Origin of the sequence: Afipia broomeae ATCC 49717 (genome assembly GCF_000314675.2) — a bacterium.
Classification (GTDB): Bacteria; Pseudomonadota; Alphaproteobacteria; order Rhizobiales; family Xanthobacteraceae; genus Afipia; species Afipia broomeae.
The window spans coordinates 1275957-1331906 of record NZ_KB375283.1 but is presented as its reverse complement, the minus strand read 5'-3'; the positions used below and the strand labels follow the sequence as shown (position 1 = coordinate 1331906).

53 protein-coding genes (2 of these 53 running past the window's edge) are annotated in these 55950 nt (G+C 61.9%); 29 read left to right on the top strand and 24 right to left on the bottom strand.

The features are described 5' to 3' along the window. The 6 genes from HMPREF9695_RS18900 to HMPREF9695_RS18875 form a co-directional block, all read left to right on the top strand. A protein-coding gene (locus tag HMPREF9695_RS18900) for a hypothetical protein (protein WP_245258786.1) crosses the window boundary here: on the top strand, positions 1-590 show its 3' portion. Its footprint begins 307 nt before the window's first position; only the last 590 of its 897 coding nucleotides appear in the window; the start codon falls outside the window, past its left edge; it ends in the stop codon at positions 588-590. 32 nt (positions 591-622) lie between these two features. After that, positions 623-889, top strand: coding sequence for a pentapeptide repeat-containing protein (locus tag HMPREF9695_RS18895; protein ID WP_006022501.1), 267 nt, complete (start codon positions 623-625; stop codon positions 887-889). A gap of 122 nt (positions 890-1011) precedes the next feature. Continuing rightward, positions 1012-2943: a hybrid sensor histidine kinase/response regulator gene (locus HMPREF9695_RS18890; RefSeq protein WP_041712897.1), complete on the top strand. Its 1932-nt coding sequence runs from the start codon at positions 1012-1014 to the stop codon at positions 2941-2943. A gap of 169 nt (positions 2944-3112) precedes the next feature. Beyond that, entirely contained in the window at positions 3113-3790 is a 678-nt protein-coding gene (nthA, locus tag HMPREF9695_RS18885; RefSeq protein ID WP_041712709.1) for a nitrile hydratase subunit alpha, read from the top strand. Beyond that, positions 3787-4449, top strand: coding sequence for a nitrile hydratase subunit beta (gene nthB / locus HMPREF9695_RS18880; protein ID WP_006022497.1), 663 nt, complete (start codon positions 3787-3789; stop codon positions 4447-4449). The genes nthA and nthB overlap by 4 nt, the downstream gene beginning before the upstream one ends. Beyond that, positions 4446-4829, top strand: a complete 384-nt coding sequence (locus tag HMPREF9695_RS18875) for a nitrile hydratase accessory protein (protein ID WP_006022496.1) — start codon at positions 4446-4448, stop codon at positions 4827-4829. The genes nthB and HMPREF9695_RS18875 overlap by 4 nt, the downstream gene beginning before the upstream one ends. Here HMPREF9695_RS18875 and HMPREF9695_RS18870 read toward each other — a convergent pair whose 3' ends face one another. From HMPREF9695_RS18870 to HMPREF9695_RS18860, 3 genes are all read right to left on the bottom strand, one after another. Then, positions 4830-5501 (bottom strand): MBL fold metallo-hydrolase, encoded by a 672-nt coding sequence (locus HMPREF9695_RS18870; RefSeq protein WP_006022495.1) that lies wholly within the window; start codon positions 5499-5501, stop codon positions 4830-4832. A gap of 97 nt (positions 5502-5598) precedes the next feature. Then, positions 5599-8034 carry an EAL domain-containing protein gene (locus HMPREF9695_RS18865; RefSeq protein ID WP_006022494.1) on the bottom strand — a complete coding sequence of 812 codons (2436 nt, stop codon included), beginning with the start codon at positions 8032-8034 and terminating at the stop codon, positions 5599-5601. 335 nt (positions 8035-8369) lie between these two features. After that, positions 8370-9512, bottom strand: a complete 1143-nt coding sequence (locus HMPREF9695_RS18860; protein ID WP_006022493.1) for a vWA domain-containing protein — start codon at positions 9510-9512, stop codon at positions 8370-8372. A 149-nt stretch (positions 9513-9661) separates the two neighbouring features. Between HMPREF9695_RS18860 and HMPREF9695_RS18855 the strand changes: the two genes are divergently transcribed. Then, the gene (locus tag HMPREF9695_RS18855) at positions 9662-10147 is read left to right on the top strand and encodes an MmcB family DNA repair protein (RefSeq protein WP_041712706.1); all 486 of its coding nucleotides are present in this window, start codon (positions 9662-9664) and stop codon (positions 10145-10147) included. Here HMPREF9695_RS18855 and HMPREF9695_RS18850 read toward each other — a convergent pair. The 4 genes from HMPREF9695_RS18850 to HMPREF9695_RS18835 all read right to left on the bottom strand — a co-directional run bounded on the left by HMPREF9695_RS18850 (position 10144) and on the right by HMPREF9695_RS18835 (position 13064). Further along, positions 10144-10731, bottom strand: coding sequence for a biliverdin-producing heme oxygenase (locus HMPREF9695_RS18850; RefSeq protein WP_006022491.1), 588 nt, complete (start codon positions 10729-10731; stop codon positions 10144-10146). The two genes, HMPREF9695_RS18855 and HMPREF9695_RS18850, sit on opposite strands and share 4 nt — an antisense overlap. Positions 10732-10756: 25 nt before the next feature. After that, on the bottom strand, positions 10757-10978 hold the full coding sequence (locus tag HMPREF9695_RS18845) for a hypothetical protein (RefSeq protein WP_024921381.1): 222 nt from the start codon (positions 10976-10978) through the stop codon (positions 10757-10759). A gap of 86 nt (positions 10979-11064) precedes the next feature. Then, positions 11065-11619, bottom strand: coding sequence for an ActR/PrrA/RegA family redox response regulator transcription factor (locus HMPREF9695_RS18840; protein WP_006022489.1), 555 nt, complete (start codon positions 11617-11619; stop codon positions 11065-11067). Positions 11620-11732: 113 nt separating this feature from the next. After that, the gene (locus HMPREF9695_RS18835) at positions 11733-13064 is read right to left on the bottom strand and encodes an ActS/PrrB/RegB family redox-sensitive histidine kinase (RefSeq protein ID WP_006022488.1); all 1332 of its coding nucleotides are present in this window, start codon (positions 13062-13064) and stop codon (positions 11733-11735) included. Positions 13065-13159: 95 nt separating this feature from the next. Between HMPREF9695_RS18835 and HMPREF9695_RS18830 the strand changes: the two genes are divergently transcribed. The 4 genes from HMPREF9695_RS18830 to HMPREF9695_RS18815 all read left to right on the top strand — a co-directional run bounded on the left by HMPREF9695_RS18830 (position 13160) and on the right by HMPREF9695_RS18815 (position 17479). Further along, positions 13160-13957, top strand: coding sequence for an ABC transporter ATP-binding protein (locus HMPREF9695_RS18830; protein WP_006022487.1), 798 nt, complete (start codon positions 13160-13162; stop codon positions 13955-13957). Beyond that, the gene (locus HMPREF9695_RS18825; protein ID WP_006022486.1) at positions 13954-14784 is read left to right on the top strand and encodes an ABC transporter permease; all 831 of its coding nucleotides are present in this window, start codon (positions 13954-13956) and stop codon (positions 14782-14784) included. Before HMPREF9695_RS18830 ends, HMPREF9695_RS18825 begins: the two co-directional genes overlap by 4 nt. Positions 14785-15061: 277 nt before the next feature. Further along, positions 15062-16387, top strand: coding sequence for a polyhydroxyalkanoate depolymerase (locus tag HMPREF9695_RS18820; protein WP_006022485.1), 1326 nt, complete (start codon positions 15062-15064; stop codon positions 16385-16387). Positions 16388-16639: 252 nt separating this feature from the next. Next, positions 16640-17479, top strand: coding sequence for a M48 family metallopeptidase (locus HMPREF9695_RS18815; protein WP_024921386.1), 840 nt, complete (start codon positions 16640-16642; stop codon positions 17477-17479). 67 nt (positions 17480-17546) lie between these two features. On the opposite strand, the gene HMPREF9695_RS18810 is transcribed toward HMPREF9695_RS18815, so the two are convergent. Further along, positions 17547-19826, bottom strand: coding sequence for a transglycosylase domain-containing protein (locus HMPREF9695_RS18810; RefSeq protein WP_006022483.1), 2280 nt, complete (start codon positions 19824-19826; stop codon positions 17547-17549). Positions 19827-20024: 198 nt separating this feature from the next. Between HMPREF9695_RS18810 and HMPREF9695_RS18805 the strand changes: the two genes are divergently transcribed. Then, the gene (locus HMPREF9695_RS18805) at positions 20025-20453 is read left to right on the top strand and encodes a DUF1330 domain-containing protein (protein WP_006022482.1); all 429 of its coding nucleotides are present in this window, start codon (positions 20025-20027) and stop codon (positions 20451-20453) included. 18 nt (positions 20454-20471) lie between these two features. On the opposite strand, the gene HMPREF9695_RS18800 is transcribed toward HMPREF9695_RS18805, so the two are convergent. After that, positions 20472-20846, bottom strand: coding sequence for a DUF1304 domain-containing protein (locus HMPREF9695_RS18800; RefSeq protein ID WP_006022481.1), 375 nt, complete (start codon positions 20844-20846; stop codon positions 20472-20474). A gap of 136 nt (positions 20847-20982) precedes the next feature. Here HMPREF9695_RS18800 and HMPREF9695_RS18795 point away from each other — a divergent pair, with 136 nt between their 5' ends. Further along, positions 20983-21522, top strand: coding sequence for a methylated-DNA--[protein]-cysteine S-methyltransferase (locus tag HMPREF9695_RS18795; protein WP_006022480.1), 540 nt, complete (start codon positions 20983-20985; stop codon positions 21520-21522). Here the strand turns inward: HMPREF9695_RS18795 and HMPREF9695_RS18790 are convergent. Next, on the bottom strand, positions 21519-24311 hold the full coding sequence (locus tag HMPREF9695_RS18790) for a [protein-PII] uridylyltransferase (RefSeq protein ID WP_041712892.1): 2793 nt from the start codon (positions 24309-24311) through the stop codon (positions 21519-21521). The genes HMPREF9695_RS18795 and HMPREF9695_RS18790 overlap by 4 nt on opposite strands. A 246-nt stretch (positions 24312-24557) precedes the next feature. On the opposite strand from HMPREF9695_RS18790, the gene HMPREF9695_RS18785 reads away from it, so the two are divergent. The 4 genes from HMPREF9695_RS18785 to HMPREF9695_RS18770 all read left to right on the top strand — a co-directional run bounded on the left by HMPREF9695_RS18785 (position 24558) and on the right by HMPREF9695_RS18770 (position 27831). Next, positions 24558-25532 (top strand): aliphatic sulfonate ABC transporter substrate-binding protein, encoded by a 975-nt coding sequence (locus HMPREF9695_RS18785; protein ID WP_006022478.1) that lies wholly within the window; start codon positions 24558-24560, stop codon positions 25530-25532. A gap of 99 nt (positions 25533-25631) precedes the next feature. After that, positions 25632-26483: an ABC transporter permease gene (locus tag HMPREF9695_RS18780; RefSeq protein WP_006022477.1), complete on the top strand. Its 852-nt coding sequence runs from the start codon at positions 25632-25634 to the stop codon at positions 26481-26483. Further along, positions 26483-27262 carry an ABC transporter ATP-binding protein gene (locus tag HMPREF9695_RS18775; RefSeq protein ID WP_006022476.1) on the top strand — a complete coding sequence of 260 codons (780 nt, stop codon included), beginning with the start codon at positions 26483-26485 and terminating at the stop codon, positions 27260-27262. The genes HMPREF9695_RS18780 and HMPREF9695_RS18775 overlap by 1 nt, the downstream gene beginning before the upstream one ends. Positions 27263-27318: 56 nt before the next feature. Next, positions 27319-27831: an OsmC family protein gene (locus HMPREF9695_RS18770; RefSeq protein WP_006022475.1), complete on the top strand. Its 513-nt coding sequence runs from the start codon at positions 27319-27321 to the stop codon at positions 27829-27831. A 6-nt stretch (positions 27832-27837) separates the two neighbouring features. On the opposite strand, the gene mutS is transcribed toward HMPREF9695_RS18770, so the two are convergent. Continuing rightward, entirely contained in the window at positions 27838-30570 is a 2733-nt protein-coding gene (gene mutS, locus HMPREF9695_RS18765; protein ID WP_041712702.1) for a DNA mismatch repair protein MutS, read from the bottom strand. A 198-nt stretch (positions 30571-30768) separates the two neighbouring features. On the opposite strand from mutS, the gene pcaF reads away from it, so the two are divergent. After that, positions 30769-31977 carry a 3-oxoadipyl-CoA thiolase gene (gene pcaF / locus HMPREF9695_RS18760; protein WP_006022473.1) on the top strand — a complete coding sequence of 403 codons (1209 nt, stop codon included), beginning with the start codon at positions 30769-30771 and terminating at the stop codon, positions 31975-31977. A 151-nt stretch (positions 31978-32128) separates the two neighbouring features. Here the strand turns inward: pcaF and HMPREF9695_RS18755 are convergent, their stop codons facing one another. After that, positions 32129-33235, bottom strand: a complete 1107-nt coding sequence (locus HMPREF9695_RS18755; RefSeq protein ID WP_006022472.1) for a patatin-like phospholipase family protein — start codon at positions 33233-33235, stop codon at positions 32129-32131. Between the two features lie 188 nt (positions 33236-33423). Between HMPREF9695_RS18755 and HMPREF9695_RS18750 the strand changes: the two genes are divergently transcribed. Genes HMPREF9695_RS18750 through ispG form a run of 3 tightly spaced genes read left to right on the top strand, consistent with a single transcriptional unit; the run spans position 33424 to position 36215 of the window. Next, positions 33424-33915, top strand: coding sequence for a Fur family transcriptional regulator (locus HMPREF9695_RS18750; protein WP_006022471.1), 492 nt, complete (start codon positions 33424-33426; stop codon positions 33913-33915). 38 nt (positions 33916-33953) lie between these two features. Next, on the top strand, positions 33954-34907 hold the full coding sequence (locus HMPREF9695_RS18745; RefSeq protein WP_006022470.1) for a DMT family transporter: 954 nt from the start codon (positions 33954-33956) through the stop codon (positions 34905-34907). 18 nt (positions 34908-34925) lie between these two features. Beyond that, a complete protein-coding gene (gene ispG / locus HMPREF9695_RS18740) occupies positions 34926-36215 on the top strand; it encodes a flavodoxin-dependent (E)-4-hydroxy-3-methylbut-2-enyl-diphosphate synthase (RefSeq protein ID WP_006022469.1) in 1290 nt (429 codons plus the stop codon). Between the two features lie 37 nt (positions 36216-36252). Here ispG and HMPREF9695_RS18735 read toward each other — a convergent pair whose 3' ends face one another. Genes HMPREF9695_RS18735 through HMPREF9695_RS18725 form a run of 3 tightly spaced genes read right to left on the bottom strand, consistent with a single transcriptional unit; the run spans position 36253 to position 39486 of the window. After that, positions 36253-37860, bottom strand: a complete 1608-nt coding sequence (locus HMPREF9695_RS18735; RefSeq protein WP_006022468.1) for a Na+/H+ antiporter — start codon at positions 37858-37860, stop codon at positions 36253-36255. Positions 37861-37867: 7 nt separating this feature from the next. Beyond that, on the bottom strand, positions 37868-38545 hold the full coding sequence (locus tag HMPREF9695_RS18730) for a DUF1345 domain-containing protein (RefSeq protein WP_006022467.1): 678 nt from the start codon (positions 38543-38545) through the stop codon (positions 37868-37870). A gap of 14 nt (positions 38546-38559) precedes the next feature. Beyond that, positions 38560-39486: a polyprenyl synthetase family protein gene (locus HMPREF9695_RS18725; protein WP_006022466.1), complete on the bottom strand. Its 927-nt coding sequence runs from the start codon at positions 39484-39486 to the stop codon at positions 38560-38562. 160 nt (positions 39487-39646) lie between these two features. Here HMPREF9695_RS18725 and mtgA point away from each other — a divergent pair, with 160 nt between their 5' ends. The 3 genes from mtgA (at position 39647) to HMPREF9695_RS18710 (ending at position 41499) form a co-directional block, all read left to right on the top strand. After that, positions 39647-40321: a monofunctional biosynthetic peptidoglycan transglycosylase gene (mtgA, locus tag HMPREF9695_RS18720; protein ID WP_006022465.1), complete on the top strand. Its 675-nt coding sequence runs from the start codon at positions 39647-39649 to the stop codon at positions 40319-40321. 140 nt (positions 40322-40461) lie between these two features. Next, positions 40462-40644 (top strand): 50S ribosomal protein L32, encoded by a 183-nt coding sequence (gene rpmF, locus HMPREF9695_RS18715; RefSeq protein ID WP_002713690.1) that lies wholly within the window; start codon positions 40462-40464, stop codon positions 40642-40644. 147 nt (positions 40645-40791) lie between these two features. Continuing rightward, positions 40792-41499: a hypothetical protein gene (locus HMPREF9695_RS18710; RefSeq protein ID WP_006022464.1), complete on the top strand. Its 708-nt coding sequence runs from the start codon at positions 40792-40794 to the stop codon at positions 41497-41499. Positions 41500-41505: 6 nt separating this feature from the next. Here HMPREF9695_RS18710 and HMPREF9695_RS18705 read toward each other — a convergent pair whose 3' ends face one another. Beyond that, entirely contained in the window at positions 41506-41715 is a 210-nt protein-coding gene (locus HMPREF9695_RS18705) for a hypothetical protein (protein ID WP_157223976.1), read from the bottom strand. Between the two features lie 369 nt (positions 41716-42084). On the opposite strand from HMPREF9695_RS18705, the gene HMPREF9695_RS18700 reads away from it, so the two are divergent. Further along, the gene (locus HMPREF9695_RS18700) at positions 42085-43809 is read left to right on the top strand and encodes an EAL domain-containing protein (protein ID WP_051055027.1); all 1725 of its coding nucleotides are present in this window, start codon (positions 42085-42087) and stop codon (positions 43807-43809) included. A gap of 58 nt (positions 43810-43867) precedes the next feature. Here HMPREF9695_RS18700 and phaR read toward each other — a convergent pair whose 3' ends face one another. Next, a complete protein-coding gene (phaR, locus tag HMPREF9695_RS18695; protein WP_006022461.1) occupies positions 43868-44467 on the bottom strand; it encodes a polyhydroxyalkanoate synthesis repressor PhaR in 600 nt (199 codons plus the stop codon). 297 nt (positions 44468-44764) lie between these two features. Here phaR and HMPREF9695_RS18690 point away from each other — a divergent pair, with 297 nt between their 5' ends. From HMPREF9695_RS18690 to yddG, 3 genes are all read left to right on the top strand, one after another. Beyond that, positions 44765-45940: an acetyl-CoA C-acetyltransferase gene (locus tag HMPREF9695_RS18690; protein ID WP_006022460.1), complete on the top strand. Its 1176-nt coding sequence runs from the start codon at positions 44765-44767 to the stop codon at positions 45938-45940. A 138-nt stretch (positions 45941-46078) separates the two neighbouring features. Continuing rightward, the gene (gene phbB, locus HMPREF9695_RS18685; protein WP_006022459.1) at positions 46079-46804 is read left to right on the top strand and encodes an acetoacetyl-CoA reductase; all 726 of its coding nucleotides are present in this window, start codon (positions 46079-46081) and stop codon (positions 46802-46804) included. Positions 46805-46877: 73 nt separating this feature from the next. After that, complete coding sequence (yddG, locus tag HMPREF9695_RS18680; RefSeq protein WP_006022458.1) at positions 46878-47753, top strand: aromatic amino acid exporter YddG; 876 nt, start codon at positions 46878-46880, stop codon at positions 47751-47753. On the opposite strand, the gene HMPREF9695_RS18675 is transcribed toward yddG, so the two are convergent. Further along, positions 47750-48187 (bottom strand): cupin domain-containing protein, encoded by a 438-nt coding sequence (locus HMPREF9695_RS18675; protein ID WP_006022457.1) that lies wholly within the window; start codon positions 48185-48187, stop codon positions 47750-47752. The genes yddG and HMPREF9695_RS18675 overlap by 4 nt on opposite strands. Next, positions 48187-48954, bottom strand: a complete 768-nt coding sequence (gloB, locus tag HMPREF9695_RS18670) for a hydroxyacylglutathione hydrolase (protein ID WP_006022456.1) — start codon at positions 48952-48954, stop codon at positions 48187-48189. Before gloB ends, HMPREF9695_RS18675 begins: the two co-directional genes overlap by 1 nt. Before the next feature lie 127 nt (positions 48955-49081). Here gloB and HMPREF9695_RS18665 point away from each other — a divergent pair, with 127 nt between their 5' ends. Then, positions 49082-49837, top strand: a complete 756-nt coding sequence (locus HMPREF9695_RS18665; RefSeq protein ID WP_006022455.1) for a methyltransferase domain-containing protein — start codon at positions 49082-49084, stop codon at positions 49835-49837. 64 nt (positions 49838-49901) lie between these two features. On the opposite strand, the gene HMPREF9695_RS18660 is transcribed toward HMPREF9695_RS18665, so the two are convergent. The 5 genes from HMPREF9695_RS18660 to HMPREF9695_RS18640 form a co-directional block, all read right to left on the bottom strand. After that, complete coding sequence (locus tag HMPREF9695_RS18660; protein WP_006022454.1) at positions 49902-50624, bottom strand: DUF4167 domain-containing protein; 723 nt, start codon at positions 50622-50624, stop codon at positions 49902-49904. A gap of 449 nt (positions 50625-51073) precedes the next feature. Next, on the bottom strand, positions 51074-51964 hold the full coding sequence (prmC, locus tag HMPREF9695_RS18655) for a peptide chain release factor N(5)-glutamine methyltransferase (protein WP_006022453.1): 891 nt from the start codon (positions 51962-51964) through the stop codon (positions 51074-51076). Continuing rightward, a complete protein-coding gene (prfA, locus tag HMPREF9695_RS18650) occupies positions 51961-53046 on the bottom strand; it encodes a peptide chain release factor 1 (protein WP_006022452.1) in 1086 nt (361 codons plus the stop codon). Before prfA ends, prmC begins: the two co-directional genes overlap by 4 nt. 71 nt (positions 53047-53117) lie before the next feature. After that, complete coding sequence (gene ptsP / locus HMPREF9695_RS18645; RefSeq protein WP_006022451.1) at positions 53118-55385, bottom strand: phosphoenolpyruvate--protein phosphotransferase; 2268 nt, start codon at positions 55383-55385, stop codon at positions 53118-53120. 283 nt (positions 55386-55668) lie between these two features. Continuing rightward, positions 55669-55950, bottom strand: partial view of an aspartate kinase gene (locus HMPREF9695_RS18640; protein WP_006022450.1) — the 3' end only. It continues 972 nt past the right edge of the window; the window shows 282 of its 1254 coding nt (coding positions 973-1254); its start codon lies off the right edge, out of view; it ends in the stop codon at positions 55669-55671.

The window sequence follows — 55950 nt, the reverse complement described above, 5'->3', positions numbered from 1 at the left end:
ACATCACCGAGCGGTTCTCGGTGTATGCCGGTATCAGCGCCAGCACGTCGCGCAGCGATGCCACGTCATGGTCGTCGATGACGCTCGATAGCTGGAATATCGGTTTCAATGCCGACGTCATTCAGCAGGACAGCAAGACGGTGACGGTGATCTCGACTCTCACGCGATCGATCACCAGCGCACCGGGGCTGGCCTCGACCTCGAACCAGACGGTGGTCGAACTAGATTACGGATTGGATGACGATCAAACCCAGGGCCTGCTGTTCGGGACGCGATTGACCGCTGTCTGGGTGGATTCCGGTCTTGCCAGGGTCGAGCCGGCATTCGCCGGATATATGGGCGGCTACTATCAGTGGCCGAACAACTGGAAGGTGTCCGCGCGGATGGGCGTCCAGACCTTCGGTGGCGCGCAGATCGGCGCGGGCCTCATCAGGGCCAGGGCGTTTACCCAGCCATTGCTCAGGTTCGATCTCGAGCGAATGGACGACAACGACAACCGGCTGTTTGGCGCCTCGATCGAGGTGGCCTGGACACCCGAGCCAATTGTCCAGTTCACCTTGCGGACGCCGCTCTACGCGGTGCGGAACTAGATGCCGGTCACAAGCAAAGGGTCACAGCGAACATGGACATCCATGAACAGAAGCAGCGCCTTGATGTGAAAGGATCCGACGTCTCAGGGTCGACCTTCGAAGACGTCAACATGTCGGGCTGCAACATGCATGACATCAATCTCAGCGGACTGCGGATCGACTACGCCAACCTGGCGGGCCTGCACGTTAACAACGCCAATATGTCGGGGGCCTGCCTTACCGACTGCCGGATCGAGGGCATGACCATCAACGGGATCAAGGTCGAGGACATGCTGGCGGCCTACGAAAAGCAGCAATAGAGAGCCCCGGTCCCTGTTCGACTTTGGGCGAAGTCCTCAAATTTAGGTGGAACTTTACCGGTCCGGCGGCGTTTGGCCCTGTTGGTACGGGGTTACATTGAATGGCCTTTGAAAATACCGCCTTGCAGCGATCGAACCGGTTTGAGGATGCCCTGACCCCGGAAGGGCGATACCGGCTTCTGGTGGAAGCGGTTACCGATTACGCCATTTATATGCTCGACCCGGAAGGGCGGGTCACGAGCTGGAATCCGGGCGCGCAGCGCTTCAAGGGCTACACCCACGACGAGATCATCGGACGTCATTTTTCGCAGTTCTACGGCGAGGAAGACCGCAAGGCCGGGCTTCCGGCGCGCGCCCTGGAAATTTCTGCCCGCGAAGGCAAATTCGAAAACGAAGGCTGGCGCATCCGAAAAGACGGCAGCCGGTTCTGGGCTCATGTGGTGATCGACCCGATCCGTTCGCCTGACGGCCGGCTCGTCGGCTTTGCCAAGATCACGCGCGACCTTACCGAGCGCAAGGCCGCCGAGGATCGTCTGCGGCAGAAGGAAGAACAGTTCCGGCTGCTGGTGCAGAGCGTGACCGACTACGCCCTCTATATGCTCGACCCGGAAGGTTACGTCAGCAGCTGGAATCAGGGCGCGGAACGCATCAAGCAATATCGGGCCGAGGAAATCATCGGCCAGCATTTCTCGAAATTCTATACCGAGGGCGACCGGCTGAAGGGCGAGCCGCAAAACGCGCTCGCCACCGCGCGGCGCGAAGGACGTTTCGAGAAGGAAGGCTGGCGTGTGCGCAAGGACGGCACGCAGTTCTGGGCCAACGTGATCATCGATCCGATCCGCGATGAGACCGGCGCCATCATCGGCTTCGCCAAGATCACCCGCGATATCACCGAGCGCAGGGAAACACAGAAGGCGCTCGAGCACGCGCGCGAGGCGCTGGCCCATTCGCAGAAGATGGATGCCATTGGCCAACTGACCGGCGGCATCGCGCACGATTTCAACAATCTGCTGATGGTCATTCTCGGCAGTCTTGAATTGGCCGGCAAGCGGCTCCCGGACGATGCGCGGGTTGCGACGCTGATTTCCAATGCGACGCAGGCGGCGCAGCGCGGCGCGGCGCTGACCCAGCGCATGCTGGCTTTCGCGCGGCGTCAGGATCTCGATCTCAAGCCGATCGATATCCCCGCGCTTGTGCGCGGCATGACCGATCTGTTGCAGAGTTCGCTCGGACCGTCGGTGCAGATCGAGACGCACTTTCCGCTCAAGCTCGACCTCGTCCATGCCGACGCCAATCAGCTTGAAATGGCGCTGCTGAATCTGGCCGTGAATGCGCGCGACGCGATGCCGGACGGCGGCAGTATCGTCATCGCGGCGCGTGAGGAAACCGTCAAGCCTCGCTCGCGGAGCAAGCTGAAAGCCGGACGCTATGTGCGTCTTTCGGTGAAGGACACGGGCGAGGGAATGGACAAGACGACTCTCAGGCGCGCCATGGAGCCGTTCTTCACCACGAAAGGTGTGGGCCGCGGCACCGGCCTCGGATTGTCGATGGTCCATGGCATGACCGAACAGTCCGGCGGACGGTTCTTCCTGAAGAGCCAAAAAGGTGAGGGCACGACGGCGGAAATCTGGTTGCCTGCAGCGAAAGCGACGCAGCCCGCGCAGGGCGGGCGTTTCATCAAGGACGGCGCGACCGGCACCCGTCCGCTGGTGGTGCTTGCCGTCGATGACGATGGTCTCGTGCTGATGAATACCGCGGTGATGTTGCAGGACATGGGACACACGGTGTTCGAGGCGACGTCAGGTGACCAGGCGCTGGAGATCTTGCGGCGCGAGCCCTCGGTCGATCTCGTCATCACCGATCATGCCATGCCGCGGATGACCGGTGCGCAACTCGCCGCAGCGATCAAGGCCGAGCGGCCGGACCTTCCGGTCATTCTTGCGACGGGTTATGCGGAATTGCCGCCGGGCGTGGATGCCAACCTGCCGAAGCTTGGCAAGCCGTTTCGCCAGCAGGAGCTGATGCAGGCTGTCACGGCGGCGATCGCGAACTGATTTCCGGTCACAAACGCAATTTGTGAGTTCGTGCGCTGCCACGCCGGACGGTAACCTTCCTTCTGAAGGACTGACGCGCGAAGACCCGGCCGCATCCTTGAATCACATCTTGCTGCCATGTTCATCCCGCTCTCGACACGCCGAGGCGGGCAGGACTATCCTTTATCTCATGAGCGGACACGATCACGACGACCACCACCACGGCCATGGTGACCATCATCACGGCCACCATCATCACCACGATCACGATCATTCCGAATTGTCGGAGACGGAATTGCGTGTGCGCGCGCTGGAAACGGTCCTCACCGAGAAGGGCTATGTCGATCCTGCCGCGCTCGATCTTTTAATCGAAACTTACGAAACCAAGGTCGGGCCGCGCAACGGCGCGCGCGTGATCGCAAAGGCGTGGTCCGATCCTGCCTACCGCGCGCGTCTGCTGAATGACGCGACGCCAGCGATCGCCGAGCTTGGTTACGCCGGCCGGCAGGGCGAGCACATCGTCGCGGTCGAGAACACGCCGCGGCGGCACAACATGGTCGTCTGCACCCTGTGCTCCTGCTATCCGTGGTCGGTGCTCGGGCTTCCGCCGGTCTGGTACAAGGCCGCGCCGTATCGGTCGCGTGCTGTGATCGATCCGCGCGGCGTGCTGCGCGATTTCGGATTTGAGCTTCCTGCCGAGACAGAAATCCGGGTCTGGGATTCCACCGCCGAGATCCGGTATCTGGTGGTGCCGCAGCGCCCCGCCGGAACCGAGGGCTGGAGCGAAGAGCAACTCGCCGAACTGGTCACCCGCGACAGCATGATCGGCACCGGCTTTCCCAAATCGCCGGAGCGGGCCGCACCATGAACGGCGCGCACGACATGGGCGGTGTCGATGGTTTCGGCCCGGTGATTCCGGAGCCGAACGAGCCGGTGTTCCATGGCGAGTGGGAGCGGCGGGTGCTTGCGCTGACGCTGGCGATGGCGCGGCCCGGCGGCTGGAATATCGACATGTCGCGCTTTGCCCGCGAGGACCGTTCGCCTGCGGATTATCTTGGCAAGAGCTACTATCAGATCTGGCTTGCGGGCCTTGAACGGCTGATGCACGAGCGCGGTCTGGTGATGCCGGATGAAGCCGAGGCCGGCCGCGTGCTGTATCCGCCGAAGGCGGGTGTGCCGGTTCTGGCGCCCGGCGATGTCGAGGGCATGTTGCGCCGAGGCGCGCCGACGGAGCGCGACGCGACCTCGACCCCGCTGTTCGCGATCGGCGACCGCGTGCGAGCGAAGAACATTCATCCGGAGGGCCACATCCGGCTGCCGCGCTATGTGCGCGGTCATGTCGGCGTGGTGGAGTTGCTTCATGGCGCGCATGTCTTTGCGGATAGCAACGCGCGCGGTGACGGCGAGAATCCGCAGCAGCTCTACACCGTGCGCTTCACCGGGCGCGAATTGTGGGGCGATCGTGCCGATCCCGCGAGCGCCGTTTCGGTGGATGCCTGGGAATCCTATCTGGAGCGCGCCGAATGACCATCGACCGGCAGGCAGCAATGCAGGCGGCGGCCAGCGTTCCGGGACTTCCGCGCGACGGCGACGGCCCGGTGTTTCGCGAGCCATGGGAAGCGCGCGCCTTTGCAATGGCACTGGCGCTGCATGCGCGGGGCCTTTTCACCTGGCCGGAATGGGCAGATGCACTGGCGAAGCAGATCAAGCGCGCGCAGGCCGAAGGTGACGCCGATACCGGCGAAACCTATTACAAGCACTGGCTTGCGACGCTTGAGCACCTGGTCGCAGAAAGGAATGTCGCGCCGGAGAACGAACTGCACCGCTACCGCGATGCATGGGATCACGCTGCAGACCGCACGCCGCACGGTCAGCCGATCGAACTGACTCCCGAAGATTTCAGCTAACTAACCCAAGCCACCATTGAGGAACGGGTTGGTGGCGCGCTCGTGGCCGAAATTCGAACCGGGGCCATGGCCGCAGATGAAGCCGATGTCGTCGCCGAGCGGCAGCAGTTTCTGATTGATCGAGCGGATCAGGGTGGCGTGATCGCCGCCGGGCAGATCGGTGCGGCCGACCGAGCCGTTGAACAGCACGTCGCCGACGATCGCAAAGCGCATGTCCTTGTTGAAGAACACCACGCTGCCCGGCGAGTGTCCCGGGGCGTGATAAACGTCAAACACAAGATCTCCGATCTTGAGCTGGTCGCCTTCGTTGAGCCAGCGGTCCGGCGCGAAGTTGCGCACGCCGGTCATGCCGAAATTCGCACCGCTCGCGACGACGTTGTCGAGCAGATACTTGTCGGCGATGTGCGGGCCGATGATCGGCACTTTCAATTCGTCGCGCAATTCCGCCGCGCCGCCGACATGATCGATGTGGCCGTGAGTAATCCAGATCCCGTCGATGGTGATGCCGGCCTGCTTGATCCCGGCCAGAATGTCCGGAACGTCCCCGCCGGGATCGATCACGACCCCATGCATGGTCGCGGTGTTCCACAGCAGCGTGCAATTCTGCTGGAATGGGGAAACCGGCACGATCAGGGCGCCGGCTTTGGCGGCTTGTTTCGATTCATCTGTCATGCGGCCACAATGCTGATTTTTTGCGCCGCGCCAAGCAGATTCCGCCGCTGTTCCCGGGGATGAGGGCTGCACGCGGCAGGCTGATTTCGCTCTGCGGTCAGGCAACCCGCAGGTTCGGCTGGCCGGCGATCACCGGGCCGGCAATCTCGAACGGTTCCGGCCGGCCGACGCCGTAGCCTTGCGCATAATCGACGCCGATCTCGCGCAGCGCTTCTATCGTGGCATCGTTCTCGACGAATTCGGCGATCGTCTGTTTGCCCATGACCTTGCCGATGCGGCAGATCATCTCGACCATGGCGCGGTCGATCGGATCGTCGAGCATGTCCTTGACGAAACCCCCGTCGATCTTGAGGTAGTTCACCGGCAGATTCTTCAGATAGCCGAACGACGACATGCCGCTGCCGAAATCGTCGAGCGAGAACCGGCAGCCCAGCCGTTGCAGCACCTTGATGAAGCGGGCGGCGTTGTCGAGATTGCCGATCGCGCTGGTCTCGGTGATCTCGAAGCAGATCATCGCCGGCGGAATGTTGTGAAGCTCGAGCTGCTCGCGAACGTAGTCGATGAAGCCCTCGTCGCTGAAGGTTGCGCCGGAGAGGTTGATCGCGCAGGTGGCGATGGCCGCCGATGCCGCGCGGCCAAGCCGTGTCGCGATGGTCTCGAACGCGTGACGCACCACCCAGCGGTCGATCAGCGGCATCAGGCCGTAACGCTCGGCCGCGGGAATGAAATCGCCGGGTGGCACGAGGTTGCCGTCCCTGTCGCGCAGGCGCAGCAGAAGCTCGATATGCGCGCCGGTCTGGCTCGGGCCATGCAGTGCGACGATTTTCTGCGCATACAGACAGAAGCGGTGCTCATCCAGGGCATCGTGAATCCGCTGCACCCACGCCATTTCGCCGAACCGGTGCAGCAATTCGCTGTCGCTCGGATTGTGGATCTGGATGCGGTTGCGCCCCTTTTCCTTGGCGAGATAGCAGGCGAGGTCGGCCGTGCGCAGGGTTTCGTCCTTGGTCGCGCCGCCGCGGATTTGCACCAGGCCGATGCTTGTGGTGATCGTGAACGGACGTCCGTTCCAGACGAAGTTGAGGTCGTGAATCGCCTGCCGCAAGCGTTCGGCGACGATCGCAGCGCGTTCGAGACCACCATTCTCCAGCAGGATCGCGAATTCATCGCCGCCGAGCCGCGCCAGCAGATCGTCCACGCGCAGATGCTTTTGCAGTGAATCCGAGACTTCGCAGAGCAGCTTGTCGCCGGCGGCATGACCGCAGGTGTCGTTGATGATCTTGAACTGGTCGAGGTCGAGGAACATCAGCGCGTGCGGACTGTCCTGATCGCGGTCCATCCGCTGCAGTGCCTTTTCCAGCCGGTGTTCGAACTCGCGGCGGTTGGCCAGCTTGGTGAGGCTGTCGTGCGATGCCTGCCACGACAGCCGTGCGATGTATTTCTTTTCGCTGGTCATGTCGTGCAGCACCAGCACGGCCCCCGCGACGGCTCCACCCTTGTAGACGGGTGTGCCGACCATGGAGATCGCCACCGACGTGGAGTCGGGACGTTGCAGCAGTTGAGGCCGGGTGTTGGCGGCAAGATCGCGTCCGGTCAGGATCTGCTCGACCTGCCCCTCGCGCGGCTGACCGCTTTCCTCATCCAGAATCCGGAAAAGCGAGGTCAGCGGCAGCCCTCTGGCTGCCGGAGCCCGGCAGGTGACCAGCTTTTCTGCGGCCGGGTTCATGTAGTCCACGCGGCCCTGCGCGTCGGTGCTGATGACGGCATCGCCGATCGACGCCAGCGTAATCTGCGCGCGCTCCTTCTCGGCCTGCAGCGCGTGCACGAATCTGCGGCGCTGCGCCAGGAAGTAGCGGGTCAGCATCATCAGCAACAGCACCAGCAACCCGGCGGTGAACAGGTTGGCGATCGTAAGCACGAACTTGACTTGCCGCGAGCCGTTACCGAGGCTCCCGGCGAATGCCATCGCTTCGGGCGCGAAGCGCGCGTTGAAATGGTCGATCCGGTCGCGCAGCGATTCGAGTTGCTGAGGCGAAATCGGAGTGCCGTTCTGCTCTAACTGGATTTCTCTTGCCAGCGCGGTCAGTTCGTCGAGCAGGGGATCGGTATTGACCCAGTGCACGATCGCTGTCCTGAAAGGCGGAAACCCGCGAAAATAGCGATACAGCCAGATCATGCCATCGATGTCGTCGGCATGCATGCCGCCTTGCAGGAAGCCGGTACGGGCGGCTGCGAGGTCCGGAGGACTCTGTTCCAGCGCGAGACGTGCGTCGCGGTCGCCCAGCGGCCGGGCGATGGCGCTTTGGTAAGACTCGTAGTGCCGGTCGTCGCCGGTTTCGCCGTAAAGATAAAGATGGTGGACGGCGTCTTTCTGCCCCTTCGACCAAAGGCTTTCGCCGCCGACATAGGCGCGAACGGAAGAAAGAATGCTCAGGCTCATTCCGGCAAGAAAGGCTTGCAGCAGGACAATGGCAATGAAGGGCGAGACCAGCCGCAGCAGCCGCATATTCACCGAAACAAGATTAAGCTTCATCGGACGCGTACGCCCCCTGCCTGCTGTTCGACGCGAATTCCCTGCTAAGTCCCATTACCAGTCGCAACCGACAGCCTCGGACAGCTGGGATGCGCATCCGGACATTCGCGGCATCTGATTAAAGGCATTCCAACGCCACGCTCTCCGGTTGCAGAACCGGAGAGTTGCGTGAATCGCGGGTAAACGATCAGATAAGATTTGCAGGTAATTTCATGCTGCCAGCGATAAACCCAATCAGAACAGGCCCTTTCGGGGGCCTCAACGGCCGATTCGGGGCCTGGACCGGCCATTGTGGCGGTCTTGCGCGTAGAGTGCCCCGAGCGCTGACGATCTGATTATCGACTGGTCTGGGCTTTCAGGGTGTCTTCCACTGCCCGGTCGAATGACGAGGCCTTGGCCGGCGCGGCGCTGCGCTTCTTCTCGGTGACAAAGGCGTCGCGCTTCTGAACCAGGACAGCGAGCTTTTCGTTCAGGCCTTTGCGCGCCGCAGTTTTCTTCTCGATCTCGGCCTTGCGCTGCTCGGGCGAGAGCTTGCGCAACTCGTCTGGCAAGTCATCGTCCTTGACGCCCTCGATCTTGGTGCGCCCCGATGCCACGGCGCTGACCAGATCGCCGTCGCCGGTGACGGCCTCCGACGAAAATTTCGAACGCTTGTTGAGGTAGCTCGCCATGTCCGATGCCTGCACCGGGGCCGCCGCCGCGACCTGCGACAGCTGCCGGGTCTTTTCCTCAACGCGTTTTTGCATTTTCTGCGGACCATACGGAATGACCGTGCCGTTGATCTGTTTCTGCAGGATGATGATCTCGTCGTCGTAAGGCGTTTCGATCACCACGAGTTCGCCGCCGTCCTGCGGGATCGGAATGAAGCGGCCGTCGCCGAGCTGCGCGATATCCTGCCAGACCCGCTCGGTGTCGCGGGCATTTCCGGCCAGCACGGCGTTGACCACGATGTCGCGCTGCTTTGCGACCGCCAGCGTCTTCGGATATTTGGTGTCCTGCGCGTAGTCCATGTGCGGCGGCGCATCGCCGACGAGAAACACGATGCGTTTTGCATCGCTGCCCTTGGTCCACTGCAGCTTGTTGATCGCCACATCGAGCGCTTCGTTGACGCTCTCGGGCCAGTCGCCGCCGCCGCGTGCTTTCAGTTCGAGCAGGTTGGCGTAGATGTCCTGAATGTCGGTGGTGAGATCGAAAGTCCTGGTGACGTATTCGTCACTGATGTCGCGATAGGCGACAAGGCCGATCCGGATGTCGGCATCGGGATTGGTGTCGACAACACTCGTCGCAATGGACCAGATTTTTTGCTTGGCGCCTTCGAGCAGGCCGCCCATCGAACCTGTTGTGTCGAGAACGAACGCGACTTCGACGGTCGGTTTGGCAACGGCTTGTGAGAATGTCGAGGTGATTGGCAACGAGAGAACGGCAAGCGCGAATGCAATGCCGCCGAATGTGAATCTGTCGGTGATGCGTGAGTCCATTTCCCCCTCCAAGGGCTGAAACCATGTTTCGCTCCCAGCGGAACCGATGGTTCCCCTGCTTCGCGACGGCTCGCGGTCGGAATTGTGTCGGGGCGGGTACGCTTTTGAGGCTGAGGGGTCTTAGCTTTTCTGCTACGCTTGCCGGAATCATGCATTCACCATTTCGCCATATCGAACCGGGTTTGCCGCCGGATCGCCGCCAGTCCGACACAGCGCTCGCGATTGCGCGCGGTACGTCCAGGTTTCTGAAATCGTTGGGATTTTCCTGTGTCAGCGAATTGACCCTGCCGTCGGGCCGTCGCGCCGATCTGGTGGCGATGAACGCGCGCGGCGACATCTGGATTGTCGAGATCAAATCATCGGTGGAGGATTTGCGCGCCGATCAAAAATGGCAGGACTACCGGATGCATTGCGACCGGCTGTTCTTTGCCTTCACCCGGGAGATGCCGTGCGAGCTGTTTCCGGCAGATACGGGTTTGATTGTCGCCGACGCTTACGGCGCGCATCTGCACTGCGATGCGCCCGAACACCGGCTACCTGCTGCGACACGTAAATCGATGATCGTGGGTTTTGGATTGCTGGCGGCGCAGCGCATCAGCCGACTCGTCGATCCGCAGGGGCATGCGAACGATTAGAGGTTGGCTTGTGTGAATGAGGTCGTAGCGACGCTCGTCACCGGGGTCAGCGCATCCTCAAACATTGCAAAGGCAATCTCCGCCCCGCGCACGACGCCAGCCGGATCGGCCAGCGCGGCGGGATGATTTTCCAGCAGTGTGAGAAAGCTCGGCCAGAACCGCTTGCCGAAGCCATGGCGCAGATACGCCGTCGCGTTCATGGTGTCGGAGTCGGGGTTTTCCGCCAGACGCGCCAGCATCACCCGTTCGCCCATCCGGGATGCTTCAAGCACGTAGACTGCCCCAAGCATTTCCGCAGCGGTTTTGAAAGCGGGCGCCGGCAGCGGCTTGATGACGATGCCCAATGTTGCGAGATCGCGTTCAAGCGCGGGCGTGCGCACGCGCAGCGTCCAGTCCGGAATAAGCTCTTCGATTCCGCCTGCTTCCAACGCGGCTTCGATCGGAAACAGCGCCTCGGCCTGACTCCGCAGAAAGGCCTCATAATATAGAGGAATTGCGATATCGAGCCGGGACAGAGCGATGTCGAGGCGGCTGTGTGACGTTCGTGTGGCTTCGCGGATCATGTCCCAGATGGCGGCGGCCATGACAGTTCGCCTCTTGATTGAGAACTTACATCACCACGATTTCGCGGGAAGGAACGAGAGGCTCAAGCAGAGTTGTGACATAGTTGCGCGTGAGCTGAACAGGATAGGCTTCACGCCGGCGGATCGTGACACGAGGCGCGCGCAATTTCGAAGCCTGAGGCCAGTCGATCCGGTAATCCTCAACCAGACCAAACTGTTTGGTGGCTTCGAGACGGGACGAGATTTCCATATGTCGCGCTTTTCGCATCTGCTCCACGGCGGGGCCGCTCCCTGTGACAGTCCTGCGTCGATAACGCAGTGCCGCACACAAAGGTTCCCCGCCGGAACAGCCGCTCAGCGCGGGGCGCGCTTGGCCAGGATGCGCTGCAGGGTCCGGCGATGCATGTTCAGGCGGCGCGCGGTTTCCGAAACGTTGCGATTGCACATCTCATAGATGCGCTGGATGTGTTCCCAGCGGACGCGGTCCGCCGACATCGGATTCTGCGGAAGCTGCGACTTGTCGTTGCCGCTTGCGAGCAGGGCGGCGACCACGTCGTCGGCATCGGCCGGCTTCGAGAGATAGTCGACCGCGCCCATCTTCACCGCGGTGACAGCGGTCGCGATATTTCCGTAGCCGGTCAGCACGATGGCGCGTGCATCAGGTCGCTGCCGCTTCAGCGCCGACACCACATCGAGACCATTGCCATCGCCGAGCCGCAGATCGACCACTGCGAAAGCGGGCGGTGTCTGGTCGATGTGATGGAGGCCGTCGGACACATTGTCGCAGGTGCTCACAGCGAAGCCGCGAGTCTCCATTGCCCGCGCCAGCCGCTCGAGAAACGCCTTGTCATCCTCGACAATCAGCAAGGAACGGTCGGCAATTTCGGTCAAATCGGCAGTTGCGGTCACGGTTTTGCGCCTCCTGAGGTGTCTTATGATGTGTCTTTTAGATATGGCGCGTCAATCGGGCGATGCCAAGGCCGATGCAGCTTTGCCAACTCAAAACGGCGTGGGCCGTTTGGTTAAGATAGCGTCGCCGATGGAACTTCCTCGGTTTCGAAGCTGCTGCGTGGCCAGACGATTGTGACAATCGCGCCATGAGCGGGGAAGGTCCGGTTGGTGAAAGACACCCGCGCGCCGGTCCGCTCCAGCAGGGTACGGGCGATGAAAACGCCAAGCCCAAGTCCGTTTCGCTCGCCTCCCGTGTCACCGGCGCGCCGCCGCGTCAGGTAGGGTTCGCCGATCCGCTTGAGAATGTCCGGTGGAATTCCCGGCCCGTCGTCGGATATGACGATCTCAACCGTCTGCGCATTCCACCATGCATTCACCTCGACACGCTCGCGCGCGAAATCGACGGCGTTCTCCAGAATGTTGCCGACGCCGTACAGGATCGCAGGATTGCGCATGCCGACAGGTTCGGCGTCCTGCGCCAGCGCGATACGCACCTTGATGGCGATGCCGAAGTCGCGATGCGGGGCGACCGTCTCCTCGATCAGCGTTGACAGCGGCATGCGGTCGAACGGCGCGCCCTGCGACGACAGTTGCGTGATCTTGGCGAGAATTTCGCGGCAGCGCTGCGCCTGTTCGCGCAGCGTCTTCAGGTCGCCGCGGGCGTGCTCGTCGAGACCTTTGGTCTGAATCGCTTGCTCCAGCTCACGTGAAATCAGGAAGATGGTGGAGAGCGGCGTTCCCAGTTCATGCGCGGCGGCGGCGGCGAGGCCATCGATCTGCGTCAGATGCTGCTCCCGCGTCAGCACGAGTTCGGTGGCGGCCAGCGCGTCGGAGAGCTTACGGGCTTCCTCCGTAACCTGAAATGCGTAGAGGCTGGTGACACCGATCGCCAGCACGATAGAGATCCAGACGGCGATCATGTAGGTGCGCGGCAGCACGAGAGGCTCTTCGCCGTTCCACGGCAGCGGCAGATGGAAGAACCCCAGCGCTGTGGCGCAGGCGGCTGCAAAGACGCCAAGCGCGATCGTGATTCGTGTCGGCAGTGCGGTTGCCGAGATCAGCACCGGCGCGAGGAAAAGAAATGAAAACGGATTTTGCAGACCTCCCGTCAGGAACAGCAGAGCGGCTAGCTCGGCGATGTTGATCGCGAGGAGGGCGGCGGCATAACGGGGCGCCAGGCGGTGGACCGGGTTAAACCGTATCTGCAGCGCCAGATTAAGAAGCGACGACAGCCCGATGATGACCACGCATGGGATTACCGGGACCTCGAAATCAAGCCCCTCCGAGACGATGAAAATCGTCGCCAACTGCCCGAGCGCAGCCAGCCAGCGCAGCCGAAGGATGGTGTCGAGACGCACATAACGGCGCGGGTGGCGGAAATCGGAGGTCGCGATGTCGCTCATATCGTATCTTTAGCGTCCGGCGACGCCGATCACAAACCGGCCCTGCGTATCCGGCTCTTGCGGATAGCGCCCTGTTGGCTCAATGAACGCATGATATGACCGTGCAGCTCTCGCCTTCCCGTGCCACGTCGCATTCCGGTCCGGCATCGCCCGACGCGGCGATCGAGCTTGAGCGGCTGGTAAAGGTCTATAAGACCACCCGCGCCGTCGATGACATCACCTTCACGATTCCGCGCGGTTCTGTGACGGGGCTGCTCGGCGGCAACGGCGCCGGCAAGACCACGACCATTTCGATGATCATGGGGCTGGTGTCGCCGACCTCGGGCCGCGTCAGCGTGCTCGGTTGCGCCATGCCCGAGCAAAGCGCCGAGGTTCTCGGCCGGATGAATTTCGAGAGTCCGTACGTCGATATGCCTGGCCGCCTCACCGTGCGGCAGAATCTCACCGTATTCGGCCGGCTTTACGGCGTGACGCATCTGAAGGACCGGATCCTTTCGCTCGCCGCCGATCTCGATCTCGGCGAATTTCTCGATCGCCCGAGCGGAAAGCTTTCCGCAGGCCAGAAGACACGCGTGGCGCTGGCGAAGGCCCTGATCAACGAGCCGGAACTTCTGCTGCTGGACGAGCCGACCGCGTCGCTCGATCCGGACACCGCAGACTGGATCCGGAGCCATCTTGAAACCTACCGCAAGGAGCGTGGAGCGACGATCCTGCTGGCGTCGCACAACATGCTTGAGGTCGAGCGGCTGTGCGACCGGGTTATCATCATGAAGCGCGGGCGTATCGAAGACGATGACAGTCCGTCCGCCATTTTGGCGCGCTACAACCGCACGACGCTGGAAGAAGTGTTTCTCGATGTGGCGCGCGGCCGCGTGCAGCAGGCTGCGTCATGAGCAGCATGGAGCTTCGCCGCGGCAATCCGAAGATGATCGCTCCGCATCGCATCGGCGCGATGATCCTGCGTCACTGGTATCTTCTCACGTCGTCATGGCCACGGCTGCTCGAACTTATTTACTGGCCGGTGTTGCAATTGATCACGTGGGGCTTTTCGCAAGCTTATATCTCGCAGAACGCAGGCTTCTTTGCCAAGGCCGGTGGCACTTTCATCGGCGCGGTGATCCTGTGGGATATTCTGTTTCGCGGACAGCTCGGCTTCTCGATGTCGTTCCTCGAAGAGATGTGGTCCAAGAATCTCGGTAATCTGCTGATGAGTCCACTCAAGGTCAGCGAGTATCTGATCTCGCTGATGGTGATGAGCGTGGTGCGGCTGGCTGTCGGAGTCATTCCGATGACGATACTTGCCATCGCTTTCTTCGGGTTCAACCTGTTCGGATTTGGCTTCGCCCTGGTGGCATTCTTCTGCAACCTGATCTTCACGAGCTGGTCGTTCGGTCTGATCTCGTCGGGGCTGGTGCTGCGCAATGGCATGGGCGCAGAGGGTCTGGCGTGGACGCTGATGTTCGCGCTGCTGCCGCTGTCATGCGTGTACTACCCGGTCTCGGTCCTGCCGGACTGGCTTCAGGTGGTGGCGTGGATGCTGCCGCCGACCTACGTTTTTGAGGGCATGCGGGCGCTGCTGATCGACCATGTCTTTCGGGCCGATCTGATGATCGAGGCGCTGGCGATCAATGTGGCTCTATTCGCCATATCGACTGTTGCCTTCTTGCTGTTGCTGAAAAGCGCCCGAAAGAACGGTTCCCTGGTCCAGAGCGGTGAATAACCACCGCTGGCGGCCTCCGCCTGTTAATTAATCATCTGATCTGTAAAATGGGCGGATTGACGCTTTGTCGCAGGCCCGACAGTATGTTGCGCCGCGAAACTAGTGATCCGGTTCTGACATTCGTATCATTTCCCGGCCGACACCTTTTACGAATGTCAGAACCAAAGGATCACTAGAATCACAACGCTAGTGTCCTTTCGTATCCGACGTTCGTTCGGAAGGTGCTGCAGAGTGAGGGCGAACGTCGGATACGGGACACTAGGATCGAGGAATCATTATGCCGATAGGCGAATTTGGCAGGCCGCCTAGCTTGCCGTCCGAGGTCAGCCCTGCGCTGACCACGCCCATGTACTGGATGTACGAGATGGGTCAGGCCTCGCTCAATCCGGCGCGGGCGATGACCGACATGATGAAGCTGTGGTTCGAGAACCCCTTCAATCCATTGTCCAGCACCGAGTTCGGAAGATCCATCGCCGCCGGCTGCGAGCTGTTCGAGCGCACCACCCGCCGTTACGGCAAGCCCGAATGGGGTCTGCACGATACCGAAGTTAACGGCATGCGGGTTCCGGTCGAGATCAAAACGGTGTGGGAAAAGCCGTTCTGCCGGCTGCTGCATTTCGAGCGCAAGCTCACCCAGCCGCTGCGTTCACCGCATCCGCGCGTGCTGATCGTGGCGCCGATGTCGGGACATTACGCGACGCTGTTGCGCGGGACGGTCGAAGCCTTCCTGCCGGGACATGACGTCTACATCACCGACTGGGCTGACGCGCGCATGGTGCCGGTGGCACAGGGCCGTTTCGATCTCGACGACTATGTCGACTATGTCATCGAGATGATCCACGCGCTGAAGGGCGACGTGCACGTTGTCGCCGTGTGCCAGCCATCCGTGCCTGTATTGGCTGCGGTGTCCATCATGGAAGCCGAGAAAGATCCCTACTTCCCGACCTCAATGACGCTGATGGGCGGGCCGATCGACACACGCCGCAATCCGACCGGCGTTAATGATCTCGCCGAGCAAAAGGGCATTGAATGGTTCCGCAACAACGTCATTACCAAGGTGCCGTTCCCGCAGCCGGGATTCATGCGCGACGTTTATCCGGGCTTTCTTCAGCTCACCGGCTTTGTGAGCATGAACCTCGACCGCCATGTCGATGCGCACAAGCGGCTGTTCAGCAATCTCGTCAAAGGCGACGGTGACCTCGTCGACAAGCATGTCGAATTCTATGACGAGTATCTGGCGGTGATGGATCTCACCGCCGAATTCTATTTGCAGACGGTCGATCTGGTGTTCGTGAAACACGCTTTGCCGAAGGGCGAGATGAAGCATCGCGGCAAGCCGGTCGATCCGTCGAAGATTCAGCGCGTCGCGCTCATGACGGTCGAGGGCGAGAACGACGACATCTCCGGTTTGGGGCAGACTGAAGCAACCCACGGGCTTTGCAGTTCGATTCCGGATGCGCGGCGGGTACATTATGTCCAGAAAGGCGTCGGCCATTACGGCGTCTTCAACGGCTCCCGCTTCAAGTCGGAAATCGTGCCTCGAATCTCCGATTTCATGCGTTCGGCGGCCCATACCAAGCTGGCGCTGGCGGCCGCCGAATAGACTTTTTCGGGCGTTTGGGGTCGAAAAAGCCCGTTTTATGGGGGATTCCGGGACTTTGCGTTCCCGGATCTGCGGCAATATCCGTAACTATTTGGATTCGCATCCGTTTTGGCCCTCTCCAATTGCGGCAGAGGAGTGAATTTCGCGTGCCGTTTCCGGCTCCGGTTTTCGCTTAGGAATGAATCATCATTTCATGTTTCATCCCCCCGGATGTAGGAGGCTAACTCCATAAAACTACGATATATTGGGCAAATGATTTGTTTTTGCGCCGATGAATTTCACTGGCGGCGGATATGGCAGAATCCCGGCGAATTCCTGCTGTCCGGACCTGCTGACATGGCCTTTCGCGCTCTTCTTTATCGCCGCCCGACCGAACCGCGCACGCTCGCGGTCAAAATTGGCTCATCGACTTATACGATTCAGCTCAGGCGACATCGCCGCGCGCGCCGATACACACTGCGCATTCATCCGAGCCGACGCGAAGCCATTCTCACCATGCCTCCGCGCGGAAATCTGTATGAAGCCAAGGACTTCGCGCAGCGTCACGGCGCCTGGATCGCGGCACGTCTCGGTGGTTTGCCGAAAGCTGCGCCATTCTCACCCGGCACCTCGGTGCCGTTGCGCGGTGTTCCGCATCGAATCGTGCATCGCGCCGGCGTGCGTGGAACCGTATGGCCCGAAATGCGCGACAGCGGCGACAAAATTCTGTGCGTCGCAGGTGATTCTGAATTCATTGATCGCCGCGTCCACGATTTTCTCAAGCGCGAAGCCCGACGCGCACTGACAGAAGCTTCGCATCGCTATGCCGAGGAGCTTGGTGTCAAGGTGAAGCGGATCACAATCCGCGATCAGTCGAGTCGTTGGGGATCATGCACCTCTGCAGGCGCGCTGTCGTTCTCGTGGCGGCTTATTCTCGCGCCGCCTTATGTGCTGGATTACCTTGCGGCACATGAAGTTGCGCATCTCGTCGAGATGAACCACTCGCCGCGGTTCTGGAAGGTCGTGGCAAAGATTTGTCCGGCGACCGAACGCGCCAAGCGATGGCTCGACACCCACGGCAACGATCTGCATCGCTACGGCATCGAAGAATAGCATCTGATTTCGCAGATGAGACGCGCGTGTGATTCAGTAAAGCTGAATCACACTTCAGTTTACGCGATCAGCGCCGTCCGCCGAAGACCCGATCGATCAGCCAGCCATCGAGACCCGCTGCCGCTTCCGGACGCGCAGATGTCTGCGTGACCGGTGGACGGGTTTGTTGCTGCGGCGGATATGCCGCAGGCGCATTCGGATAATCCTGATTGTTCGACGACTGCGGATAGGGTTGCGCGGGGTAGGGCTCGCGCGCAGGCGCCCGCGAATTTCCGGGAAACAGATTCGAGAGGAAGCCGCCCGGTGACTGCGTTGAGCCTGGCAGCGGAGCAGGCGCGACGTTCTGGTGCGCGGCCCTCATAAAGCGGGTCCAGACCTCGACAGGCAATCCGCCGCCGGTTGCTTTTCTGGTCGGCGAGTTGTCGTCGTTGCCGAGCCAGATGCCGGTGACGAGGTTGGCGGTATAGCCGATGAACCAGGCGTCCCGGAAATCCTGGCTGGTGCCGGTCTTGCCCGCAGCCGACCAGCCCGGAATGTCTGCCTTCTTTGCCGTGCCGGTGACCAGCGTCTCGTGCATCATGACATTCATCATGCCCACCGCGTTGGCATCGATCACCCGTGTCGGAGCATCGTTGCGGCGTGCATAGAGCACCTTGCCCTCGGGGGTGCGGATTCGGTTGACCACATGCGGCGAGGCGCTGAATCCGCCATTGGCGAACGGAGCGTAAGCGCCCACCAACTCGTTGAGCGAAACCTCCGACGTGCCGAGCGAGATCGTCGCGTTGGGCTCGAGCTTTGATGCGATACCGAGACGATGTGCGGTGCGCACCACATTGGCCGGGCCGACTTCGAGCCCGAGCCGGACAGCAACGGTGTTCAGGGACATCGACAGCGCCTGGGTCAGCGTCACCGGGCCGAAATACTCGCGGCTGTAGTTCTCCGGCCGCCAGCCCTTGACGTCGAGCGGCGCATCCTGGCGCACCGTGTCAGGTGTCATGCCGCCCTCGACGGCGGTGAGATAGACGAACGGCTTGAAGGCCGAGCCTGGCTGGCGTTTTGCGGTCACTGCGCGGTTGAACTGGCTTTCGGCGTAGTTGCGCCCGCCGACCATGGCCCGCACCGCGCCGCTCGGCGTCATCGCCACCAGCGCGCCCTGGCTGACATTGAACTTCACGCTCTTGGTGGCAAGTTCGTCGATGATCGCGGCTTCCGCGACGCTTTGCAGCTTCGGATCGATCGATGTTTCCACCACGATGTTCTGGTCGATCTGGCCGACAAGATCGTCGAGCACTTCGCCGATCCAGTCGGCGACATAGTTGATGGTTCCGGCACCTACCGGCTTAACCGCGTAAGATGGTTTCTCGATCGCCGCCTTGGCCTGTGCCTCGGTGATGAAATTGGTATCGGCCATCGCGCTGAGCACGATCTGCGCGCGCTTCTCTGCGCCGTCCGGGTTGCGGTTGGGCGCCAGCCGCGACGGCGACTTGACGAGACCGGCCAGCATCGCGGCTTCCGACAGCGAAACGTTCTTCGCGGATTTGCCGAAATACTTCTGTGCCGCCGCTTCGACACCATAAGCGCCGGAGCCGAAATAGACCCGATTGAGATAGAGCTCGAGAATTTCGTTCTTCGAGTACTTCCGCTCCAGCCACAGCGCGAGTTCGACCTCCTGCAGCTTGCGCTGCATGGTTCGCTCCTGGGTCAGGAACAGGTTCTTGGCGAGTTGCTGACTCAAGGTCGAGCCGCCCTGCGACACGCCGCGATGCAGAAGATTGGTGACGGCGGCGCGGATGATTCCAGTCGGATCGATACCGAGATGCGAATAGAAACGGCGGTCTTCGATGGCAATGAACGCCTTCGGCAGATAAGGCGGCAGATCCTTCAACGAGACATTGGCCCCCGGCATTTCGCCGCGGGTGGCGATCACGCTGCCATCCAGGCCGGTGATCTGGATGGTGGGCGGCCGCTTGGGAATCTCCAGCGACTGGATCGCAGGCAGATGCGCGCCGACCCAGATGATGACACCAGCGCCGGCGATGATTGCCCATAGACCTAGTACGGCACCCCAATAAACAAGACGGCCGAGGCCGGACCGCGAGCGGCCACGTGCCCTGGACTTGCTTTCTTTCCGCTCGGCAGCGCGGGTCTTGCGCAAACGCTCGCGCGGCATGTCGTCTTCGTCGTCGTCGAGGAGGAGGCTTTTGGCTGCACGGCGCTTTGGCGGAGCGTCGTCGTCATCCCGCCCGCCGATGCGGTCGCGCGGATTGAGGCGGACGCTATCGAGCGACGCGGCACCGTCGAACTTCGGCTCCTTGCGACCGCTCTGCTTTTTACGTCCCAACGCCATTCAAACCCGTGCCGGTATACCGGTTACATGAGGCGTGCAGGCTAGCGATGGCGGTTTAAAGGCGCGTTACGCAAAGGTTAACGAGGGATTAGATGTTCCGTCGCGGGCATGGCAGAAATGCCGGTCCGGAGTTGCCTTGACCTGGCTTGTCGGATCGACAGAGTCTGTCGGAAAATTTCATGCATAAAGGTACCGACGATGACCGGCCATATCGACCCCACCAAGGACGTGTTTGCGGCGTTTCGTGAGAATGATCGTCCCGGCCCGATCCACATGCTGAATCTGGTGCGGCTGCATGCGCAGGCGAAATATCCCGACGGGCGCAAGGCGACCGGTGCGGAAGCCTATGCCAGTTACGGCCGCGAGAGTGGGCCGGTGTTCATGCGGCTCGGCGGCCGGATCGTCTGGCAGGGCAAGTTCGAACTGATGTTGATCGGTCCTTCGTCGGAGCGATGGGATCACTGCTTCATCGCCGAGTATCCGAGCGTCGCCGCATTCGTGGAAATGATCCGCGACCCGGCTTACCGCGAAGCGGTGAAGCATCGTCAGGCTGCGGTCGAGGACTCGCGGCTGATCCGCACCGCCCCGATGCAGGTCGGCAAAACCTTCGGCGAAATCCCCGAGTGATGCGAGCTACGTCCCGGCTCAGGCCGCGGCGCGCGCCAACCAGAGCAGGACAAGCGCGACCGCAGCGGGAAGCGCCTGCACCATGATGATCCGCTTGCTGACCGAATAGCCGCCGTAAAGCCCGGCCACGATCACGCACAGCATGAAGAACACCTTGATCTGGAAGCCGAACGCCAGGTTTGGGTGGAGCAGACCCCATATCAGACCGGCAGCCAGGAAGCCGTTATAAAGTCCCTGATTGGCGGCGAGCACCGCGGAGGCTTGCGCCTTCTCGATCGTGTTGCCGAATGTCGCGAGGCCCTTCGGCTTGGTCCAGAGAAACATCTCCAGCACCAGGAAATAGATGTGCAACGCCGCGACCAGTGCGACGAGAACATTGGCAATCAAATTCATGGCAATTCCCCCTGTACGAGTGGAACCTAGCAGCAAGCGCGGCGATTGCCGAGACCTCGACGTTGTCGGAAAACGGAAAGACTTCCCGCGTCACTGCGGCCAGGATGGCCGAAACGCGTGATGACGGACGCCGGACATGACCGCAAAACAACCTCAGCGATTCCACCTCGATCGGCTTGAGACGCCGATCGGCACCGCTTTGCTCGTCACCGACGATCAGGGCTTCCTGCGCGCACTCGACTGGAGTGATTACGAGACACGGCTGCATCGCCTGCTGCGGCGGCATTACGGCGACTATGCCTTGGAGAAAGCACCGGCTCCCAAAAGCATCACGGCGGCACTGACAAGCTATTTTGCTGGAGACCTTGGCGAGCTGAAAAAGATCAAATGGAAAACCAACGGCACGCCATTCCAGCGCAAGGTTTGGAAGGAGCTGCAAAAAATCCGTGCGGGGAAAACATCGAGTTATGGTGCATTCGCCGTTCGCTTGAACGTCCCCAACGCCGCCCGCGCGGTCGGTCTCGCCAACGGCTCAAATCCGGTCAGCGTCGTCGTGCCGTGTCACCGGCTGATCGGCGCCGATGGCTCGCTGACCGGCTATGGCGGCGGGCTCGCGCGCAAGGAATGGCTGCTCGCCCATGAAGGCGCGGCGCTCGGCAAGCGAGCACGCAGTTAAGCGGCGGGTTTTTCCGCCGCGTCGCCATTGGCGAGCAGATGGATCAGGGCGCGCTTGATGGCGGCCTGTCGCGTCGGCGCAGTAATCTGCGCGCCGAGCAGGTCCGTGACATAGAACACGTCGCGTGCGCGCTCGCCGAAGGTGGCGACATGGGCCGATGCGATGTTGAGATTGAGTTTGGAGATCGCGGTGGTGAGCTGGAACAGCAGACCCGGACGATCGAGCCCGGACACCTCGATCACGGTGTAGCGATCCGACCACTGATTGTTGATGCTGACTTCCGGCTCGACGCTGAATGGCTTGAGCCGGGTCTTGGACGCTGTGCGGCGCGCCATCATGTCGGGCAGGCGCAGCTTGCCCTCCAGTACCTGTTCGATGGTGTCGCCGATGCGGGTTGCGCGCCGTCCTTCGTCATCGTCGCGATCGTATTCGCGGGTAATCGCGATGGTATCGAGCGCGATGCCGTCGGTGGTGGTGTAGATCTGCGCGTCGACGATGTTGGCGCCGGCGGAGGCACAGGCGCCCGCGATGATCGACAGCAGCCAGGGATGATCGGGCGCCATGATCGTCAGTTCGGTAACGCCGCGTCCCTCATCGAAGCCGACATTGACCGCGAGCTTGTGGCCGCCGGCCTCGCTGGCCTTGACGAAGCGCGCGTGGCGAATTTTGCGTGGCAGTTCCACCTTCAGCCAGTAGGCAGGATAGTGCCGTGAGATATAGGCCTCGAGTTCGGCGGTAGGCCATTCGGTGAAGGTTGCACGGAATTCCGCCTGCGCCGCGTCGATGCGCTGGGCCCGATTGACCTCGGAGAAGCCGCCGGTCAGCACCGGTTCGGTTTCATAATACAGCGTGCGGATGAGCTGCGCTTTCCAGCCGTTCCAGACGCCGGGGCCGACGCCGCGAATGTCGGCCGTGGTCAGGATGGTCAGCAGCTTCATCTGCTCGACTGATTGAACGACCGCTGCGAAGTTCTCGATGGTCTTGCGGTCCGACAGGTCGCGCGATTGCGCCACCGTGGACATGGTGAGGTGTTCCTCGATCAGCCAGGCGATCAGCTCGGTGTCGGCTGCATTGAATCCAAAGCGCGGGCAAAGCCGCCGCGCGACCTTGGCGCCCGCGATGGAGTGATCCTCGGGACGGCCTTTGGCGATGTCGTGCAGGAACACCGCCATGTAGATCACGGCGCGATGCTCGGGATGGATTTTCCGCATCAGGTCGCTGGCGACCACGAATTCATCGTTCCCGCCGCGCTCGATGTCCTGAAGGATGCCGATACAGCGCAGCAAATGCTCATCGACCGTGTAGTGATGATACATGTTGAACTGCATCATCGACACGATCCGGCCGAACGCTCGGATGAAGCGGCCGAGCACGCCGGCCTCGTTCATCCGCCGCAGCACCGTTTCCGCGTCGTTCGACGTCAGAATTTCCATGAACAGTTTGTTGGCTTCGGGATTCTCACGCAGCTTCGGCGTGATCAACCCGAGCGAGCGCGTTGCCGCGCGCATGGCGTCGGGGTGAAACGCCAGATTGTTTTTCTGTGCGAGCCGGAAAATGCGGATCAGGTTGACCGGATCGGTCTTGAACACGTCGGGCGCGGCAAGATTGATGCGGTTGTTGTCGATGACGAAATCTTCGCCGCCCGGAACGCGGCCGCGTTTGCGGCCGGGCCGAAGCCTGGCCATCATCCGGCTCAGCACCGGCGCGGGCTTGGCTTCCTGATCTTCCAGCTTGGCGCACAGGATCGCGGTGAGATCGCCGACTTCCTTGGCGATCAGGAAGTAATGCTTCATGAAGCGCTCGACGTCCTGCATGCCGGGATGCGAGGTGTAGCCGAGCCGCTGCGCGATCTCGCGCTGCATCTCGAACGACAGCCGCTCTTCAGGACGGCCGGTGAAGAAATGCATGTTGCAGCGGACCGACCAGAGAAAGTCCTCGCAGCGGCGGAACGTGCGGTATTCCTGCGGATCGAACACGCCACGTTGGACGAGATCTTCGGTATTGCTGACGCGGTAGACGTATTTAGCGATCCAGAACAGCGTGTGCAGATCGCGCAGACCGCCCTTGCCGTCCTTGACGTTGGGCTCAACCAGATAACGTGACTGGCCTGCGCGCCGGTGCCGCTCTTCACGTTCCGCAAGTTTCGCGGCGACGAATTCAGTCGCCGTCCCCTGTACGACTTCCTTGTCGAAACGGGTGACGAGTTCGTCGTAGAGCGCTGTGTCGCCGGTGAGGAATCTCGTTTCCAGCACCGAGGTGCGGATCGTCATGTCGCCCCGCGCCTGCCGGATCGATTCGTCGATGGAGCGGGTGGCGTGACCGACCTTCAGTCCCATGTCCCACAGGCAGTAAAGGATCGCTTCCGCGACCTGCTCGCCCCAGGCGGTCTGCTTGTAGGGAAGGATGAACAGGAGGTCGATGTCGGACTCAGGCGCCATCAGGCCGCGGCCATAACCGCCGGTGGCGATGACGGCCATGCGTTCGGAGTCTGACGGTGTCGGCGAATGATAAAGATGTCTGGTCGCGGCGTTGAAAAGAATGCGGATGATCTCGTCCTGAACGAAGCAAAGCCGCTCAGCACATCGCCGCCCGTGTCGATCCTTTAGCAGTTCTGTCTGCGCGACCTCGCGGGCCTGCGCGAACTCGCTTTTCAGCAGTTGCGTAATGGCTGCCCGAAGCAGGTCGTCTTTTCCGGCGTGTTGCTGCGCGAGCGCGTCGATTTCGCCTGCGATGCGTGCGCTGTCGAATATCACGTCGTCGTCCGGGAGGGGGGCCGTCACGCTGTCCATTCCATTCGGATAACGGACGGCGGCAACGGTGTCACCAGCGGATTGCGGCAAGACGAGCCGTCCGTTCTGATTTTCCTCCCTTTGGGGGAAGGCAGTTCTCCTGCGGGTTGCATTTACGGAGTTATTTTCTCGTTGACGTTGTCGTTTAACTTATTGAAAAATATCATGATTTTTTCGTATTGGGCAAGCGGTCGTATGCACCGGCAGTCCCAAATCACCCGCCAATCGATCCAGATGGAGACGACGATGTTCCGACCAACCCGACGCGCTGTTGCTGCCTTGATGGCAGGCGCTCTGTTCGCCCCGGTTGCAGCCCTTGCAGCCGATGCGCCAAAGCAGATCGCGATCGACTGGGCGACCTACAATCCGGTGTCGATCATCCTGAAAGAGAAGGGTCTGCTCGAAAAGGAATTCGAGAAGGACGGGATCAAGATCGTCTGGGTGCAGTCAGCGGGCTCCAACAAGGCGCTCGAATTCCTCAATGCCGGTTCGATCGATTTCGGTTCGACGGCCGGTTCGGCCGCCTTGGTCGCGAAGATCAACGGCAATCCGATCAAATCGGTCTATGTCTATTCGCGTCCGGAATGGACCGCGCTGGTAACGGCCAAGGACTCCAGGATTGCGAAGGTCGCCGATCTGAAAGGCAAGCGCGTTGCGGTGACGCGCGGCACCGATCCGCACATTTTCCTTGTGCGGGCGCTGCTCGACGCCGGCCTGACCGACAAGGACATTACACCTGTTCTGCTGCAGCACGCCGACGGCAAGGCCGCGCTGATCCGCGGCGACGTCGATGCGTGGGCGGGGCTCGATCCGATGATGGCGCAGGCTGAAATCGAGGACGGCGCAAAGCTGTTCTTCCGCAAGCCCGAGGCCAATACCTGGGGCATTCTCAATGTCCGCGAACAGTTCCTGAAGGACAATCCGAAGATCGTTCAGCGCGTGCTCGCAGTCTATGAGGAGGCGCGCAAGTATTCGCTGGCCAATTACGATGAACTGAAAAAGGGCTTCATCGCCGTCACCAAGCTGCCGGAAACTGTGGTCGACAAGCAGCTCAAGGAACGCACCGAGCTGACGCATAACCGGATCGGCGCGCCGCAGCGCGAGTCCATTCTGGCCGCGGGTCTTGCCCTTCAGCAGGCCGGCGTGATCCAGCCGGGCGTCGACGTGAAGGCGACGGTGGATGCGCTGATTGACGATCAGGTCCCGCTGCCGACGAACTGACGAGGCCGCGGATGGCACGTTAACAGGCCCGCATGCCGCAAGCCTGCGGGCCTTCGCGCTGAGTACTCTTGCAATCGGTTGTGATAAGCGGTTTCTGCTATGACCATGACACTCGATACGCCTGCGCCGGACGTCATCGCGAAGGAGGCGGGATCGCGCCCGGCCGGCCGCCTGCGCCGCGTTGCGCGTCCTGCAATTGGCTTGCTGCTGCCGCTCGGCCTTGCGCTGGCGTGGGAGCTTGCCGTGCGGTTCGGTTATTCCAACGGTCGGCTGGTGCCTCCGCCAAGCCGCATCTGGCAGACGCTGGTTGAACTCTCTGCCAGCGGCGAATTGAGCCGGCACATTATCGCGACACTGAGCCGCGTCGGTGCAGGTTTCGGTCTCGGCATCGCGGCAGGAACAATTCTTGGCGCGATCTGCGGCTACTGGACGCTGGCGCGGCGTCTGCTCGATCCGACCTTTCAGGCCTTGCGCGCGATCCCGTCGATTGCCTGGGTACCGCTGTTTATCCTGTGGCTCGGGATTTTCGAAACCTCCAAGGTGGCGCTGATCGCGGTCGGCGTTTTCTTTCCGATCTATCTCGGCGTGATGGGCGCAATCCTTGCCGTGGACCGCAAGATCGTCGAGGTCGGCCGCATTTTCCGCCTCAGCGGCTTTGCGATGATCCGGCGCATCATGCTGCCCGCAGTGCTGCCGGCTTACATCGTATCGCTGCGCTCCGGTCTCGGTCTTGGCTGGATGTTCGTGGTGGCCGCTGAATTCATGGGCGCGTCGGAGGGCCTCGGCTATCTGCTCACGGACGGCCAGCAACTCGGCAAACCCGCGCAGATCGTCGCTGCCATCATCGTGTTCGCAGTCCTTGGCAAGACCACGGACTGGCTGATCCAGCTGGCGGCGGCGCCATTCCTGCGCTGGCAGGATTCCTTCAGCGCGCATGCAGGAGGCGCGTGATGCTTGCTCTTGATCATGTCGGCAAGACTTATCCGAACGGCGTCCATGCGCTGGAGAATTTTTCCGCACGCATCAAGCCAGGCGAGATCGTCGCGATTATCGGCGGATCGGGCTGCGGGAAATCCACCCTGCTGCGAGCCATATCTGGGCTCGACCGCGCGACGACCGGGTCGGTCACGCTCGATGCCATCTCGATCACCGCGCCCCACGAAAAGATCGGCATCATCTTTCAGGAGCCGCGGCTGCTGCCGTGGCTCAGCGTCGCCGAGAATATCGGCTTCGGCCTAGGTCATCTGACATCCGGGGAGCGGCAACAGCGGATTGCGCGTGCTCTGGCGCGTGTCGGCCTTGCCGATAAGGCCAATGCCTGGCCGCGTGAATTGTCGGGCGGGCAGGCGCAGCGTGTCGCCATCGCGCGGGCGCTGGTGCCGTCGCCGGAGGTGCTGTTGCTGGACGAGCCGTTCTCCGCGCTCGACGCCTTCACGCGTGCCGATTTGCAGGATCATCTGCTCGATCTGTGGGCCGACACCAGGCCGACCCTCGTTCTTGTCACCCACGATGTCGATGAGGCGGTGGTGCTGGCCGACCGCGTGATGGTCATGCGGCCATTGCCGGGACGTCTGTTCGAGGAGATCCGGGTGGATCTCACCCGTCCGCGCGACAGGAATTCATCTGCCTTCGAGACGGTCAAGCATCAGGTGCTGGCGTCGCTGGATCGCTCGCTCAACCGAGCCATGCGTCCCGCGGACGTTTCGCTGACGGTCGGTGAGGGGATATAAAGCGGAATAAGCTGCATACGGCGTTGTTGATGCCGATGGAAACGGAGAACGAGACAATGGATTCAACTGCACTCCGCGCCATGCAGGCGCCGATCAAGGATCGCTACAAATCCGATCCCAAGGCTGCGTTCATCACATTGAAGGCGAAGGGATCGCTCGACAGCGAAGGCCTGTCCTGCAAGGTGGAGACCGGCAAGGCGGCCGCCGCGATTGCGGGGTTGCATCCGGCGACCGGCGGCTCCGGGCTTGAACTCTGTTCGGGCGACATGCTGCTCGAAGCGCTGGTGGCGTGTGCCGGTGTGACGCTGAAGTCGGTCGCGACCGCCATTGACGCGCCATTGAAGTCCGGCAAAGTCACCGCTGAAGGCGATCTCGATTTTCGCGGCACCCTCGGCGTCGACAAGGAAGCGCCGGTCGGGTTTGCGGAAATTCGTCTACGGTTCGATGTCGACACCGACGCGCCGCAGGACAAGCTCGATCAGCTTCTGAAACTCACCGAGCGTTACTGCGTGGTCTACCAGACCATCAAGAACGGCCCGAAGACCGTGGTGTCGCTCAATCGTATTTAACGTGCGTTACTTCGGCAACTTCGCCTTCAACGCATAGAGTGCGTCCAGCGCCTCGCGCGGCGACATCTCGTCGGGATGTAGCGCGCTGAGAGCCTCGGCTACCTGATCGGCGGCGCTCGGCGGCTGGGGTTCGGCGGCCGCGCGTGACGGGACTGCGAACAGCGGCAGGTCGTCGGCCAGCGCACGCGCCGTGGTGCCACGGTCCTGTGCTTCCAGTTTCGCGAGCACGGACTTCGCGCGCGCCACCACCGCAGCCGGCAGGCCGGCGAGCTTTGCGACCTGAATGCCGTAAGAACGATCCGCCGATCCCGGCAGCACCTCGTGCAGGAACACCACGTCGCCCTGCCATTCCTTGACGCGCACTGTGGCGTTGAACAATCGCGGCAGGTTGGCCGAGAGGGCGGTCAATTCATGATAGTGCGTGGCGAACAGCGCGCGGCATCGATTGCTCTCATGCAAATGTTCGATCGAGGCCCACGCAATCGAGAGCCCGTCGAAGGTCGAGGTGCCGCGGCCGATCTCGTCCAGGATCACCAGCGCCCGCTCGCCCGCCTGATTGAGGATCGCTGCGGTTTCCACCATCTCGACCATGAAGGTTGAGCGGCCGCGGGCCAGATCGTCAGCGGCGCCGACGCGTGAGAACAGCCGGTCGACGATGCCGATATGAGCAAGCTTGGCGGGCACGAAGCTGCCGATCTGCGCCATCAGCGCGATCAGCGCATTCTGCCGCAGGAAAGTCGATTTACCCGCCATGTTCGGGCCGGTCAGAAGCCAGATCTGTCCGGAGGATTGTGACGGTCCTGGCGACAGATCGCAGGCATTGGCGATGAAAGGCTGGCCATCGCGCTTGAGCGCCTGTTCGACGACAGGATGGCGACCGCCTTCGATGGAGAATTTCAGCGAGTTGTCGACCACAGGCCGTGCATAATTCTCGTCGACCGCGAGTTTTGCAAGCGCGGACGTCACATCGAGAAGCGCAAACGCGTGTGCCGCGGCGCGCAGGTCGTCACCGGCCGCAACCGCCATCGCGCACAGCTTGTCGAATATCTCGAGTTCAAGCCCGAGGGCGCGGTCGCCGGCATTGGCGATCTTGGCCTCGACTTCGCCCAGTTCGGCTGTGGTGAAACGCACCTGTCCGGCGAGGGTCTGACGGTGGATGAAGGTCGCGTTGAGCGGCGCAGCCATCAGCTTGTCGCCGTGCTGCGCGGTGACCTCGACGAAGTAGCCAAGCACATTGTTATGCCGGATCTTCAGGCCCTTGATGCCGGTGTCGTCGGCGTAGCGCGCCTGCATCGCGGCCACCACCAGCCGCGAGGCATCGCGCAGGTTACGCGTTTCATCGAGCGCGGGTTCATAGCCGGCACGCACGAAGCCGCCATCGCGTTTGAACAGCGGTAGCTCGTCGGCGAGGCCTCGCGCGAATTCCTTTGCGAGGTCGCGGGACGGGCGGCGCAGTGCGTCGATGGCAAGCGTGATGTCGCGTGGAAGTTTTTCGATCCGCGCCGACCGCTCGACGGCCTTGTCGGCCGCCAGAATTCCGTCGCGTAGCGCGGCGAGATCACGCGGCCCGCCGCGTCCGACGGACAGCCGCGCCAGTGCGCGCGAAATGTCCGGCGCCGCGCGCAGAATGCCGCGCAGATCGTCGCGTGCGGCGCTGTCGTTCACGAATAATGCAGCGGCGTCGAGCCGATGCGAGATGGTGGTGCTGTCAGTCAGCGGCGCGGAGAGGCGCTGCGCGAGCAGCCGCGAGCCGGCTGCGGTGACTGTGCAGTCGATGGCATCTAACAGCGACCCGCGCCGCTCGCCCGCAAGCGTCCGCGTCAGTTCGAGATTGGCGCGGGTGGCGGGATCGATCGCCATCGTCGTGCCGGCTGCCTCGCGCGCCGGTGGCGACAGGGGCAGGTGCTGGCCGACCTGCGTACGGTCCACATACGTCACCGCCGCTGCGGCCGCAGTCGCCTCAAGGCGCGACATCGCGCCGAAGCCGTCCATGGTCGCGACGGCGAAATAGTCGCACAGCCGCCGCTCGGCGGTGGCGGCGTCGAACACATCGCGCGTCACCGGCGTCACGGCGGCCAGCGTGCGAAACAGCGCGGACAATTCCGGATCGGAGTACAGCGCGTCGGTGACGATCACTTCATTGGGATTGATACGCGCCAGCGTCGCGCCAAGCTCGGCGGCGCTGCATTCGGTGACGCTGAACTCCGCCGTCGAAACATCGATCCACGCCAGTCCGATGCGGTCGCCGGCGGACGAGGATCCGCGCGTCCGTGCAATCGCCAGCAGATAATTGTTGGTCTTGGCGTCGAGCAGTGTGTCTTCGGTCAGGGTGCCCGGCGTCACCAGCCGCACCACGTCGCGCCGCACCACGCTCTTGTTGCCGCGCTTGCGCGCTTCGGCAGGATTTTCGGTCTGCTCGCACACCGCGACGCGATGACCCAGTGCGATCAGTCTGTGCAGATAGTCATCGGAGCGCTCCACCGGTACGCCGCACATCGGGATGTCTTCGCCCATGTGCTTGCCGCGTTTGGTCAGCGTGATGCCTAGCGCGCGGGAGGCGGTCTCGGCGTCCTCGAAGAAGAGTTCATAGAAATCGCCCATCCGGTAGAACAGCAGCAGGCCCGGGTTGGCGGCCTTTATTTCAAGGTACTGTTCCATCATCGGCGTCACGCGTCCGGCGGCCTCCGGGGAGGCAGTTTCGGCGTTCAGCGGTGTGGGGGGCGTGGAATGGATGGTCATGGAGCGAACACTAGCAAAGTTCTTTCGCATGGTGGAATTGCACGGGACGTTTTCCACGCCTTGAGACGGCCGGTGCATGGCCGCTCTGCCGGGCAATCAGGCTGTTCCCGGCATCGATCATTTGACGCCCCGCGCCGTGCTTCCTAAAACTCGCGGCAGCCGAGGACTTTGTCCGGACCAACTTCAGGGAGAACGACCATGCGTGATGTTTACATCTGTGATGCGGTGCGGACGCCAATCGGCCGGTTCGGCGGATCGCTGGCCAAGGTGCGTGCGGACGATCTGGCCGCTGCGCCCATCAAGGCGCTGATGGAGCGCAATCCCAAGGCCGACTGGGGTGCGCTGGATGAAGTCGCCTATGGCTGTGCCAATCAGGCCGGCGAAGACAACCGTAACGTCGCTCGCATGGCGCTGTTGCTGGCCGGATTGCCGGAGACAGTGCCTGGCATGACCGTCAACCGGCTCTGCGCGTCGGGTCTCGATGCGGTCGGCGGTATGGCGCGCGCGATCCGCGCAGGGGAGATCGATTTCGCCATCGCGGGCGGTGTCGAATCCATGACACGTGCGCCGTTTGTCACCGGCAAGGCCAACGAGGCTTATCAGCGCGCGGTGGAGACCTACGACACCACCATTGGCTGGCGGTTCGTCAATCCGTTGATGAAGAAGATGTACGGCGTCGATTCCATGCCGGAAACCGGTGAGAACGTGGCGACCGATTACCAGATCTCACGCGCCGATCAGGATGCTTTCGCAATCCGCTCGCAGCAGCGCGCGGGCAAGGCAATCGCCGCAGGTTACTTCACCGAGGAAATTACCCCGGTAACGGTTGCCGGCGGCAAGGCCGGTCCTGTGATTGTGGACAAGGACGAACATCCGCGTCCCGAAACTACACTCGAGCAGCTTGCCAAGCTGAAGCCTGTCACGCGTCCCGACGGCACGGTGACGGCCGGAAACGCCTCGGGCGTCAATGACGGTGCGGCTGCGCTGATCTTGGCCTCGGAAGAAGCCGTGAAGAAACACGGCCTGACGCCGCGCGCAAAGCTCCTCGGTCATGCGTCGGCTGGTGTCGCGCCGCGTGTGATGGGCATGGGCCCCGTGCCGGCGGTGCGCAAGCTGCTCGAGAAGCTTGGCCTCAAGATCGGTGACATCGATCTGATCGAACTCAACGAAGCGTTCGCGTCGCAGGGCATCGCGGTGCTGCGCCAGCTCGGCGTCAAGGAAGATGCTGATTTCGTGAACCCGCATGGCGGCGCGATTGCGCTCGGTCATCCGCTCGGCATGAGCGGTGCGCGTTTGGTGCTGACGGCTGTGCATGGTCTCGAAAAGCGCGGCGGCAAGTACGCGCTGGCCACCATGTGTGTCGGCGTCGGGCAGGGCGCCGCGGCGGCCATCGAAAAACTGAACTGATCGTTCCGGATCTGATGCAAACGGGGAGCCTTCGGCTCCCCGTTTTGCTTTTGTGCGGAGCCTGCCGCATGATCGCTCGCCTGCGATTATTGATGCAGCGGCGCCTCCCTCAATCCGATCAGCGTGCGGGCCTCGACATACGTTTTCGCGGCTATGCCCATTCCACGCCGGATTCGGCGGCAAGGTCGATCGTGCTCCGGCGGCCAATATCGTCGAAATGGTTGTCTAGGAATTTCTTGGCGGCGCGCATGCCGGCCCGGTGGAGCAATTCGAAGAAGTCGTAGTCGGTCTTCATCTTGCTGGAGGCGGCAAGGCGCGTGCCGAGACCGCCAAGATCAATCCGGTGAATGTTGAGCCGGCGGTATTGATCTTTGCCGGTCCCGCGCGGCAACCGGCCGTCGTCGATCAATTGATTGACGAAATCCATGGTGCGCAATTCAGAGATCAGCGCCGAGTTGAAGGTGATCTCATTCAGCCGGTTGATGATCTCGCCGGAGGTTCGCGGCGTCGTGGTGCGCGACACCGGGTTGATCTGCACCACCAGCACGTCTTCTGCGTCGGTCGCTTGCAAAAAGGGAAAGATCGCGGGATTGCCCATGTAGCCGCCGTCCCAATACGGCACGCCGTCGATCTCGACCGCGCGGAACATGAAAGGCAGTGCGGCGGACGCCATCACCACGTCAGCGGTGATCTTCTCGTTCGCGAAAATGCGCAGGCGGCCCGTATGAACGTTGGTCGCCGAGATGTAGAGCGCGAGATCCGTGTTGGCGCGCAGCGCGTCGAAATCGACGAAACGTTCGATGAGCTGACTGAGCGGATTGATATTGAGCGGATTTAGTTCGTACGGCGAGAAGTAATGAGCCATCGCCTCGAACCAGTTCTGCAGCGGTGTGGCCGCAAACGGCATCAATGAAAACATCCGGTCGGTCATCGCGCGCTGGACCGGAGGAAGATCGCCGCCGGTACTGGTCGCGCGCCAGAATTCGGCGAGGCGCTTGCGTGCCTCTTCGGGGCCGCCACGGGTGAGACCGTCCGCAACCATCACCGCATTCAGGGCGCCCGCAGACGCACCGGAAATCCCGGTAATTTCCAGTCGCCCGTCGGCAAGAAACTGATCCAGCACGCCCCAGGTAAACGCGCCATGCGATCCCCCGCCCTGAAGCGCCAGATTGATCTTCTTGGCGGCGCTCGCCTTGCGCACGCCGGAAAAGTTCCAAGGAGTCAGGTTGTCGAGATAGGTCTTGAGAGTGGTCGCCATGAGCTCTTTCTCTCTGAAATGGTTCAATTATGGGGTTCCTTGGAGACCCGCGAAGTTCCTTTGTATGCCGATGATTTGGGGCTTTTATGATGCAATGCAATAAAAATGATGCATTGCAAAATGTTGTGTCAACTTATGCCGCTGAAATTATGAGCGGAATCACCCTAACCACACTACATATTGGGCGAATGAAACAAGCGAAGCCCGTTTTTCCTGACCCAAACCATGACCACGGCCGTTGTGCCGAGGATGCGTTCTCGCATGCCGAGAAGGTTTGCACCGGGCGCGGGCAGAAGTTCACGCCGATCCGGCGGCAGGTTTTGGGCGCGTTGCTATCGAGCCATCGGCCGCTCGGTGCCTATGAAGTGATCGACGAGCTTGCCAAGACCATGCCGCGACCGGCGCCGATCACGGTCTATCGTGCGCTGGATTTCCTGATGGACAACGGTCTGGTCCATCGCATCGAAAGCCGCAACGCGTTTCTTGCCTGCGCGCATAATCACGACGAGACGGCGGTGGTGGCGTTCCTGATCTGCGAGACCTGCGGATCGGTCGGCGAGATTCCGGCCGCGCCGCTCGCACAAAGTTTCAACGAAGCCGCGCGCGGCACGGGCTTCGCACCGAAATTATCGGTGGTGGAAATCACCGGCACCTGCGCACATTGTCAACGAGCTGCCTAAATCAGAACAACACGGCGGAAAGCCGGACACGGGGTGCCATGCCATCAGACAGTTTGAAGGTCGTGCCAGCGGGGCGTCCGTTGAACACGACGGCTATCGCCTTGATGGTGATGTTGTGCCTGAGCTGGGGCTTCAATCAGATCACGGTCAAATTAGCGCTGCCTGATATTCCCCCGCTGACCCAGGCCGCAATTCGTTCCGCGGGCGGCCTGATGATCATTCTCATCGTGGCATGGTTTCGCGGCGTCTCGCTGCTCAAACGCGATGGCACGCTGCGCGCAGGGTTGATCGCCGGAATTTTCTTTGGCGTCGAGTTCATCCTGATCTACCGCGGGCTGGTCTACACCACGGCATCGCGTGCGGTCGTGTTTCTCTACATTGCGCCGTTCGTTGTCGCGCTCGGCTCGAAGCGCTTCCTCGGCGAGCAGTTGAGCCGCTTGCAGTGGGGCGGGCTCGCGCTGTCGTTCGTCGGCGTGGCGCTGGCGATCGGCGTGCCGCAACCGTCGGTGGACGCCGGGGTCATCATGGGAGATGTCCTTGTAATGGCGGGCGGCATCCTCTGGGCCGTGACCACGCTGATCGTGAAGGCGACCCCGCTGTTGCATGCCCCTGCCGAAAAGACGCTGGCCTATCAGGTTGCTGTGTCGGTTCCGATTCTGGCGCTCGGGGCGGCTGTTTCCGGCGAGAGTATCACCCATATGCCGGGACCGCTGGCCTGGGGACTGATGATCTACCAGACGGTCTGGATTGTTGGGATCACATTCCTGATCTGGGTTGCCCTGGTCAAAACCTACTCGGCCAGCAAACTGTCGTCATTTACCTTCATGACGCCCCTGTTTGGGGTCGTTGGGGGCTATTTCGTGATGCACGACACCCTGACATTGGCCTTTGCGGGGGCTGCCCTTCTGGTCATGGCAGGCCTATATCTGGTAAACCGCCCCGGCGAGCCGGCGGGGAACCCCCTGCTTCCGGTCACCGAAAATGACACCTGAGCCCAAAGAGATTTTGACGTGAGCGATCTGAAAGAGCGGACCAAGGAAATCCAGGCCGGCCCCAAGGGGCGCCATCGGACGGTTCAGGTGACAGTCGGTAACGTCAAGGTCGGAGGCGGCGCACCGATCGTGGTGCAGTCGATGACCAACACCGACACCGCAGACATCGAGGGTACCGTCAAGCAGGTTGCAGCGCTTGCGCGCGCCGGCTCGGAGATGGTTCGCATCACGGTGGACCGCGACGAAGCGGCTGCCGCCGTTCCGCACATCCGCGAGAAACTCGACAAGCTCGGGATCGACGTGCCGCTGATCGGCGACTTTCACTACATCGGCCACAAGCTGCTGGCCGATCACCCGGCCTGCGCCGCGGCGCTGTCGAAGTATCGCATCAATCCCGGCAACGTCGGCTTCAAGAACAAGCGTGACACGCAGTTCACCGACATTGTCGAAATGGCGCTCAAACACGGCAAGACCATCCGCATCGGCGCGAACTGGGGTTCGCTCGATCAGGAATTGCTGACCAAGCTGATGGAAGAGAACGCGAAGTCGCCTGACCCGATCGACGCCCGCGCGGTGACGCGCGAAGCGATGGTGCAGTCGGCGCTGCTGTCGGCGGCGCGTGCCGAGGAAATCGGCCTGCCCAAGAACCGGATGATTTTGTCGGCCAAGGTGTCGAACGTGCAGGATCTGATCGCGGTTTACCGCGAGCTCGCGGCGCGTTCCGATTACGCCATCCATCTTGGCCTCACCGAAGCCGGCATGGGCTCGAAGGGCATCGTCGCCTCGAGCGCGGCACTCGGCATTCTGCTTCAGGACGGCATCGGCGATACCATCCGCGTCTCGCTGACGCCGGAGCCGGGCGGCGACCGCACGATCGAGGTAAAGGTCGCTCAGGAAATTCTCCAGACCATGGGTTTCCGCACCTTCGTGCCGCTGGTCGCGGCGTGCCCGGGCTGCGGCCGCACCACCTCGACCGTGTTCCAGGAACTAGCACGCGATATTCAGGCGTTCATTCGGGATGAAATGCCGAACTGGAAAACCCGCTATCCCGGCGTCGAAGAACTCAACGTCGCGGTGATGGGCTGCATCGTCAACGGCCCCGGCGAATCCAAGCATGCCAATATCGGCATCTCGTTGCCCGGGACCGGCGAAACTCCGGCCGCGCCGGTGTTTGTCGACGGCCAGAAATTCCGCACGCTGCGCGGGCCAACCATTGCCGCCGACTTCAAGGCGCTGGTGATCGACTATATCGATCAGCGTTACGGCGGCGCAGGGATGAAGGCTTCGGCCGTAACCGCAGCGGAATAAGTTCAGCGCGCATTTGCGCGTATATGGCGGCCCGCTGTTACAGCGGGCCGTTTTTTTCACGGTTGTCGACGACGGCTTCTTCAAGATCGAGATCGCGCTCGATGCGCCGGCGTGTTTCGTCGGTGATCTTGCCCTCGCGCAACAGTCTGTGAAGGCATGTTCGCTCGATCGTGATGATTTCGCGCACCAACGTCGCGCCTTGTGTGGCAGGTGTGAACTGACCTTCTTCCCGCGGAGGTTCGGGCAGCGCGCGCATGCGGGTTTCATGACGGGCCTCGAGAAATCTGGCAAGCCCCTCAGGCAGGTTGCGTTCCTTGATGATCCGGTCGAGCGATTCGCGAGCCGATTCGAGAATTTCACGCCGTGCTGCGATTTCGGCTTCCCGCTCGCGGACTGCTTCAAGATGTCCGTGTTCCGACAGACCGAGCAGCTTGACCAGCAACGGCAGCGTCAGTCCGATGCCGATCAGCGTGAAGATGATGACGCCGAAGGTGACGAGCAGGATGAGATCACGATGCGGGAAGTCCTGTCCGTTCGGCAGCGTCAGCGGCAACGCTAGCGCGACGGCAAGCGATACAACGCCACGAATGCCGGTGAAGCCGATAACGACGATGTATCGCCATGGCGGTTTGGCATCCAGCGCGGCAACTCTCTTGCTCAGGAGACGCGGCAGGTACGTGCCGGGAAAAACCCACAGGAAGCGTGCGATGACGACGATTGCCGAGACAATCGCAATGGCCGTCAGGATCTCGGACACCGGAAGCGCTTTCGATTTCTCCATCAAAAGCCGCAACTGGAAGCCGATCATCAGGAACAGCACGCCCTCGATCAGCCAGATCGTGAAGTCCCAGAAAAAGATGCCCTGCAATCGGGTTTTCGATGAAATCAGCAGCGGTCCATTCCAGCTTACATAGAGGCCGGTCACTACGGTGGCGATCACGCCCGATCCGTGAAAGTGCTCAGGAACCCAGAAGGCGAGATACGGCGTCAGCAGCGACAACGAAATCTCGACGCGCGGATCGTGCGCCCATTGCCGCAAGCGCAGGCTGAGCCAGCCCACTGCAATGCCGAATAGAATTTCCCCGATGATGATCGCAACGAACGTTCCGGCAGCGGGCGGGAGCGAAAATGTGCCCGTACTGACGGCGAGCACCGCGAACCGGTAGAGGATCAGCGCGGTGGCGTCATTCGCTAGCCCTTCGCCTTCGAGAATGACGAGAATACGATGCGGCAGTTTCAGCCGCCTGGCGATGGCGAGCGGCGCGACGACATCCGGCGGCGACACGATTGCGCCGAGAACGAAACCCACGCTCCAGGGCAATCCAAGCGCATAATGGGCAGCAGCGGCGACCAGCACGGTGGTGAAGATCACGCAGCCGATGGCGAGCAGGCCGATCGGGCGCAGGTTGGCCTTGAATTCGCGCCAGCTCATCGACACGCCGGACGAATAGATCAGCGGCGGTAGCACCAGGAGCAGGATGCCTTCCGGCTTCATCTCGATGCGCGGGAATCCCGGCAAAAATGCCAGGATGATTCCAACGATCAGGAAAACGATGGCCGGCGCGACCGACAGCCGTTTCGCGAGTGTTGCGGAAGCCGCAAGTGCCGTAAGCACAAGAAGGAAGGTGAGGAACGTCGTTACCATGAACCGATCATATTGCGCTGGCCGCGATATTGACCATCAAGGCCACCAGCGCGGTGTTGAAGATAAACGAAACGACGCCGTGGACCGTTGCAGTCCGGCGGATGATCTTGTCGGTGACGCCGACATCCGACACCTGCGCGGTCATGCCGATTACGAAAGAGAAATAAACGAAATCCCAGTAGTCAGGATCGCCTCCGCCTGGAAACGAAAGTCCGCCAGCCTTGGCGCCGCGATAGAAGTCGTGGGCGTAATGCAGCGCAAATGTGGTGTGGATCATCGCCCATGACAGGGCGATGGTCACAACCGCAAGCACGAGCTGCGGAGTTGCCTGCGGTTTGATAGCAAGCTCCATAACGATGGCGGCAATACTCGCAAAGGCGCCAAGGCCCGTCATGGCGAGGATGAAGAATCGCCCGTCGTCCTGGATCGCCGCCTGCCGGCGAATTTGAGCGGTGTCGCACGTGAACACCGTCACGTAGGCGAGGATCATGTAGATCGCGACGAAGATATCCCATGCCACGAGAAGGCGGCTCGCAGGCCGCCACGACATCGGCAGTACAAAAAGCGATACAAGGCCGATCGCCAGCGCGATGAACGTGCGCGGGCGTCCGTAGATAATGCGGAGCGGCCTGGGCATGCCTTTGAGGCGGAGAAGATACGGATCGCCGTCCTTCTTGCCCGGCATGCTGCTGCGCCTTTCTAGTTCTGCCGCTCGGCGACGAAACGCGAGGTCGCGCGCAGGACATCGCCCTTCGCACCGAACGGCGCGAGCGCGGCATCGGCGTGCTTCAGAAGGTCGCGCACGCGCGCCTTGGCGCCGTCAATTCCCAGCAGTGTGACGAACGTGGTTTTGCCCGCCGCCGCATCCTGCCCGGCAGGCTTGCCGAGGGCGGCAGCGTCGCCTTCGACGTCCAGAAGATCATCGGCGATCTGGAACGCTTCGCCAAGCGCGTGACCATAGGCATCGAGCGCGTCGTACTGGTCCTTCGGCGCCTGACCGAGCAGCGCGCCGGCGATGCAGCCGTACTTGAGCAACGCGCCGGTCTTCATCTGCTGCAGCTTGGCGACGTCCGGTGGCTCGGGATCACCGAAACGGCCCTCGCCGGCGAGATCCATGATCTGTCCACCCACCATGCCGCCGACGCCCGCAGCGCGCGCGAGTGCGCGGGTCAGCAACAGGCGCACCGTCGGGTCCTTGTGAACTTCATCGCGTGTGATGATGTCGAAAGCGATGGTGAGAAGCCCGTCGCCCGCGAGGATGGCGGTGGCGTCATCGAACTTCTTGTGCGAGGTCGGCCGGCCGCGCCGCAGATCGCTGTTGTCCATCGACGGAAGGTCGTCATGGATCAGCGAATAGCAATGGATGCATTCCAGCGCGGCGCCGGCCATCAGCGCAGCATCGCGCGGCACGCCGAACACGGCGGCGCTTTCCACCACCAGAAACGGACGCAGCCGCTTGCCGCCATTGAGGCTCGAATAACGCATCGCCTCCATCAGCCGGTGCGGGCGCACGATCTCGCCGGACAACGGCTGGTCAGACAAAAGGCGCGTCAACAGCGCCTCCGTGTCGGCGGCCGTGGCGTCGAGCCGTTTCATGAAATCCTGTGGTGAAGTGCCGGTGGTCATCAAAAACTCCAAACGAACGCAAATTTCGGCGGACAATCGGTTATGGCAGCGCCCGCGTCAATTCCGCAAAGCCTGGCTTGGCCGGGGATTGGAAAAAACAAAAAGGCATGGTTTCTGTTGGTCGGGGTTGCTGGAAGAGCTCCCCCGGACACGAGGTGTGATGCGAAGATTGATCCGCATGGTTTTGCTGGGGGTACTGGGGCTGGTGCTTTTGCCCTATGTGCTAACCCCGCTCTACGGCAGCGGTCACCCTGTCTCCACATTGATGATCGGGCGATATCTCACGGGCCAAACCGTCACCCGCAAATGGGTCGATCTCGACGAGATGTCCGAGGCGCTGCCGCGCTCCGTCGTCGCTGCCGAGGACGCCAAATTCTGTTTTCATCACGGCATCGACTGGGATTCGGTCCGGAACATCATTGAGGACGCGCAGGACGGCGAGGTCGCGCGCGGGGGGTCGACCATTACGCAGCAGGTGGCGAAAAACCTGTTCCTCTGGCCGGGGCGAAGCGTGGTCCGCAAGGCGCTCGAGTTCCCGCTGGCGATGTGGATTGATCTCGTGCTGTCCAAGAAGCGCATTCTGGAGCTTTACCTGAATGTGGCCGAGCTCGGCCCGGACGGTCAATTCGGTGCGGAGGCGGGTGCAAACTATGCATTTGGACGCCCCGCGGCGGCCCTGTCGGCCCGCGAAGCAGCCCTTTTGGCCTCGATCCTGCCCAATCCGGTCACCAGAAGTGCCCGGAATCCGGGGCCGGGGGTGCGGCGGATGGCAGGGACTTATGTGGTCCGGGCCCAATCGGCTGAAATCTCCGATTGCTGGGAGCGAAATCGCTGATTTTGAGCCTTTTTGACCCATTTTCTCCGCCCCTTCGGTCTAGCTTTCGCGGCAACCTTCATCTATAAGCGCGGCCTCAATCCGAATTCTGGAGAGCCCCCGCCCGGCGGGTGAGCCTTGATTTAGAGGACGACGATCCCATGGCCGTTCCACGCAGGAAAACCTCGCCGTCACGCCGCGGCATGCGCCGCTCGGCGGACGCGCTCAAGAAGCCGACTTATGTCGAGGACAAGGATTCGGGCGAACTTCGCCGTCCGCATCATCTCGATCTCAAGACCGGCATGTACAAGGGCCGCCAGGTCCTGAAGGTCAAGAAGGACTAACGTCCGGATCGCGGCGCGCTGCTGTCACGCAGCGCGCTTGCCCGCGATGCTGGCGGAAGCACGCGAACGCGGCTTCATAAGAACGCCACAGACGCATGTGATGACCTGTGCATCACAGGATAGTTCTTCAGAGAGAGCCTGCCGACGATGATCGGTTTTCCGCTGCTTCTGATTCCGTTCGCGATCTACAACATCTTCGTGTTCCTGATGCCGGGCGTGGCGTTCACCGCGCCGGTCGCGAGCGTGACGCTGATGTCGGGTGTGCAGTGGGCGCCGACGTTCGGCGATGCGCTGCTGGCGCTGACAGCGCTTCTCCTGATGTTCGAAGTCATCAAGGCCGCGCGTCCCGGCGCGCGCTATCTGACCGATCATCTGCTGTCTCTGATCGTGTCAGGCGCTGCAGTGGCAGAGTTTCTGCTGCTTGTGCCGTTCGGCACGTCGACTTTTTTTCTGCTGACCGTGCTGATGGTCGTGGAGTTTATCGCAGGGGTTTCGATCGGCTTCCGCAACCGGCAACGCCGGACTCGGGCCGTTGAGCCTGCCGCGGTCGAACGCGAGCCTGCGCCCGTGCCAGCCAGTCCCGCGCCGGTTAGTCCTGCACCGGCTAATCTCGCGCCGGCCGAACCGGCTTTCGTCCGTCCGCATCAGGATGTGAAGCCTGCTGAACCAGCATTTCCGCCTTCCCAGCACGCGGACGCCGAGCCTTCGCCGAAGCCGGTACCGACCCTCGCCGTGATCCGCAATTCCGACGGCGTAACGCCTGCTGCGGATCGCAAGGTTTCGGACTGGAATGTCAGCGACCTTGTGTCGGATAGCGCACCGGATGGCGCGGTTAAAACGCCACCGAAGCCCTGATCGGTTTCAGGCGGTCTGCGACAACGCTTTCCCGTAATAATTTGGACGCAGTGCCGCGGCACGGCCGTAGACCGTGCGCGCGTCCGCCGGAGTCGCGCGCCGCAAGGTGCGTGTCTGAGGCGTCTGCTCGGCCATGGCAATCAGATGGGTCACGAACGATGCATCCGGGTGTGCCGGGCGCACCGCAGGCATCCGGGCCGGAGGTTCGACGGGCACCAGAGCCCCGCTCGAAACGGGCTCCGCAGAGGCAGGGTTGGCTGCCGCCCCAGCTTGCCGCGCCTGCGAGCTTGGTCCGGTCGTCGATGCGATCCTGGATACGATCATAACCTGGCTACCTGTCTCATTTTGGGACGCAAAGCGCCTCCTCGATAAGACATCGCAAGGGCCATGCCGGATGTGGTTGGCAGGGCGTTACCTTCTTTCGAACACTGATAATCAAGCGGTTTGTCGGATTGTTCAGGAAGTGGGCCTAGGCTGATGGGCGTCGGACGATTTACTCTTGGTCGTCGAATCACCCCGCCGTCCCGGAACGAGGCATCTTTGAAAGCTACGACGTTTCAGGCCTCGCCGGATCCCGGACCTGCAATTGCACCCGGCGACACCCCCCTTTTGCACAGCGTTCTTCGAACTTCGGATGCGGATCTCCTCGCTGCCCTTGGGCAGGCGAGCTTTTCCTGGAACATTGCCGGCGACACGCTGCACTGGAGCGATAACGTCGCGGCCGTGCTTCGCGACATCCCGCAATCGTCATTGTCAAAGGCCAGCGAGTTCTCGAAGCTGATCGAGCCGATGCGCGCCATCCGCAACGACGCGGTGCTGAACTCCACTGCCACGGACAGCGGCGAGGGTGTGCCGTACCAGATCGAATACGGCGTGCGCGCCAGCACGTCGTCGCCAGTGCTCTGGGTCGATGAATGCGGCCGGTGGTTTGCCGGCGCGGATGGAAGGCCATCCCGAGCGCAGGGAATCATTCGCATCAACAACGAGCGCCACGCCCGGGACGAGCAGCTTCTGAAGCTTTCGCAGGACGATCCGCTGACCGGCGAGTTCAATCGCACGCGTCTGACAGCGGCGCTTGCCGAGGCGATCGAAGAAGCCGGCCGCTTCCGCTCATCCTTCGCATTCATGCTGGTCGGTATCGATCACCTTGCTCAGATCAACGATGCCTTCGGCTATGAGGTTGCCGACGAAGTCATCGTCGAAGTCGCAAAGCGCATTCGTGCTCGGCTGCGCGGCGGCGATGTGCTCGGCCGGTTTTCCGGCAACAAGTTCGGCCTGATCCTGAAGAATTGCTCTGTCGATGACATGCATGTCGCGGCCGAGCGGTTTCTTGCGGGAATCCGGGATGAAATCGTGCCGACGCGCTCCGGTCCGGTGGCATTGACCGCGTCGATTGGTGCTATCAACGCACTCCGGCACGCCAGCACCGTCGAGGAGGCGATGAGCCGTACCCAGGAGGCGCTCGATCTCGCCAAGGCGCGCCGCCGGGGTTCGCTGATGGTCTGGCGTCCGAACGTCGAACGCGATGCCCAGCGCCGCGTCAACATCCGGGTCACCGATGAAATCGTCACGGCGCTGAATGAGCGCCGTATTGTGATGGCTTACGAGCCCGTTGTGGCCACGGTCTCGCGGCAGCCCGCATTCCACGAGTGCCTGGTGCGGATGCGCCAGGAGGACGGCGAGTATTCGCTGTCGCCGGACATTGTCCCGGTCGCCGAGAAACTCGGCCTGATCCGGCTTGTCGATCACAGGGTGCTCGAACTGGTCGTCGCTGAGCTGGCTGACGCGCCTCACGCCCAACTCAGTTTCAATATCTCGCCCGACACGACCATGGATCCGGACTGGTGGGCCAGCATCGAATCGCTGATGCGGGCGCATCCCGGCGTCGCCGAGCGGCTGATCGTGGAGATCACCGAAACCGTCGCGATCCAGGATCTGGACGACGTTCGCGGTTTCGTCACGCGGCTGAAGAATTTCGGCAGCCGGATTGCGATCGATGATTTCGGCGCGGGTTACACGTCGTTCCGCAACCTGCGAAAGCTGGGCGTGGACATTGTGAAGATCGACGGCGCGTTCGTGCAGAACATCGCGCGATCATCGGATGACCGGGCTTTCGTGCAGACCCTGATCGATCTCGCCCACCGGCTCGGCATTAAGACGGTGGCCGAATGGGTGCAGGATGAAGAGTCGGCCAAGCTGTTGCAGGGCTGGGGCTGCGACTACATTCAGGGACGGCTGACCGGACTGGCGTCACTGACGAAGCCGTGGGCCATGGCGGCGAAGCCGGCCGCGGCGATAGGCGCTAACTGACTTCACCGCATCGGCGGCAGAACCTGCCGCCGCGTACGAGTTGCAAGGGCTGCTTCGATCAGCCCTTGTTCTCTGACTCTTTCGACATCCGTTCGAGACGATCCTGCATCTCTTTCATCTGGCGCTTGAGATCGTCGATGTCGGCCTCCGGGGCCTCGTTCGCGGTCGGCGGGGATTCGGCGGAGGGAGTTTGATTCCGCACCGGCGCTCCGAACGGCTTGAACATCGCGAACGTGCGCTCGAACATTTCCATGTTGCGGCGGACGTGTTCTTCGAGCGGCGCGAACGGGGTGTTGCTGAACGTGTTCGTCATCTGCTTGCGGAACTTTTCCTGCTCGCGGGTCAAGGTGTCGATGGATTGTTCGAGATACTTCGGCACCACCATCTGCATGCTGTCGCCGTAGAAGCGGATCAACTGGCGCAGGAACGTGGTCGGCAGGAGGTTCTGACCGGCTTTGTTTTCCTGTTCGAAGATGATCTGCGCGAGCACCGAGCGGGTGATGTCGTCACCGGTCTTCGCGTCATAGACGAGGAAGTCTTCGCCTTCCTTCACCATCGCGGCGAGATCTTCGAGCGTCACATAGGTGCTGGTGCCGGTGTTGTAGAGGCGCCGATTGGCGTACTTTTTAATGGTAATTGGCTGGTCGGATTTTGCCATGGAGTCACACGTACCTAGCGTAAAGAGGAACCGGCGAACGTTGCCGAGGGCAGTGCAAACAATGCATCGCAATAAACTAAGCACTTTCAGAAAGGTACGGCTACCGTTTTGTGCAGGACGGTTAATGTCCGGGCATGGCAGGAAGGGCGGAACCGGCCGGCGAGCCGCCAGAATGGCTTTGGCTCATTGACACGAAACGGCTAGGTTAACAGGATAGTGCGAGAGCCAGCTTGAGCCTTGCGGCGGCTTTCCCTCGCGCCTTCACGTCTTTCGACTTCAAAAAAGCAGGAGATGCCCATGTCCGACGATGTCGTCATCGTCAGCGCTGCCCGTACCCCGGTCGGCACGTTCAACGGCGCGTTCGCCAATATCCCAGCCCACGAACTGGGTGCAGTCGCCATCAAGGCTGCGCTTGAGCGGGCCGGTATTGAGCCAGCGCGCGTTTCCGAAGTCATCATGGGCCAGATCCTGACCGCCGCTCAGGGGCAGAATCCCGCCCGTCAGGCCGCCATGAAGGCCGGCATTCCCGTGGAAAGCCCGTCCTGGGGCGTCAACATGCTCTGCGGTTCGGGATTGCGCACGGTGGCGCTGGGCTATCAGGCGCTGATGAACGGCGATTCCGAGATCGTGGTCGCCGGCGGCCAGGAATCCATGAGCATGTCGCCCCATGCACAGCATTTGCGCGCAGGCGTGAAAATGGGTGCTCTCGATTTCGTCGACACCATGATCAAGGACGGCCTGTGGGACGCTTTCAACGGCTACCATATGGGCAACACCGCCGAAAACGTCGCGCGGCAATTCCAGATCACCCGGCAGCAGCAGGATGAGTTTGCCGTCGGTTCGCAGAACAAGGCCGAGGCCGCGCAGAAGGCCGGCAAGTTCAAGGATGAAATCGTCCCGTTCACCGTGAAGACCCGCAAGGGCGATATCGTCGTGGAAGCGGACGAAGGTCCGCGTCATGGCGCGTCGATGGATGCGATGGCCAAGCTGAAGCCAGCCTTTGAGAAAGACGGTTCGGTGACCGCCGGTAACGCGTCGGGCATCAATGACGGCGCCGCGGCGCTGGTGCTGATGACCGCAAAGCAGGCGGCCAAGGAAGGCAAGACCCCGCTCGCACGCATCGTCTCGTGGGCGCAGGCAGGTGTCGATCCGTCCATCATGGGCACCGGACCGATCCCGGCGTCCCGCGCCGCGCTCAAAAAGGCAGGCTGGAAAGCCAGCGATCTCGATCTGATCGAGGCCAATGAGGCTTTCGCCGCGCAGGCCTCGGCCGTGAACAAGGAAATCGGCTGGGATCCCGCCAAGGTCAACGTCAACGGCGGTGCGATTGCGATCGGTCATCCGATCGGTGCATCGGGCGCGCGTGTGCTGGTGACGCTGTTGCATGAAATGCAGAAGCGCGATTCCAAGAAGGGCCTTGCGACGCTTTGCATCGGCGGCGGCATGGGCATTGCATTGTGCGTTGAACGATAAAATTCTCTGAACGCACTGCACAATACAAAATCAAAATGCCCGGCAGTTTGCTGGGCATTTTTTCTTGCTGTTATCGCAATTGGCCTGAATACTTGTTTTCCAAAAACACTTCAGTGAACTGCGGAGGGGATACCTGATATGGCACGCGTGGCATTGGTAACAGGCGGAACGCGCGGCATCGGCGCTGCGATCAGCAAGGCGTTGAAGGCTGCTGGTTACAAGGTTGCGGCGAGTTATGCCGGCAACGATGAAGCCGCAGCGAAATTCAAGTCCGAGACGGGAATTCCCGTTTACAAGTGGGATGTCGGTGCGTTCGATGCGTGCGCGGACGGCGTGAAGAAAGTCGAAGCCGAACTCGGGCCGATCGACGTCCTCGTCAACAATGCCGGTATCACCCGCGACGTGCCGTTTCACAAGATGACGCTTGATCAGTGGAATGCCGTGATGAACACCAATCTCGGTTCACTGTTCAACATGACAAGGCAGGTGATCGAGGGCATGCGCGGCCGCAAGTTCGGGCGCATCATCAACATCTCGTCGATCAACGGCCAGAAGGGCCAGTTCGGTCAGGTCAATTATTCGGCTGCGAAGGCCGGCGATATCGGATTCACCAAGGCGCTGGCGCTCGAGAATGCACGCGGCGGGATCACGGTGAACGCGATCTGCCCCGGCTACATCAACACCGAGATGGTCCAGGCCGTGCCCAAGGACGTGCTCGAAAAGAATGTCATTCCGCAAATTCCTGTTAGCCGCCTTGGCGAGCCGGAAGAAATCGCGCGCGCCGTGGTATTCCTTGCCTCCGACGACTCCGGCTTCATTACGGGGTCAACGATGACCATCAACGGCGGACAATACCTGCAATAAGACGTCGTTCCTCGAATAACGGAATCAGCCTCTGGATATGGCGTTATCGCGGATTGAATGGCATTGATCCGCGATGACGTCCTCAACCGCCACCCTTGTCGGCCTCGCTGCCATTGTGATGTGGTCGCTGCTCGCCGCGCTCACCGTGGCGACGGGCCGCGTGCCGCCGTTTCAATTACTGGCGATGACATTCGCCATCGGTGCATGCATCGGCCCGCTGACGTGGCTGTGGCGGCCGTCAGCCATTCGCGCGTTGCGGCAACCGCTGCTGGTGTGGCTGGTCGGCATTGGCGGGCTGTTCGGCTATCACGCGCTGTACTTTCTGGCGCTGCGCCTCGCGCCGCCGGCGGAAGCGGGACTGCTGAATTATCTCTGGCCGCTCCTGATCGTGCTGTTGTCTTCGCTGTTGCCGGGCGAGCGGCTGGCGCCGCATCACATCGTCGGCGCGCTTCTCGGCTTCGCCGGGACGATCCTCCTGTTCACGGGAAACACCGGATCGTCACCCGATCCCGCGCATATTCCCGGCTTTATCGCAGCGTTTATCGCGGCATTTGTCTGGGCCGGCTATTCGGTGATGTCGCGCAAACTGGCGGCGGTGCCGACCGACGCGGTTGCCGGATTTTGCCTTGCCACCGCGCTGCTCGCGACGGTGGGCCATCTCGTTCTTGAGACAACGGTTTGGCCGGAGACGATGACGCAATGGCTTGCGATCGTGGCACTCGGGATCGGACCGGTGGGTATCGCATTCTTTGTATGGGACATCGGCATGAAGCGCGGCGATATTCGCGTATTGGGCGCAGCCTCTTATGCAACGCCCGTGCTGTCGACCGCGTTTCTGATCATGGCCGGCTTTGCGAAGCCAACCGCAACACTCGCCATCGCCGCCGCGCTGATCGCGGGCGGGGGGTTGATCGCGGCGAAGGACATGATCGTCAAACGATCCCCTTAAGCCGGTGACCAATCTGGCGGCGCGAGCTCAAACTTTGCAAAGTCAAATCCGGGCGCCACAGTGCAGCCGACCAGCGTCCAGTCGCCGGTGCTCTCCGCGGCCTGCCATGCGTGAGCAGGTACAACAGCTTGCGGTTGTTCGCCGGCATTGAGATCCGATCCAAGCCGGATGGCGCGTTCGCCGCCGTCATCGGCGATCCGCAGTATCAGCGGATCGCCGGCATGGTAGTGCCAGATTTCGACGGCATCGACGCGATGCCAGTGTGATGTCTGGCCCCGCGCCAGCAGGAAGTAGATCGCAGTAGATAGGGCCCGGCCGCCATCGATGGTGCGGGTATCGCGAAACGTCTCGCGATAGTAGCCGCCTTCAGGATGTGGCTGCAGGCCGAGGCGCGCGACGATGGCGTCGGCCGTCACTGCGGGTGGTTCGCGCATCACGCCTTGTTCTTGCGTTCGCGCAGTTCGCCGAAAACGTCTGCGGGGCTCTTGCCCGCGAGGCCGACAGCGGCGGCAACGGATGGAACGTCCGCGCGAAGGAACGTATTGGCTTCCTTCTCGTCGCGGATCAGGGTCGGGATCGTCGGCTGGTTTGCTGCACGCAGTTTCGCCACTTCCTCGGCGCGTGCCTTCAACGCCGGATTGTTCGGCTCGATGCCCAGCGCGAACTTGACGTTTGATGCGGTGTACTCGTGGCCGCAATAGACGCGCATGTCGTTCGGCAATGCGCGCAGCTTCAGAAGCGAGTCCCACATCATCGGATAGGTGCCCTCGAAGACGCGGCCGCAGCCGATCGAGAACAGGGTGTCGGCACAAAACAGCGCGCGGTCCGCGTCGAACACGTAGCTGATGTGATCGAGTGTATGGCCCGGGGTTTCGAGCACGCGCGCAGTGAGGTTGCCGACCTTGACGGTATCGCCTTCCTTGACGCGTTCATCGACCAGCGGAATCGCCGCGGCCTTGTCGTGCGGTGCCACCACGCGGCAATTGTATTTTTCCTTGAGTTCGGCGATGCCGCCGACATGGTCCATATGATGATGGGTGACCAGAATGTCGGTCAGCGTCCAGCCCTCGCGCTGCAACGCCTTGATGATGGGAGCCGCTTCCGGCGCGTCGATCGAGGCGGTGGCCTTGGTGACCGGATCGTGAATGAGATAGCCGAAATTGTCGGAGAGGCAGGGAAACAGGCGAATCTCGGCAGTCATGACGGCTCCATTTGTCGTGATGGCACAGGCTAACACGCCCTCATTCGCTTGTGAAATGCGTTAACGCCGTTGCTGGGATGGCCGCGCGGCCGCTGCACGGCGCTTTTCCCCGTGATAGGCTGGGATCATGACAATCGATGTGATCGATCTGCGGAATTTCTATTCGCAGCGCCTTGGCGCGGTGGCACGGCGTTTGATCAATCGCGGCATCCAGCGGCACTGGCCGCAGGCGGATGGCCTGCGCGTGGCCGGGCTTGGTTATCCGACGCCGTATCTTGGCCTGTTTCGCGAGGATGCGGAGCGGTGCATCGCGCTGATGCCCGCCGCTCAGGGCGTTCTCAAATGGCCCACGGCACGGCCGACGTTGTCGACGCTGGTCGACGAGTTCGCGCTGCCTTTGGCGGATGCCGCGATCGACCGCATCCTGCTGGTTCATGCGCTGGAAATATCCGACGATCCGGAAGGCCTGCTGCGCGAAGTCTGGCGCGTATTGGCGCCGTCGGGACGGATGATGGCCATCATCCCCAACCGCCGCGGCGTGTGGACGCGGACCGACAATACGCCGTTCGGACACGGCCGGCCGTACTCGCGCTCGCAGATTACGCAATTGCTTCGGCAGACATGGTTCACGCCGACCGCATGGGGCGAAGCGCTGTTCGTGCCGCCATTTCAGGGCGGATGGGTGCTTCGTTCGGCAATGGCGTGGGAGCGGATGAGCGCGGCGGTGTCGTCGCCGTTTGCCGGCGTTCACATCGTGGAAGCATCGAAGCAGGTCTACCGCGCGATCCCGGCACATCGCGAGCGCACGCGTCTTATTCCGTCGATGCCGCCGGTTCTCTTGCCGACGCCGACACGGCGCGACGACCGGCCTGCGGCCGGCTAAACGAAAGCTGCCCGCCTGAGGAGCGCTCAGGCGGGCAGCTAAATCCCAAAATCATCGAACAGGCTTATTCGCTGGCTGAATTGATATCTTCGCCCGCAGGCTGGGCCTGACCTTCAGGACGCGGGCCAGGCGGCCGGCGGCGGCGGCGATGACCGAAGCGCTCGCCACCCGGATTGCCGTTGCCTTCAGCACTGTTTCCATTTGGCTGCGGCTGGGCTCCACCCGTAATGAAGGATGGAAGCCGATCGACCTGATCGCCTTCCGCGGGCTGTGCCGCAGGCTGCGGACGCTGATCGCGATCACGGAAGTTCTGCTCACGCGGCTGATGCTGTTCGCGCGGATACGGCTGGGACTCGCGCGGCTGGAACTGGGGCTGCTGCTGTTGCGACGGAACAAAGCCGGGCTCAGCGCCGAAATTGGAGTAGCTGTCGCTGTCGTCGCCATTGTCGTCGAGGGCGTCGCCGTCCTGGCGCGGCATCGGCTGCTGCTGTTGCGGCTGGTTCTGGCGGAACTGTTCCTGCGCCGCGGCGATCAGACGGAAATAGTGTTCGGCATGCTGGTAGTAGTTTTCAGCGGCGACCGGATCACCGGACGAGCGCGCATCGCGCGCGAGCTGGACGTACTTTTCCGCAACATGAGAAGCGGTGCCGCGAATTTTGATGTCCGGTCCGTTGGACTCGAAAACCCGGGTCATCGGGTTCTGGCCGCGCCGGTTGTTGTTATTGTTATTATTATTGTTGTTGTTCCGGCTACGCATACGCTTGTTGTTGTTCGGGCCGTTTCTCATGTGGTGCCTTTTACCGATTCTGGATCGTGATGATTGATGTGCGGACACGGCGCGATGCATTCGCGCAGGCGGCGATACCGTAAATAGTCAGACCGTAGTTGCCGTATTTCGCGTTCAACAAGGACGCGTTCTCCAAATGCCCGAAGGCAATGAGCCATTGGGCCGGATCAGCCTGAGCCAACAGGCGCGATGTTTTGCAGTTGAATATACAAGCGCAATATCAGGCTTTCGTTCGCTTCGCGGTCCCAAGCAGCGCAGCTCTCTCAGCCTTCGCGCTCGTCATGACCAGCCTTTTTGGAACCTTTTCACTCGGCGGGCACCCCTTGCGGGATTTTAAGCTTCCACCCGTCATTTCTGAACGGGAGCCACGGCCCTGAACCGATGTTGTGGCCGAAACGTAGTCGCTCCGGGGCAATATTCCAAGAGGTTTTTTCTGGACCACGCACCCTTTAAATCGCCGCTTTTCGCCCCATGACGGCACGGTAAATGCCGCCGAGATCGGCCTTCGGCGGGTAGGGAAGGGTTAATCCCGCCGCGTGCATCAGCGCGCTCACCTGCTCGCTCTGGTCGTGACCGACCTCGAAGATCAGAACCCCGCCAGGAGCCAGCAGCGCGGCCGCCTGAGGCGTAATCGCGCGATAGGCATCGAGACCATCGATGCCGCCATCCAGCGCCAGATGCGGGTCGTGATCGCGGACGTCATGATCAAGCGCGGCGATGTCCGCTGACCGGATGTAGGGTGGATTCGACACGATGAGATCGAACCGACCGGACAGCGCTGACGCATAGTCGCATTGAACGAACGAGATTCGATCAGCAAGACCGAGCCGTTGTGCGTTGAGTCCGGCGGTCTCCAGCGCTGCTGGACTGATGTCGGTGCCGATCCCTGTGGCGGCAGGCAGTTCGGAGAGCAGCGCCAGCAGGATGGCGCCGGAGCCGGTACCGATATCGGCAATCCGCAGCGGCCTGTTCGAGACAGAATGGTTCCTGACAATTTGGAGCGCGGCGGCGACTATGGTTTCGGTGTCCGGACGCGGGACCAGCGTCGCGTCCGACAAGCGCAGATCAAGGCCCCAGAATTCCTTGTGGCCGAGAATGCGCGCGACCGGCTCATGGGACAGGCGGCGTTGCGCAAACGACGCGATCACGTTGGCTTCGCTGCCGGTAATCAGCCGTGCGGACTGGACCGCGAGACCGGTGTGATCGAGTTTGAGCGCCGCGCCGATCAAAAGGCGTGCATCAAGGTCGGGCGAGTCGATATCGCTGGCTTTGAATTGGGCCGCCAATGCGCGCCGCGCCGCCTCGACGGTCAGTCCGGCGAGCGAGGCGCTGGCATTCACGACGTGCTGCCCTGTTCCGCGAGCAGCTTGGCCTGATGCTCGGTGGTCAGGGCATCGATTAGTTCGCCGAGCGCGTCGCCGGCGATGACCTGCGGCAATTTGTAAAGCGTGAGATTGATGCGGTGGTCGGTGACGCGACCTTGCGGAAAATTGTAGGTCCGGATGCGCTCGGAGCGATCACCGGAGCCGACCTGGCCCTTGCGTTCGGCCGAGCGCTCGGAGTCGATGCGTTGTCGTTCGGCATCGTAGATGCGTGAGCGCAGGATGTTCATGGCGCTGGCGCGGTTTTTGTGCTGCGAGCGGCTGTCCTGCATCATGACCACAATGCCTGTCGGAATATGGGTGATGCGGATCGCTGACTCAGTCTTGTTGACGTGCTGGCCGCCGGCACCCTGCGCGCGCATGGTCTCGATTCGCAGGTCGTCATTCTTGATAGCGACGTCGACTTCCTCGGCCTCCGGCAACACCGCGACGGTGGCTGCTGAGGTGTGGATGCGGCCCTGCGTTTCGGTGTCGGGTACGCGCTGCACGCGATGCACGCCGGATTCGAATTTGAGCTTGGCGAATGCGCCGCGGCCCTGCACTTCGGCGACGATTTCCTTGTAGCCGCCCATGGTGCCTTCGGAGGCCGAGATCAGGTCGACCTTCCAGCCCTGCAGCGCCGCAAACCGCTCATACATGCGGAACAGATCGCCGGCGAACAATGAGGCTTCATCGCCGCCGGTGCCGGCGCGGATTTCGAGCACCACGTTGCGCTCATCCATCGCATCCTTGGGCAGCAATGCGATGCGGATATCCTGCGCGAGTTCATCGCGGCGCGCCTCGAGTTGCGGACGCTCGCTTTCCGCCATTGCGCGCATATCGGGCTCGGTCGTGCTATCGGCGATGAGCGCATCGATGCCAGAGATTTCGTCCGCCGCTGAGCGATAGGCCTTCACGGCATCCACCACCGGCGTCAGTTCACTCAGCTCGCGGGTGATGCGAACATAGGTTTCCGAATTTACCTGGCCGAGCAATTCGGCTTCCAGCGCCGCGTGACGCGCCAGCAATGTATCGAGTTTGGCTTCAGGCAGTGCGGTCATGATGTGAATTTTTTAGGTTTCGTTCAACAAGAATGGATTCAACGGCGCGCGCCGGTGGAATGCGAGCGTCGCTACAACGAAAGCCCTTCGGCTTCGGCGAATTCCATGAGCTTGCTGCGGATCGACACGCTTCCTGCCGGTGCATCGAGCAGCGGCTTGATCATCGCTTCCGCCTTCTTGGCGTCGAGATCGAGAATCAGAGCCTTCACTGGACCATGCGCCGTCGCCGACAGCGACAGCGAGCGGTAGCCCAGCGCGATTAGCGCCAGTGCGCCGAGCGGCTGCGAGGCCATCTCGCCGCACAGCGAGACGGACTTGCCTGCCGCATTGGCCTTCTTCGCGATGTCGCGCAGGGCCCGCAGGATCGGCGCCGACAGCGTGTCGAAGCGGTCGGTGACCCGCGAGTTGCCGCGATCGACCGCGAACAGAAACTGGAACAGGTCGTTCGAGCCGACCGAAATGAAGTCGACCCGCGTGAGCAGTTCGTCCATCTGATAGAGCAGCGCCGGGACCTCGACCATGGTGCCGACATCGACCCGCTCGGGCAGCGTATGTCCGTGCTGGCGCAGATAGGTCAGTTCGCGCTCGATGACGAGCTTGGCCTGATCGAATTCATCGACCTGCGAAATCATCGGGAACATGACGCGCAGGTATCTTCCCGAAGCCGCACGCAAAAGCGCACGGATCTGCCCGCGGAGCAGGCCTGGACGATCGAGGCCGAGGCGGATCGCGCGCCAGCCGAGCGCCGGGTTCTCTTCCACGATCGTATCCATGTACGGCAGCGCCTTGTCGCCGCCGATATCAAGCGTGCGGAAGGTCACCGGCTTGTCGCCGGCCGCATCCAGCACCGAACGATACAGCGCAAGCTGCTCGCTGGTGCGCGGCAGGCTCTGGCCGACCATGAATTGCAGTTCGGTGCGGAACAGTCCGATGCCGGACGACCCGGTATCGTCGATATGAGGCAGGTCGATGATGAGACCCGCGTTGATCATCAAGTCGACGGGCTGGCCGTCTTTCGTGACGCAGGGCTTGTCCCGCAATTCGCGGTACTGTTCCTGACGGCGTGCGCGGAAGCGCACCCGCTCGGCGTAGGCGGATTGGATTTCCTGTGACGGACGGATGTAGATCGAACCCGACGTGCCATCGACGATGATCGCGTCGCCGGGATCGGCGATGCCTGCGGCGTTCGCCACTTCACCGACCGCCGGAATGCCGAGCGCGCGCGCGACGATGGACACATGCGAGTTGGCAGTGCCTTCTTCCAGCACAAGACCGCGTAGCCGCTTGCGGTCGTAATCGAGCAATGCAGCCGGGCCCATCGAGCGCGCGATCAGGATGGCGTTGTCGGGCAACTGCTCGCGCGAGGGCGCGTGATCCTGTCCGACCAGTTGCCGCATCAGGCGATGGCCGAGGTCTTCCAGATCGTGCAGGCGGTCGCGCAGATAGGGATCGGTCGAGCGCAGCATGCGTGCGCGGGTATCGGACTGCACGCGCTCAACGGCGGCTTCCGCTGTCAGGCCCGTCGCCACGGCCTCATGCAGCTTGTGCTGCCAGCCCTGGTCGTTGGCGAACATGCGGTAGGCTTCAAGCACGTCGCGGTGCTCGCCGCCTTCGGCGACATCGCCGCGTTCCAGCATGCGGTCGAGATCGGAGCGCAGTTTCAGGATCGCGGTGTCGAGCCGCTTGAGTTCCTTCGGCAGATCCTCGGCGATGTAGTTGGTGATGACGACGCGCGGCTCGTGCAGCACGACATGGCCGAGCGCGATGCCATCCGACAGGATCGCGCCGGTCTTGTGCAGCGAATGACGTGCCGCCGGCTCGGCACCAGGCTTGGCGATGGCCGACAGCTCGCCCGAGGCGATCATTTCCGCGACCACCATGGCGGTGGTCTGCAGCGCTTCGACTTCTTCCTCGACGTAGGTGCGGTGGGCGCGGTTCTGCACCACCAGCACGCCGAGCGTGTTGCCCGATCGCAGGATCGGCACACCGAGGAACGAGTGATAGATTTCTTCGCCGGTTTCCGGGCGGTACGAGAATGCCGGATGCGACTGCGCGTTCGACAGGTTCAGCGGCGTCGCCTCGGAGGCAACGAGACCGACAAGGCCTTCGTGGGCGTTCAGCACGGTCTGGTGGACCGCGTCCCGGTTCAGACCTTCGGTGGCATAGAGCTCAAGGGTGTTGTCGACGCGCAGCACGTAGGTCGAGCAGACCTCCGCCACCATGTTGGCGGCGATCAGCACCACGATCTTGTCGAGCCGTTCCTGAGCGCTGACCTGTTCGGCCATCACTTCGCGGAGCCGTCTCAACAAGACGCGGGGGCCTCCCAGCGCGCTCCGCATCCGTTGACATCCTTACCCGCAATTCCAGCACGGCCCGCAACCGGCTGCCATAGCGTTAACTAGCAGTAAAATAACGACTTTTCAGGTCTCGCGTGGACCGCTTGGCTGAGTTCGGGACATCGCAGACGGTCCAGAACCAGAGGCGCGGGCGCGGGTGCCTTATCCTGAGGCTATATCGAATTGAGGCGCGTTTTGCCAAGCAAAACACCTGCCAAAGATGAGAGGCAGTCCAGCAAAATAGCCTCGGCAAAATGCCGCGGCGGCGTGCAAGGCAGGATCGGGCTTAGGCCTGATCCAGCCCGTAGAGCGTATGCAGCGTCCGGACGGCCAGTTCGGTATAGGCCGCGTCGATCAGCAGCGAGAACTTGATCTCGGATGTGGTGATGGCGCGGATGTTGATGTTGCGCTCGGACAGCGCCTTGAAGGCCTGCGCGGCGACGCCGGCGTGGCTGCGCATACCGATGCCGATCACCGAAACCTTGGCGACGTCGGTGGCCGAGTCCATCGCCTTGTAGCCGATCTTGTCCTTCGCCTTGGTGATGGTGTCCTTGGCGCGGCTGTATTC

What these genes read in the sequence shown, in the direction of transcription:
- HMPREF9695_RS18860 (WP_006022493.1), bottom strand. Translation starts at nt 9,512, where the DNA reads ATGGACTCACGCATCACCGACAGATTCACATTCGGCGGCATTGCATTC.
- HMPREF9695_RS18770 (WP_006022475.1), top strand. Translation starts at nt 27,319, where the DNA reads ATGGATTCAACTGCACTCCGCGCCATGCAGGCGCCGATCAAGGATCGC.
- ptsP (WP_006022451.1), bottom strand. Translation starts at nt 55,385, where the DNA reads ATGCGGAGCGCGCTGGGAGGCCCCCGCGTCTTGTTGAGACGGCTCCGC.
- HMPREF9695_RS18865 (WP_006022494.1), bottom strand. Translation starts at nt 8,034, where the DNA reads ATGAAGCTTAATCTTGTTTCGGTGAATATGCGGCTGCTGCGGCTGGTC.
- prfA (WP_006022452.1), bottom strand. Translation starts at nt 53,046, where the DNA reads ATGACCGCACTGCCTGAAGCCAAACTCGATACATTGCTGGCGCGTCAC.
- HMPREF9695_RS18725 (WP_006022466.1), bottom strand. Translation starts at nt 39,486, where the DNA reads ATGACCACCGGCACTTCACCACAGGATTTCATGAAACGGCTCGACGCC.
- nthA (WP_041712709.1), top strand. Translation starts at nt 3,113, where the DNA reads ATGAGCGGACACGATCACGACGACCACCACCACGGCCATGGTGACCAT.
- HMPREF9695_RS18855 (WP_041712706.1), top strand. Translation starts at nt 9,662, where the DNA reads ATGCATTCACCATTTCGCCATATCGAACCGGGTTTGCCGCCGGATCGC.
- nthB (WP_006022497.1), top strand. Translation starts at nt 3,787, where the DNA reads ATGAACGGCGCGCACGACATGGGCGGTGTCGATGGTTTCGGCCCGGTG.
- HMPREF9695_RS18810 (WP_006022483.1), bottom strand. Translation starts at nt 19,826, where the DNA reads ATGGCGTTGGGACGTAAAAAGCAGAGCGGTCGCAAGGAGCCGAAGTTC.
- mutS (WP_041712702.1), bottom strand. Translation starts at nt 30,570, where the DNA reads ATGACCATCCATTCCACGCCCCCCACACCGCTGAACGCCGAAACTGCC.
- pcaF (WP_006022473.1), top strand. Translation starts at nt 30,769, where the DNA reads ATGCGTGATGTTTACATCTGTGATGCGGTGCGGACGCCAATCGGCCGG.
- HMPREF9695_RS18805 (WP_006022482.1), top strand. Translation starts at nt 20,025, where the DNA reads ATGACCGGCCATATCGACCCCACCAAGGACGTGTTTGCGGCGTTTCGT.
- HMPREF9695_RS18800 (WP_006022481.1), bottom strand. Translation starts at nt 20,846, where the DNA reads ATGAATTTGATTGCCAATGTTCTCGTCGCACTGGTCGCGGCGTTGCAC.
- HMPREF9695_RS18675 (WP_006022457.1), bottom strand. Translation starts at nt 48,187, where the DNA reads ATGCGCGAACCACCCGCAGTGACGGCCGACGCCATCGTCGCGCGCCTC.
- HMPREF9695_RS18845 (WP_024921381.1), bottom strand. Translation starts at nt 10,978, where the DNA reads ATGCGAAAAGCGCGACATATGGAAATCTCGTCCCGTCTCGAAGCCACC.
- HMPREF9695_RS18710 (WP_006022464.1), top strand. Translation starts at nt 40,792, where the DNA reads ATGATCGGTTTTCCGCTGCTTCTGATTCCGTTCGCGATCTACAACATC.
- HMPREF9695_RS18775 (WP_006022476.1), top strand. Translation starts at nt 26,483, where the DNA reads ATGCTTGCTCTTGATCATGTCGGCAAGACTTATCCGAACGGCGTCCAT.
- HMPREF9695_RS18690 (WP_006022460.1), top strand. Translation starts at nt 44,765, where the DNA reads ATGTCCGACGATGTCGTCATCGTCAGCGCTGCCCGTACCCCGGTCGGC.
- HMPREF9695_RS18835 (WP_006022488.1), bottom strand. Translation starts at nt 13,064, where the DNA reads ATGAGCGACATCGCGACCTCCGATTTCCGCCACCCGCGCCGTTATGTG.
- HMPREF9695_RS18730 (WP_006022467.1), bottom strand. Translation starts at nt 38,545, where the DNA reads ATGCCGGGCAAGAAGGACGGCGATCCGTATCTTCTCCGCCTCAAAGGC.
- rpmF (WP_002713690.1), top strand. Translation starts at nt 40,462, where the DNA reads ATGGCCGTTCCACGCAGGAAAACCTCGCCGTCACGCCGCGGCATGCGC.
- HMPREF9695_RS18780 (WP_006022477.1), top strand. Translation starts at nt 25,632, where the DNA reads ATGACCATGACACTCGATACGCCTGCGCCGGACGTCATCGCGAAGGAG.
- HMPREF9695_RS18825 (WP_006022486.1), top strand. Translation starts at nt 13,954, where the DNA reads ATGAGCAGCATGGAGCTTCGCCGCGGCAATCCGAAGATGATCGCTCCG.
- HMPREF9695_RS18735 (WP_006022468.1), bottom strand. Translation starts at nt 37,860, where the DNA reads ATGGTAACGACGTTCCTCACCTTCCTTCTTGTGCTTACGGCACTTGCG.
- HMPREF9695_RS18750 (WP_006022471.1), top strand. Translation starts at nt 33,424, where the DNA reads ATGAAACAAGCGAAGCCCGTTTTTCCTGACCCAAACCATGACCACGGC.
- HMPREF9695_RS18660 (WP_006022454.1), bottom strand. Translation starts at nt 50,624, where the DNA reads ATGAGAAACGGCCCGAACAACAACAAGCGTATGCGTAGCCGGAACAAC.
- HMPREF9695_RS18795 (WP_006022480.1), top strand. Translation starts at nt 20,983, where the DNA reads ATGACCGCAAAACAACCTCAGCGATTCCACCTCGATCGGCTTGAGACG.
- HMPREF9695_RS18790 (WP_041712892.1), bottom strand. Translation starts at nt 24,311, where the DNA reads ATGGACAGCGTGACGGCCCCCCTCCCGGACGACGACGTGATATTCGAC.
- HMPREF9695_RS18870 (WP_006022495.1), bottom strand. Translation starts at nt 5,501, where the DNA reads ATGACAGATGAATCGAAACAAGCCGCCAAAGCCGGCGCCCTGATCGTG.
- HMPREF9695_RS18820 (WP_006022485.1), top strand. Translation starts at nt 15,062, where the DNA reads ATGCCGATAGGCGAATTTGGCAGGCCGCCTAGCTTGCCGTCCGAGGTC.
- HMPREF9695_RS18755 (WP_006022472.1), bottom strand. Translation starts at nt 33,235, where the DNA reads ATGGCGACCACTCTCAAGACCTATCTCGACAACCTGACTCCTTGGAAC.
- mtgA (WP_006022465.1), top strand. Translation starts at nt 39,647, where the DNA reads ATGCGAAGATTGATCCGCATGGTTTTGCTGGGGGTACTGGGGCTGGTG.
- HMPREF9695_RS18895 (WP_006022501.1), top strand. Translation starts at nt 623, where the DNA reads ATGGACATCCATGAACAGAAGCAGCGCCTTGATGTGAAAGGATCCGAC.
- HMPREF9695_RS18875 (WP_006022496.1), top strand. Translation starts at nt 4,446, where the DNA reads ATGACCATCGACCGGCAGGCAGCAATGCAGGCGGCGGCCAGCGTTCCG.
- yddG (WP_006022458.1), top strand. Translation starts at nt 46,878, where the DNA reads ATGACGTCCTCAACCGCCACCCTTGTCGGCCTCGCTGCCATTGTGATG.
- HMPREF9695_RS18815 (WP_024921386.1), top strand. Translation starts at nt 16,640, where the DNA reads ATGATTTGTTTTTGCGCCGATGAATTTCACTGGCGGCGGATATGGCAG.
- phbB (WP_006022459.1), top strand. Translation starts at nt 46,079, where the DNA reads ATGGCACGCGTGGCATTGGTAACAGGCGGAACGCGCGGCATCGGCGCT.
- phaR (WP_006022461.1), bottom strand. Translation starts at nt 44,467, where the DNA reads ATGGCAAAATCCGACCAGCCAATTACCATTAAAAAGTACGCCAATCGG.
- HMPREF9695_RS18665 (WP_006022455.1), top strand. Translation starts at nt 49,082, where the DNA reads ATGACAATCGATGTGATCGATCTGCGGAATTTCTATTCGCAGCGCCTT.
- gloB (WP_006022456.1), bottom strand. Translation starts at nt 48,954, where the DNA reads ATGACTGCCGAGATTCGCCTGTTTCCCTGCCTCTCCGACAATTTCGGC.
- HMPREF9695_RS18850 (WP_006022491.1), bottom strand. Translation starts at nt 10,731, where the DNA reads ATGGCCGCCGCCATCTGGGACATGATCCGCGAAGCCACACGAACGTCA.
- HMPREF9695_RS18785 (WP_006022478.1), top strand. Translation starts at nt 24,558, where the DNA reads ATGTTCCGACCAACCCGACGCGCTGTTGCTGCCTTGATGGCAGGCGCT.
- HMPREF9695_RS18745 (WP_006022470.1), top strand. Translation starts at nt 33,954, where the DNA reads ATGCCATCAGACAGTTTGAAGGTCGTGCCAGCGGGGCGTCCGTTGAAC.
- HMPREF9695_RS18830 (WP_006022487.1), top strand. Translation starts at nt 13,160, where the DNA reads ATGACCGTGCAGCTCTCGCCTTCCCGTGCCACGTCGCATTCCGGTCCG.